The sequence below is a fragment of the Pandoraea terrigena genome (genome assembly GCF_902459705.1).
GTDB lineage: Bacteria > Pseudomonadota > Gammaproteobacteria > Burkholderiales > Burkholderiaceae > Pandoraea > Pandoraea terrigena.
In genome coordinates, this window is the sequence record NZ_CABPRU010000002.1 from 57672 (window position 1) to 115342 (window position 57671).

A 57671-nucleotide genomic window follows, 5' to 3' on the forward strand; every position below is an offset into this window, starting at 1 on the left:
GCACGCAGCGGTATCGTCGGCGGACGCCCGCGCACATACGAGCCGCTGCCCGCACGTGAGTCGATTAGGCCACGTTTGCGCGCCTCGGCATAGCCGCGCGCCAATGTCGTGTAGTTGATGTTGAGCGCGTCTGCGAGATCGCGCAACGCCGGCAGTCGATCACGTGGACGCAGTCGGCCACTCGCCACATCGTCTTCGATCAGTTCCGGAATTGTCTGGTACACCGGCTTGTCACTTTCGGCGAGCCGCTTAAGCCAATGGCCTGTGAGATTCGACATGGCGCGTTCACCTGATTGGCACCGAGGAAAGGAGCGCACGAAACAGCGCCGCGTTACGTCATTCTAGGCAAGAAAAATTCAAAAAATAAAAATTTGATTGGTGATGATCGCATTCAATGATCGCAAATGATGCGCAATTGCACCGATCAGGCATGCACTGCCCCGCAATGGGGCAGGCAAGGCAAGTCGACGCCAATCGAGAAGTGACGGCCGACCGGCGCCCGAAGTCGCTGGGCAGAATTTTTGTGGGGTGATCATTCCCGGCCTTCAGAAATGATCGGCAAATGATTGCATTCAGCGATGGGAATGATGGCATGAGGGTTGCAACAGGTGGCATGTCGGCCGCAGGTCGGCATCACCTCAACCATCATGGAGTCACGCAATGCCTGCCATCACCACGCCCGCTCACAAGACTGGCGACTATCTGGTCGATTACGAAGAGAAGGTATTTGAGGACGTCAAAGCCGAACCGGGCGAGAAGGCGCTCGTCACGTTCCATACGGTCGCATTCGAAGGCTCGATTGGCTTCGTCAATATGCTGCAGGCGACGCGCCTGCAGCGCAAGGGTTTCGAGACTTCGATCCTGCTATACGGTCCGGGCGTAATGCTGGGCGTGCAGCGCGGCTTCCCGACACTCGGCGCCGAAGCATTTCCAGGCCACCTGAACTTCAACAACCAGCTCATGAAGTTCATGAAGGAAGGTGGCAAGGTCTACGCCTGCCGTTTCGCCCTGCAAGCGTTATATGGCCACGGCGAAGCGTCGTTGATCGAAGGCGTTCGTGCGATCAACCCGCTCGACGTGCTCGACCTCAAGCTGCTGCATCGCAAGGTCGATGCGCTGATCATCGACACCTGGACAGTTTGAGTACGGGACGGGTATCGCCATGTCGACCAAACGCATCGTCCGCGCCGCAGCGGTTCAAGTTGCTCCGGACCTGACGTCCGGCGCCGGCACACTGGTCAAGGTTTGCGAAGCCATCGAGTCGGCCGCACGAGATGGGGTGCAACTGATCGTCTTCCCGGAGACATTCCTACCCTATTACCCGTACTTCTCGTTCGTGCTGCCGCCGGTGCAGTCGGGTGCCGAGCATCTGCGGCTGTACGAGCAGGCGGTGGTGGTACCCGGTCCGATCACCGATGCCATTGCGGCGCTGGCACGCCAGCACGGCATGGTTGTGGTCCTCGGTGTCAACGAACGCGACCACGGCAGCCTCTACAACACTCAACTGATCTACGACACCGATGGTCAGCTCAAGATCAAGCGACGCAAACTGACTCCGACGTTCCACGAGCGGATGATCTGGGGCCAGGGCGATGCGGCCGGCCTCAAGGTCGCCGACACCTCGATCGGCCGCATCGGCGCACTCGCCTGCTGGGAGCACTACAACCCGCTTGCGCGCTACGCATTGATGACCCAGCACGAGGAAATTCATTGCAGCCAGTTTCCCGGCTCGCTGGTCGGTCCGATCTTCGCCGACCAGATCGAGGTAACGATTCGTCACCACGCACTCGAATCGGGGTGCTTCGTGATCAACGCGACGGGCTGGCTGACCGATGCTCAGATCGAGTCGATCACGACCGACGCGAAGCTGCAGAAGGCACTGCGCGGCGGCTGCAACACCGCAATCATTTCGCCCGAGGGGCAACACGTCGTGGCGCCGCTGCGCGAAGGCGAAGGGATGGTCGTCGCCGATCTCGACATGGGGCTGATCACCAAGCGCAAACGCATGATGGATTCGGTCGGTCACTACGCGCGGCCCGAGCTGCTGAGTCTCGCCATCAACGAACGCCCAGCGACGCCTGTCTTTTCGCTCGACGACGCACCTATCATCGCTTTCGGGAGTGCCCAAGATGAATACCAACATCAATATGCCGGATTCGCGCCTGCAACTCTTGACTGAGCTGCAATCCAGCGGCCTTCGCCTGGCATCGCGAGCGGTCGGGCTGACCCGCCGCGGCGGTGCAGGCCCTTCCGATCACAAGGCGGTCGTGATCGACGGCGTAACGCTCATGGTGCCGGTGCACACCCATGCCGCATTCGAATCGGATTTTGTGGCGTCCGAACCCGATGCCAATGGCATGAGCGTCCTCAAACGCGGCACCATCCCGATTGCCAGCATCGCATTCCCGAAGACGCCGCGCTTCTACGCGCTGCAGACGCTCGATGGCGTTCCGTACTCGCATATCGCGACGTTGCACGGCACCGACGTACTGGCGACGACGGTGCTGCAAACATGTATCCGTTACGAAAGCCGGAAGAAGGCCTGCAAGTTCTGTGCGATCGGACAGTCGTTGGCGGCGGGCCGCACCATCGAGCGCAAGACGCCCGAGCAGCTCGCCGAAGTCGCCCGCATGGCGGTGCTGCTCGACCGTGTCAAACACATGGTCCTGACCACCGGCACGCCCTCCACTCCCGATCGCGGCGCTTCGATACTGTGCGAAAGCGCCCGGGCCATCAAGCGTGCCGTCGACCTGCCTATCCAGGCACAGTGCGAACCCCCCGACGACGACGCCTGGTTCGAACGCATGCGCGATGCCGGCGTGGACACGCTCGGCATGCATCTGGAACTGCTGGGGGACGCCGAGCGCGCACACATCATGCCGGGCAAGGCGACGGTGCCGATCCGCCGTTATATGACGGCTTTCGAAGCCGCTGTGAAGGTATTCGGACGCGGCCAAGTCAGCACCTACATCTTGGCTGGCTTGGGCGACTCGCCGCAAACCATTCTCGAAATGTCGCGCCGCCTGCTGAGTCTCGGCGTCTATCCGTTCGTTGTCCCGTTCGTACCAATCTCCGGTACGCCGCTCGAGGACTTCCCTGCGCCAACGCCCGAGTTCATGCGCTCGATCCTCGACCCGCTCGGCAAATTGGTGCGCGAGGCCGGCATGCGCGCGACGGATATCAAGGCCGGGTGTGGCAAGTGCGGTGCTTGTTCGTCGCTTTCTTCGTTCGAGAACCTGGACAAGGTGGCAGCATGAATATGGTCCACGATGTTCTCGACGCGACCTCGGCTGACGATATCGTAGTGCGCTGGGCTAGCGAACCGTGGGAGATCGAACAGGCGCACGCCATTCGCCGCGACGTCTTCTGCATAGAGCAAGGTATCTTCGTCGACGACGACCGCGATGCCATCGACGACAACGCCCAGTTGCTCGTTGCCGTGTGCGGTGCGGATAGCGCTACGCCTTACGTGGTCGGCACGGTGCGAATCCACGCGTCTGCCGAGGATACCGGCTGCTGGCATGGCTCGCGTCTGGCCGTGCGCCGCGACTTTCGCCGGCAGGGGCGGATCGGCGCGACACTCATCATGCTCGCCGTCAGCAGCGCGCATGCCCTCGGCTGCCGCACGTTCCTGGCGACGGTTCAGGCGCAAAACGCGCCCCTGTTCCGCCGCTTGCACTGGCGCACGCTGGAGGAGCTCGTCAGCTTCGGGCGGGAACATCACCGGATGCAGGCGGATCTAGCCCGCTATCCGCCGTGCCACACCCCCTTTACCGGCTTCGTGATTCACCAGCGGAGGGCCGCATGACGCTCGCCGAGATCGTTAGCCGCCTGCGTGCGAGCCGCGGCATGGCACACAAAACTGACATCGCCCCGATGCTTGCGATGCTGGGCGAAGCAGAAGGCCACTCCGCCGTCGTCGCCGCAGGAGATGACTGCGCGGCAATTCCCGACGGTGACGGCTACTTGCTGTTCGCCGCCGAAGGCATGGTTCGCGACCTGATCGATGCAATGCCCTGGTTTGCCGGGTACTGCTCGGTCCTGGTCAATGTTAGCGACGTCTGTGCGATGGGCGGACGGCCGACCGCAGTCGTCGACGTCATCTGGAGCAAAGGGGTGGAGCCGGCCCGGGATGTGCTCAAGGGCATGGCCGCCGCCGCCCGGCAGCTCGGCGTCCCCATCGTTGGCGGCCACAGCAATGCGCGCAGTGACCACACGCAGCTCGCCGTTGCGATCGTCGGGCGTGCGACTCGCCTGTTGTCCAGCTTTGCCGCACGTGCCGGCGACCGCTTATTGATGGCGGTCGATCTGCGCGGACGCTTCGTCGAGCCTTACCCCTACTGGAATGCCGCCACCGACGCACCCGCGCAGCGCTTGCGCGGCGATCTGACCTTGCTCGCGGAAATTGCCGAGGCTGGGCTGTGCGATGCGGCCAAGGACATCAGCATGGCCGGCATCGCAGGCACCGCGATGATGCTGGCCGAGTGCTCGCGCGTCGGTCTGGATATCGACCTGTCGCGCCTGCCGAAGCCGCTGGATGTCCCAATCGAACGCTGGCTCGACATATTCCCGAGCTTCGGCTACCTGCTCGCCGTGCGTGAGCCCGATGTGCGCGACGTCATTGCCCGCTTCGAGGCCCGTGAGATCGCTTGCGCCGACATCGGCGCCTTCCGACCGGGGACGAGTGTCGATCTGCAATGGCAAGGAGAGACGGCCACGGTGTGGCGCTTCGATACCCACCCGTTCATCGTACCCACGGACCGCCGAGCCACCCAGCCGTATGCGGTACCAGCCGCCGATTGACCGAATCCCGTCCTTGAGGATACCCCTATGCCCATCACCCATTTCATCGTGAAGTGGCCCGACGACACGGAGATGCGCTGCTACTCGCCGTCGACCGTCGTGCGCGACTTCCTTCGTCCCGGCGAATACGCCATCGACGAGTTCCTCGATACGGCCAATCGCGCACTTGTGGCGGCATCCGACCGCGTTCGGGCTAAGTTCGGCTACGCCTGCTCGTCCGCGATGGACCAGTGGAACGTGATCGAGCGTGCCGCCGAGCCGTACCGATCGATTCCAGCCGCGTGCGTGACAGTGCTCAGCGTCGATTGATGCGGCGTCGCCCCTCATACAAGTATCAGGAGATATCAGCATGACGACTCAACCCTTCAACCCGGATGCCCATTGCAGCGTCGTTATCGTCGGCGGCGGTCAGGCCGGCCTATCGATGAGCTACTACCTCAAAGCGCGCGGGATCGATCACGTGGTGCTCGAAAAGCACACGGTGACGCATACCTGGCGCGAACAGCGCTGGGACGCGTTCTGCCTTGTCACGCCGAACTGGCAATGCGCGCTGCCGGGCTATCCGTACCAGGGAGACGACCCCCACGGGTTCATGAAAAAGGACGAGATCATTGCCTATCTGGACGGCTTCATTCGCCACGTGGATGCACCGGTGCGTGAAGGTGTTGCCGTGTCGCGCATCAGCAAGCGTGCGCAGGGCGGCTACCTCGTGCAGACGTCGGACGGCGCCTTCAATGCGGATCAGGTCGTCGTCGCCTCAGGCGGCTATCACACGCCGATCGTGCCGCGCCTGGCAGAACGCTTGCCGGCGTCGATCGTTCAGGTGCAATCGGCGGACTATCGCAGTGCCTCGGCATTGCCCGCAGGCGCGGTCCTGGTTGTCGGATCCGGTCAATCGGGCGCCCAAATCGCAGAAGACCTGCACCTCGCTGGCCGAACGGTGTATCTCGCCGTAGGCGAAGCCCCGCGTTGTGCCCGCTTTTATCGGGGCCGGGACGTCGTCGACTGGCTGGCCGACATGAAGTACTACGACATGCCTGTGGAAGCGCATCCGCTTCGCGAAGGCGTTCGGGACAATACCAACCACTATGTCACCGGGCGTGATGGCGGCCGCGACATCGATCTGCGCAAGTTCGCGACCGAAGGCATGGAGCTGTATGGTGCATTAACCGACTATGCCGACGGCCACTTGCGCTTTGCGCCCAATCTCGTCGAGTGCCTGAATGACGCGGACGACACCTACAACCGAATCAACGCATCGATCGACAAGTTCATCACGCAACAGGGCATTGAAGCGCCAGTTGGCGGACCGTATCGCCCGGTGTGGCAACCCGCGCGCGAACGCGAATCGCTCGATCTGGCGGCCAGCGGCATCAGCACCATCATCTGGTGCATCGGTTTCCGGCCCGATTTCAGCTGGGTCGACCTGCCCGTTTTCAACGGGCGCGGCTATCCCGGCCACGTGCGTGGCGTGACGCCCGAAGTCGGGCTGTACTTCCTCGGCTTACCGTGGCTGCATACGTGGGGCTCCGGGCGATTCTCCGGCGTGGCGCGCGATGCCGAGCATCTTGCTGGCATCATTGCGGTCAAGGCGCAAGCCGATGCACGCGCAGCCTGAAGAGACGCGTGCGATGCCGAACTCACCCGAAGTCTCTCGGACTCACTACGTGGCGAGCATGCCCGAGCTGGCGTTCACAGGCCTGTCGGAGCAGTGGCTCCTGCGCACCTGCGGGCACCTGCACTGGACCGCGTTGGCCGCCCAGGCGCAGCTCGCGGCTCCGGACTTCTACGATGCTCAGGGAAACAAGTCCTATGCCGCGTTTACGGCCATCAAGGTGCGCGACGCGCGCCTCGACGACATCGTCGAAAATCAGCGCTTCGCCATTGAGGCGAGCGTTCGCCGAGTGCCCGGCGCGCGCCATTTCGGCCAGTATCGGGTATTGACGCCGGAGGCTGTGATTGCGCGCATCGAGATGGTCTCGACGTTCGTGAGACGTGAGCGCCACAGGGACAATCACTCGGTAAGTCGGGCCATGTTCGAAGCCGGCGCACCGCGTCAGATGCCACCGGCCGCCGCTGAATTGGTGGCCCAGGCCAAACGGTTTCGTGCCGACGACTGGACGCGGCACAGCCGTCTGCTGCGCGATGCACATGCGACCGAGCACGTTGTCGATTATCTGCCCTGCCCATCACTCGACTTCAACGGCGCAAGTCTGCTCTACTTCGCCAGCTTCCAATCGATGGTCGAACGCGCGGAATGGCACTGGCGCTCGGCCGCAACCTCCGTGCCACCGGCACTGGTGGAGCGAGAGATGGCGTTCTACGGCAACGCCAACGTGGGCGAACGCCTCAAGCTTCGGTTCGGCGCACGCTACACGGGGCACGACGGCATCTCTCACTGGTGCTCGATCTCGCGGGCGTCGGACAAGGTTCGCATTGCCGACATTGTCACCCACAAGCGGTGGTCACATGAATGACTCGCCAATCGGTGCACCGACTGTGCGTTCAGTGGCACCTAAGCCCTGTTACACGGCTGACGACCTGTGCGGATTGCCCCATCTCGACTCGGCACCGGGCGCATATCCTTACTTGCGCGGGATCCATCGGACGATGTACACGAAGCGACCCTGGACAATTCGTCAATATGCCGGCTATGCCGACGCGACGGCGTCGAATCTCGCATACAAGCGAGCGCTGGCCCAGGGTTGCAAGGGATTGTCAGTGGCATTCGACCTGCCAACGCATCGCGGCTATGACTCTGACCATGCCGACATCTGCGCCGATGTCGGCATGGCCGGGGTCGCCATCGATTCCGTCGATGACATGGCGCGACTGTTCGATGGCATTGCACTGGATCAGGTTTCGGTATCCATGACGATGAGCGGTGCAGTGTTACCCGTCATGGCGGCGTACATTTTGGCGGCAGAGCGCGCGGGCGTCGCGCCGGCGCAGTTGCGAGGCACCATTCAGAACGACATCCTCAAGGAGTTCATGGTGCGAAATACGTACATTTTCGCGCCTGCGCCCTCCATGCGGATCGCCGCCGACGTCATCGACTACGTGGCTACGCATATGCCACATTTCAATGCAATGTCGATATCCGGTTACCACTTGCAGGAAGCCGGCGCCGATGGCGTGCTGGAACTGGCACTGACGCTGGCAAACGCTCGATCTTATGTGCAAATGTTGGTCAAGCGCGGAGCGGACATCAATCGCGTGTGTCGACAACTGAGCTTTTTCTTTGGCGTCGGACGTGACTTCTATACGGAGATCGCCAAACTCCGGGCTGCGCGGGTGCTATGGGCGGAAGTGGCGGAAGGATTCGGTGCAACCGACCCGCGCGCAATGCAGTTGCGCATGCATTGTCAGACGGCTGGCTCGACGCTGACCTCACAACGCCCCCATAACAACATCGTGCGCACGGCGGTTGAAGCCATGGCCGCAGTCTTCGGTGGCACCCAGTCGCTGCACACGAATGGCTGGGACGAAGCGACGTCGCTGCCCGGCGAAGCTGCAAGTACTGTGGCACGCGATACCCAATTGATATTGCAGCATGAGATGGGATTGTGCGAGGTGGTTGATCCTTGGTCGGGCTCGTACATGATGGAGTCGCTGACCGCTCAGACGATTGACGCTGTCAAGGCGCTACTTGGTGAGATTGAAGCCCTTGGCGGAGTCGTATCGGCAATCGAGTCCGGCTGGGTCCACGAGCGGGTACACTGGCGCGCAGCGCAAATCCAGGCACGCACCGACGCGGGCGATGCTGCCGTAATCGGTGTCAATAGTTATCCCGACGAAGCGGCGACCGAAATCGACCGTATGGAGATCGATAATCGACACGTGTGCGCCATGCAGACCCACCGACTTCGCCAGTTGCGGCAGTCACGCGATGCCGAACACGCTCACGATAGGCTCAAAGCGCTATCGGCCATAGCCGCGACGGGGGATGGCAATCTACTGGCCGGTACGATAGAAGCGATGCGTGCGGGGGCAACGCTTGGCGAGTGCACCGCTGCGCTCGAGGCTGTCTGGCCGCGCTGGCAGATGCCGACCAGATTTTCCTGCAAGGTATACGCCAACGAACGAACCGATACAAAAATCTGGGGTGCCACCCGAAAACAGGTGGCGGATCTGGCGGGCACGTTGGGACGTGCACCGCGCATCGCCATCGTCAAGCTTGGCCAGGATGGTCATGATCGTGGTGCGCGTTTGATCGCAGCTGCCTTAAGCGATGCGGGGTTTGACGTGGTGCTGGGTCCATTGTTCACAACCCCAGTACAAATGGCCGAATGGGTGTTTCGGCGAGACGTCGATTTGGTGGGCGTATCGACGCTGGCCGGCGGGCACAAGATGCTGGTGCCAGCACTACTTGTTGAACTGGCGTCCCGAGGGTGCATGGCGCCCGTCGTGCTTGGCGGCATCGTACCGGCACCGCATCATGCATCCCTACATGCCGCCGGCGTGAAAGCGATCTTCGGTCCGGCCACGACAGTGGACGACGTTATACGAAAACTTGTCATGCTGCTACGTACGACAGCCAATGAAGCGAGATTCCCACGCGTGCAGCAGCCCGGAAGTTGACGTCGAACGGGTGAGGCCACCTCTGTAAACCACTCGTCGAAGAGATCGAAAAGCCGGGCATCGCCTGGCTTGCGATCATGCTCCGTCGGATGCGGTCAATCACTGACCCAAACTGTCCGGTTCGGCGCAACGTCCACAAATGATTGAGCGATGGGTCTGGCATCCGTATATGCAGATAGGTCGAACTGCGGGCTGCCCACAGACGAGACAGCCCGAGTATCGAAGTGCCAGCGTTACTGCTTCACCGCATAGACGCGACGCGCAAACTTCGCAATTTCGTAGGCCATAGCGATCGGTTGCTCCGGCGCAAACGCGTGACCGGCATTCGGAACGACCACAACCGTTACCCGATCGCCCAGCATGGACTTGAGCACCATTGAGAAGCGGCGAGGGGCAACGGGATCGCTTTCTCCCTGCAAATCCAGAATCGGCGCACTGCCGGCCGCAAAGTAGTCATCCACCGGCGTCACGTTTCTCGCGTGCGACTCAGCCTCATGGGTTTCGTGATGCCAACCGTCCAGCCAAACAGTCGGGTCGTTCCCTGGCGCAAAAAACGCTTCCTTCAAGTAAATCAGGCGCTGCGCGCGAGACAGCCGAAGGTCACCTGCACCGTCAATCGCCTTGCGCATTTCGGGGCCAATCGGCTTCTCGGTCGAGCCTGGCGGGACCTTGCCGGCAGATGCCGCGACAAGTACGACGCCTCGAACCAAATCGGGGCGGTCCGTCGCCACCTGGCGAGCCGGGAAGTTGCCCCATGCGTGTCCAACGACGACAGCTGGCCCCGCATGTTCGTTCTCGATCACAGCAGCGACGTCGCGCGCGAAGTCGTGCATATTCAGGGCTTCCATCGGACTGCAGTGGCCTAATGCGTCCAGACACTGATTCCCGCGAGAATGCTCACCGAAAGTACCAGACGCCTGCCATCAGACACCGCAGATGACATCATCGGCAATCCCGATGGGTGAGTTCGGCATCGAAACACATGAGCAATGCCTTCACATGCAGTTCGAGCGAACCGGAGCCTACTGGATTTTCTCCTGTACCGCCAGCAACGCATCGACGGTTCCACGCGGATTGCCCGCCATGGCCTCGAAACCTTGCATGGCCAAGTGGGGGCTGCAGCGGCCCTTGCAGCAGCCCCGTCGGCGCTCCCCCATACACACGCGACACCCGCGCGCACACCTGTCCATTAGTTGAACAGGTGTCATGCGCCGCCTCGGCGCAAGTCGCGCCAAATCCCTTGATTATCGAGATTCTTGCGTTTCGAGACGCTGGCATCGAACTTGCTAATCCCTGTGAGCGACGACATGAAAGTCGCTCCGCACCCCCTTCGCGCAGGTCGATTTCAATATCGTTATCACAAGGACTCCTATCGTGGACAAGATCGAACATCTCGAATGTCAGATACAGGAACTTCACGCGACGCTTGCACATCACCCGGTGTTTCACTCCATCGAATCGATGCAGGGCTTGCAGACGTTCATGGAGTGGCACGTCTTCGCCGTCTGGGATTTCATGTCGCTGGTCAAACGCCTGCAGGCGGATCTCACGACGCTCACCCTGCCGTGGATCGCGCCGCGCAACATCCACGCCGCCCGCCTGATCAACGAGATCGTGCTCGGCGAGGAATGCGACGAAACCCCGCAAGGCCCGATGAGCCACTTCGATCTTTACCTCGCCGCCATGCGCGACGTCGGCGCGGACACGCGTCAGATCGAGAATCTCATCGACCTGCTCGTCAAGGGTCACAGCGTGAGTGCCGCGCTCGCCGCCGTCGACGCTCCCGCGCCCGTGCTGCGCTTCGTCAACTCGACGTTCGCGACCTGCTACGAAGGCAAGACGCATCAGGTGCTCGGCAATTTCTTCTACGGCCGTGAGAATGTCATTCCCGATATGTTCCGAACGCTGCTCGACGGCTGGCAGATCGACCCGAAGGGCGTGCCGTTGCTGACCTTCTATCTCGAGCGTCACATCGAAGTCGATTCGGGCGAACACGGTCCGGCGGCGCGCGCCATGATCGTCGAAGCTGCGAACCACGACGAGCGGCTGCTCACCGAGGCGCTGGAAGCCGGCCTGCGCGCCATTGACGAGAGACTGCGCCTGTGGGACGGCCTGCACGCGCATATCGTGGCCTCGCAGAAGGAAGCCGTCGCCGCCTGAGGACCAAGGCAGGCGAACGGAGGCACGACACCCGGGCCGGCGGGGCGGGCGGTGGGACCAGCGTGCCCCGTGGCACGCGCGGCTGCCGAAAAAACGCATCGCGGTTCGCCTCGCCGCCCTCCCGCATCGCCAGGATTGCCCGCCGCCGCCCCAACTTTCGAGACAACGCCATGTCATTGCAGAGTTACGTCAGCCACGCCGACCAGTGGGAACAACGTGCCACGATCCGTTCCCGTCCGCGCCGCATCGTCGAAGACGACGACCTGGGCTATTACCCGGTCGAGCGGCAGCCGCTGTACGCGCATCCCGCCGTGATCGACGCGGGTCGCGACGTTCAGGACTACATCCTGTTGCAGAGCTTCTACAAGTACATCAACGACGTGATCATCTTCGAGACGGAGATCGTCAATCGCACCGCGCTGGCGATCGCCAAATCGCGCTTTCCGTTCGCGTTTCCGTTCGCATGCCGCAGCGACGCCATGTCGGTGGTCATCGACGAGAACTACCACGCCTACGTGGCAATGGACTATCTCGACCAGGTCGAGCGCAGCACCGGCATCGGGCCGATCGAGCAGAATCGCGAGATCGAACTCTCCCGCGCGATTCCGCGCGCCATGGAGTATGTGCCGCCGCAATACGCCGCGGGCATGGAACTGCTCGGCGTGGCGATCTCGGAGAATACGGTGACGGCCGAAGTCGCCGCCTTCTCGCGCGACACGACGCTCAAGCGCTCGGTCAAGGGCGTCATGGCGGATCATCTCGCTGACGAAGGCCGGCACTCGGTGTTCTGGATCAACCTGGTCAAGCTCTACTGGTCCGAGATCGACGAAACGGCGCGTGTGGAACTCGGGCGCGGCCTGCCGTTCTTCCTGCGCGAATACCTCACCAACGAGCTCCAGCTCGAATTCGACCGCCGTCTGATCGGCACGCTGGATTTGACCGCCGCAACGCGCGAACAGATCGCGAACGACATGGTGGGCGCGTATCCGATCACTCATCAGCACCCGATGATCGTCAACATCCGCAAGTTCTTGAAGATGGCGGGGCTGCTCGACCACGAACCCACTCGCGCGGCCATCGCGCAATATCTCTGAGGAACGAGTCATGAGAGCGATTTCCTTCGCCATCGCGGGCAACAGCCGCCTCGGCGCACGCCTGTTCGCCGCGCTCCACGACATGGGGCACGATGTCATCCCGCTGTGCCGTGCAAGCGGCCCGCTCACGGAGATCGCCGCGCAGTTGGGCGTTACCGTTCCCGCGCCGCACGATGCGCCCCCCAGCGTCGAGTGGCGCATCGACTGCGACGGCACCTTACCGGAAATCGATTGCACCGCCGCGCATGTTTTGACCTTCAAAGCCCACGCGCCGGCGCTCCCGCCGGAGAGCGCGTCGCTCTCATGGCAGTGGCAAGGCGGCCGGGGCCCTGTCGATCTCGCCAACGCGACCTGCGAGTTCGGGCAGGCCCTGTGCGGGGCTGATATCGTCGCGCAGATCGATGTCGAAGCCGAAGCCATGCTCGTGGATATCGTCAGTCAGCTCGGACGCGAAGTGCTCACCCCGCAGTCGCTCGCCGCGCGTGATATGACCCGCGTCGATCCGGACGGCGTGGTCCTGGATCTGCATCGCCTCTCCGGCTGGCATGCCAGCAACGAGACGGCGCGGGCGGTCGAGCTGGAACCATCACTGCCCGAAATGATCTCCCGCCGGGCCGTGGTGGCACCTCGCGCCATTGCCCTGCGAGATGCGCAGGGCGACGTCGATTACCGCACCTTCGTGGCGGCATCGATGAAACTCGCTACCCAGCTTTCCGGCCGGCTGCCGCAGACCGCCTCCGACGATCAGGCGCTCCCAGTCATCGCCGTGCGCCTGCCCAAGTCGCGGTGGCTCTACACGGCGATTCTCGGCGTGATTGGCGCGGGCGCGGCCTATGCGCCGCTCGACCCGTCGTTCCCGCCCGAGCGCGTGCGCCAGATAATCGAACAAAGCCGCGCCACCTGCCTGATCACCGACGACGCCTTCGACGCCGGCGTGCTTGACGGGCTGGACATCCAGGTGATCCGGCTGAACGCGCTCGATGCGGCGGACATGGACATCGGCTTGACGGCGTGGCCCGTTCAGCGCTTTCCCGAACGCGCGAGCCGCTGCGCCATCACAATCTTCACCTCGGGCTCCACGGGCGTGCCGAAGGGCGTGATGCTCACGCATCGCAACATCGTGCACTTCTGCCATTGGTATCGCGATTACATCGGCCTCGACGCAAGCTCGCGCGCGCTGCAATTCTGCACCGTGGCGTTCGACGTCTCGCTGCTCGACATTTTCCCGACCTTCCTTGCGGGCGCGATGCTGGTCATTCCGACCGAGGCGCAGCGGCACGCGCTGGACGACCTGAGCGCGCTGATCGACCGGGAAGCCGTGACGCACGCCTTTCTGCCCCCCGCCTTGCTTGGCGTGATGCCCGACGCGGCATGGCCCGCGCTGCGCCACCTCCTCACGGGGGGCGACGTATGCTTCCCCGAGACCATCGCTCGCTGGAGCCGGGGGCGGGCATTCCACAACATCTTCGGCCCGGCGGAATGCACGGTGCTCGTCACCATTGCGCGATTGCAGGCAGGCGACAGCAACCGGCTGATCGGAAAACCCATGGCGAATGTGCGTTGCTACGTACTCACGCCGTCGGGCGACCCCGCGCTGACGGGCGAGCCGGGCGAGTTGTGCGTGGCAGGCGCCGGCGTCGCCGATGGTTATCTGCACCGCCCCGACCTGACGGCGAGCAGCTTCGTGCCGAACCCGTTCGCCGATCCGAACGGCCAGTGGCCGGCGTCGTCCAGCGAGACGCTGTATCGCACAGGCGATATCGTGCAATGGGCAGACGACGGCACACTGCATTTCGTCGGGCGACGCGACGCGCAAGTCAAGATCCGTGGTTTTCGCGTCGAGCTCGGCGAGATCGAATCGGCCGCACTCGCCACCGGCCTGTTCGGGCAGTGCGCGTGCGTGGTTGACGAGCACAAGCGCATTCGCGGCTTCGTCGCCCGGACGCTGACGGCCGGAGCGAGCGCGCAAACGCTGCGCGAGCGTCTCGCGGCACGGCTGCCCGACTACATGGTGCCGTACGAGATCGTCGAGCTCGACGCGCTGCCCGCCACCCACAACGGCAAGATCGACCGCCGGGCACTTGCCGCCATGCCCGCGCGGCAAAACGCGTCCGGCGACGCTGCGAAACCGGAACCCCTCACGCAAACGGAGACGGACCTTCGCGCGCTGTGGGCCCGGCTTCTCGATCTCGAGCCGTTCGAGATCGGACGCGACGATTCGTTCTTCAACCTGGGCGGTCACTCGCTGCTGGTTTCGCGGCTGATGCTGGCGGTCAAGAAGGAGTTCGGCGGCAATGCGCCGCTCGCACGCTTCATGGAACGTCCGACCATCGCCGCATTGGCATCGTTGCTCGCCAACGATGCCGTGAACAAGGGCGAACGGATTCCGCAACGGGTGTTCGACGACATGGTGCTGCCCGACGAGATTCGGCCCGTGGACGGGTTGCGCCCCGCAGCCGATGGCGCGCGCGCCATTCTGCTCACCGGCGCGAACGGCTTTCTCGGCACGTTCATTGCCGCTGAACTGATCGCGCAAACCCAGGCAACGGTGCATTGCATGGTGCGCGCGGCCAGCCAGAAAGAAGGCGAAGCGCGTCTCGCGCAGGCCTTGCAGGCGAACGGCCTCGGTCACCTGGCCGGTCACCCGCGGCTGAAGGTCGTGCTCGGCGATCTGGCCCGCCCCCGCCTCGGACTGTCGCCCGAGACATGGCGTGCTTTCGCGCGCGAGATCGACGCGATCTACCACAATGGCGCACACGTCAATCACGTCTACGACTATCCGTACCTGTACGACGCCAACGTCGGCGCGACGCTGGAATTGCTGCGCCTGGCATGCGAGTTGCGCAACAAGTCCATGCATTTCGTCTCGACGCTGTCGGCCGCGAGCGCCATGGACGCCGCCGGACACGTGCTGGAGCAAGGCCCGGCACGTAACGCCCCCGCCTTCGTGAACAACGGCTACAACGTAACGAAGTGGGTCGCGGAGCATCTGGTGTGGGAAGCCGCCGAGCGGGGTATCGACGCGACCCTCCTGCGCCCCGGCAATATCACCGGCGTGTCACGCACCGGTCTGTGCCAGCCCACGCGCAACCGCATTCTGTTGCTCGTCAAGGGATCGGTGCAACTCGGCGCCGCTCCGGCGGGCGACACCGATTTCGACTTCACCCCCGTCGATTTCCTTGCCCGCGCCATCGTGCGCTGCGCGACCGACCCGCAGCGTGAGCTGCGCGTGTTCCATCTCCAGAACCCGCAGCCGCTGACCTGGGAAGACTACCTCGGCGCGCTCGCTCGTCACGGCTATTCCCTCGCGCTCGAAGCCGCCGAGCAGTGGCGCAATCGTCTGACCTCCATCGACGAGCGCAACGCGTTGTTCGATGTCGTGGCTTTCTATCTCGACGACAGCCAGGAAGACATCGGCGACATGGCGCGCATCGCGCACCAGCGCACGGCGCAAACGCTCGCGCGTCTGGGATTGCCCTATCCGCGCAAGGACACCGCGCTGCTCGGGCAACACTTCGGCTATCTGATCGAGAGCGGATTCCTGCCGCCGCCGGGCGTCGGCGCGTCTCGCCAGACGACACCCGACACGGCATCCGATGCGGCATCCGAAGCGGAGGCAGCGTCCGTCGCCTGATCGGCCGGCGTCGCGCGAAACCCGGGCTTCGGCACACGCTTTCGCGCGACATTTCGGGCACGTTCGTTTTCACGTGCTTTGCACGCGCTTTCACACAATTTTTCGCGCAGTCCCCTGTCTTTTACCGAGGAGTTCATCATGCTGCAAAAAGTCCGCACCGACCTGCAACCCGACACGCTGATCCACAACCTGGACACCACGGTTCACGCCGGGGTCGCCGACCTGAACGCGTCCGCACGCGACGTGTGGAACGTCGTTGGCCGTTTCGACGGGTACAACCGCTTCGTGACCGGCCTGGAATACATCCAGATGACAGGCACCGCGACCGGGCCGCGCTCGCTTCGCCACAAGCACTTCACCGGCGGCGATCTGGTCGTCGAGCAGCTCAATACGCGCGACGACGAGGCGATGACCATGAGCTGGACGCTGATCTACACCACCTTCGACATCGGCAATATGTGGGCGTCGATGGAGGTCGTGCCGCGCGGCGACAAGGCCTGCACGGCGACTTATCGCATCGTGGGTGAGGCGCGCTCGGGCAACCCCAAGGACCAGCCGGCCTTCGATGCCTTCGCTGTCGGCTTCCTGAAGATGGCGATGGACAATCTGCGCAAGATGTTCAACGACTGACCGATGCCGCGACGCGCTGCCTCGCAGATTCACTGAAGCACTGAAGCACCGACGCGTCGGCGCATCGAGCATCCGCGCTCTCCCGCCCGCCGTGCCGCTGACAGGCACGGCAGCACACCTTCGCGGTGTTCGCCGCGAGGGCGCCCTCTTCGCTTTGTCTCGGACCGCACCATGGACAGACATCCCACATCCGCCGGGCGCTGGCAACTCGCGGCGCGCGCGCAACGCATGCAGCCCTCCGCGCTGCGTGAACTGCTGAAGGTCGCCGAGCGGCCGGACATCATTTCATTCGCGGGCGGGCTGCCGTCGCCCTGCGCGCTCCCTGTCGAGCGATTGCAGGCGGCGGTGCAGCGCATACTGCAACGCGACGCTGTCGCCGCGCTGCAGTATGGCCCGTCGGAGGGCTACCTGCCCCTGCGCGAGACGATCGCCGAGCGCCTCTCGAAGCGGGGCGCCGCGGTAAGTCCGTCGCAGGTTCTCGTGACGACGGGTTCGCAACAGGGCCTCGATCTGGTCGCGCGCATCCTCGTCGACCCCGGTTCGTCCGTACTGATCGAAACCCCCACGTACCTGGGCGCCGTTCAGGCGCTTGCGCAATACGAACCCGTCTTCGAGGAAGTTCCCGCCGACGCGGCGGGGCTGTTGCCCGAGCGTCTGACCGAAGCGTCGATGCGCCGCGCTCGCCTGCTCTACACGCAGCCCAACTTCCAGAATCCGACGGGACGCACACTCGCGCCGGAGCGGCGAATCGCGCTGGTTTCCCGGGCGACGCGCCACGGACTGCTGCTCGTCGAGGACGACCCTTACGGCGAGTTGGTCTACAGCGGGGTCACCCCCGCTTCGCTGCTCTCGATGGCGCCCGGGAGCGTGGTGCACCTCGGCTCGTTCTCGAAGGTTGTCGCACCCGGCTTGCGCGTGGGGTACCTCGTCGCCCCGGAAGCGCTCATGGGAAAGCTGTTGCAGGCCAAGCAGGCGAGCGATCTCCATACGACCGGCATCACGCAGCGACTGGTACACGCATTGTTGAACGATGGCGAGTACGACGCGCATCTCGACGCCATTCGGCGGCGTTACCGGGCTCAATGCGCACTCATGCTCAGTTGTCTTGCCGAACACATGCCCGACGGGGTGACGTGGTCCCGTCCCACCGGCGGCATGTTTCTCTGGGTGACGCTGCCGGCCGAGATCGACAGCACCCTGCTGTTCGAAGACGCGCTGGCACGCGGAGTCGCCTTCATTCCGGGCGCGTCGTTCCACGCGGTCGCGCCGAAGGCGAACACCCTGCGCCTGACGTTCACCACGGCGACACCGTCGCAAATCGAATCCGGCATCGCGCGACTGGCGCAGGCCATCAGGGCCCGGCTACGGCCAACGGAACCGCACCGGCCTGTCGCACCGCCGGCACGCGAGCGCATCGACAGGTCGGCCGTGCTTCAGGCGCAAGCCTGAAACGCGGTGCCCGAAGGCTCGAACAGCCCCAGATTCTGCGCCGTCTGCACGAAGCGCGGCACGCAGGGATTACAGCTTGCCGCGCTCCATACCAATGCCACGTCGATGCTCGGCGCATGCAACAGCGGCACGAACTGCACGTTCTCCGCACGCGTACTTCGCATCGAACTGTGCACGAGCGCGACACCCAGACGTTGTCCGACGAGATTCACGATGGTTTGCTGGAAGTTTGTCTCCAATCGCACGCGAGGTGAAAAACCGGCCTGACGACAATGCTCGGTAATGGTGTTGTGAATGAAAGGCGACGCTTCGCGCGGCGAGATGATGAAGGCATCGTCGCGCAGCTCGCCCACCGAGATCGCTGAGCGCGCCGCCAGCCGGTGCCCGACCGGCAGCGCCGCCACCAGCGGTTCGCGGAAGATGGTCTCGGTACAGAGTTCGTCCGAAGCGTCGGACGAATACATGATACCCACGTCGACTTTGCCGCAGCGCAATGCGTCGGCCAGATCGGTGGGAATCGTTTCCTTGAGCCTGACTTCGATGCGTGGAAACGCGGCGGCGAACGCGCGCGTGAGGACCGGCAGCACGCTGCACGCGACAGCGAACATGAAGCCCGCGCAGAGCATGCCGGAATCTCCGACTTCGGCGGCGCGCGCGTGAGAACGCGCCTGGCCGAGCGTGGCGAGGACAGAGCGTGCATCACGGTGAAAACGCTGCCCTGCCGCGGTAAGCGCCACGCTGCGCTGCGTGCGTTGAAACAGTACGACACCCAGCTCGTCTTCGAGCATCGCGATCTGCCGCGACAACGGGGGTTGCGAGATATGCAGAAGGCTCGCCGCACGCCCGAAATGAAGTGTTTCAGCCAGTACTACGAAATAGCGAAGTTGCCTCAGTTCCATGGAGCCCGCTCCTTTGAAGAACATCGGATTCTATTCATAGCAAACCAGTATCAGTCATCGCATCATATGGTATTGGAGACCGCCGACGAATCGAACTATGCTTGCTCTTGCTTTATGGAGCACCCCCCAAAGGCATTCGCAATGATGCGATCCCGCGCCGCCAAACGCAGCGCACGCCAATTCCAATAAAGTCAATGAGAGACGCTATGCACGCCCACGATCCGCTGGACCGTTCAAACGCAAACTTTCAGTCTTCCTCCCAGCCGTCGCTGGACCGGCTCTGCGGCAACGACCCCGCCATGCTCGCCATGCTCGCCCGAGCCCGCCTGCTCATCGATCGCCAGCTTCCCATCCTCATTCTCGGAGAAACCGGTACCGGCAAGGAATATCTCTCTCGCGCACTCCACGACTACAGCGCCCGCCGGCAAGCGTGCATGGTGTCTGTCAATTGCGGCTCCATTCCCGAGAGCCTCATCGAAAGCGAACTGTTCGGCTATCAGCGCGGCGCGTTCTCCGGCGCCCTCAATACCGGCATGAAGGGCAAGGTCGTACAGGCCGACGGCGGCACCCTGTTTCTCGACGAGATCGGCGACATGCCCTTCGCGCAGCAGACCCGACTGCTGCGCGTGCTCTCCGAGCGGGAAGTCACGCCGATCGGCGCCACCGCCCCCGTGCGCGTCGATCTGCAACTCATTTGTGCAACGCATCAGAATCTCGAATCGCGCGTACAGGCCGGCGCCTTTCGAGAGGATCTGTACTACCGGGTCGCCGTGGGCATTGTGCACCTGCCGCCGCTACGTCTGCGCCAGGACCGCGCCTGGCTGCTCGATGCGATGATCGCCACCGAGTCCCGAGGCAACGCCGGCTTCGATTCCCTCGACGATGAGGCCCGCGAGTTGCTGCTGTCCTATGCCTGGCCCGGCAACCTTCGCCAGATGCGCGCCGCCGTCCAGTACGCATGCGCAGTCAAGCTCGGCGACACGATCCGCGTGTCCGATCTGCCCGCGAATCTCGTCCAAAGCGCCATGTCCGGTACCGATTCGCACCGCGCGAACGGCGCGCCCCCGGCACCGCATGTCATGGCGCCGGCGGCCGGTGCCGCCGCCGTCTTCCCGAATGCGCCGGCCGGTCATATCCAGATCACCCCGCTCGCGTCACTGTCGGCCATTGCCAACGGCGAGCGGGAGATCATCATTCGGGTCCTGTCGTCGCGGCGCTGGAACATCTCAGCCGCGTCGCGCGAACTCGGTATCTGCCGCACTTCGCTCTATCGCAAACTGCGCGAGCTGCACATTCCGCATGTGCGCGACATGGGCCGCGATGTGCTGCTCGGCCCGGAGCGTTGATCCGGGCGACGCAGAACACAACCGGCATGATGCAGGCGGCATGTCGCAAGCCGCACGACGCAAACGGCAAAGACTGACGAGCGACGCGTCTCGCCGCCCGTCCTTGTGCGGTAGGCGTTGCTGGTTTATGCCGGATCCGCCAGCAACGCCATCATGGCCGTCTCCTTGTAGCGAGACCCGGTCGTCGCCCCGGCACCGAAGCGCGCGTCGAGCGCCCGTGCGACATCCGCATCAATCCGCAGGCTGGCTGCGGCCAAGTTCTCTTCCAGCCGGCTCACGCGTCGCGTGCCGGGAATCGGCACGATGTCGTCGCCGCGCGAGAGCAGCCAGGCCAGCGCGAGTTGCGCGGGCGTCGCGCCGATCCGGTCCGCCTGACTTGCCAGGGCTTTCGCCAGTTGCATGTTGGCATCGAAGTTCTCGCCCTGCAGTCTCGGGTCCGACGTACGGCGCGAGTCTCCCTGCGGAAAGTCTTCGGCGCGTCGTGCGGTACCCGTGAGAAAGCCGCGCCCGAGCGGAGCGAACGGCACGAGCCCGATACCCAGTTCGCGCAGGCATGGCAGGATCGATGCTTCGATGTCACGATGCCAGAGCGAGTATTCGCTCTGCAACGCACTCACCGGATGCACGGCGTGCGCCCGCCGGATGGTTCGCTCGCCCGCCTCGGAAAGCCCGAAGTAAAGCACCTTGCCTGCCTTGACGAGGTCACCGACCGTCCCCGCGACCTCTTCGATCGGCACGTTCGGATCGACCCGATGCTGATACAGCAAATCAATGTGATCCGTTCCAAGCCGGGCAAGACTGGCATCGACCACCTCACGGATATGTGACGGTCGGCTATCGGCCCCGGTGACCACGCCGTTCTCGAACCGGAATCCGAATTTCGTCGCGATGACAACCTTGTCGCGCCGCCCCTTGAGCACGCGCCCGAGCAGCCGTTCGTTCTCGTATGGCCCGTAGACTTCGGCGGTGTCGAAAAACTGGCATCCGAGCTCCATCGCCCGTTCCATTACACGAACCGATTCCGCTTCATCGGAAGCGCCATAGGCGTAGCTCATGCCCATGCAGCCCAGCCCAATGGCCGGGACCTCCAATCCTTGTTGCCCAAGCCGACGTGTCGACAGCATCGTGGCGCTCCTTTGAGAGGGTTGTGATTCCGGAATCGGTCGAGGCGATACCGGCGTGTGGTTCCTGTCATGCAATTTTCGAACCATTGTCCGCGCTCGCCTCGCGTGCCCCGGCGACCGGACGCGCATCGTCGTACGCGCCGTGGCCGGACCCGCATGACGTCAGGCATTGCGCGCGACGATCCCGCGCGCTGTCGGCACGCGGCGCGCATGCGCGCCGGCACCGGCGTTCGGGTGGAACATCTGTCGAGAGTTGCAACACCTGTCGCAGGCTGCGACAGGTGCTCGCGGCCTCGCGGCGTCGGCGCGAAAGGTCGTGCCCCTCTCACACCCATTGCGCATGAATATGGCATCCAAATTGCTTGGAGTCCGTTATTTCGATTGACATGGACCCGATGCACGCGGTGGAGAATGGCGCCGTGGATGGTGTGGTGGATGGCGCGGTGCACATCGGAATGTCAGGCGGGACAACCAACGGGATCCACGACACACGATGACGAACGACAAGACGGATGCCCCGGCGGGCATGGGGCTTGCGCTGTATGGCGCTTCGCGCGACGTTCTCGCCCGTTTCAAGGGATGGGACGCGCACTTGAGTCCCGACGAGCGCCGTCGCGCCGACGCGTTTTCCCGGTCGTCCGACCGCGAGGACTATGTTGCGGCGCACATTCTTGCGCGTGTCGCGGCGGCGCGCGTCACGTGTGGCACCCACGGCCCCGGGCCGGCAGCCCGCACTTATGTCCTCGTGCAACGCTGCGAGCGATGTGGCGGCGCCCACGGACGTCCTCGCCTGCCGGCCCACCCCGGGTTGCATGTCAGCCTCAGCCGTACCCGCGGCGCGGTCGCGGCCGCGTGTGCCATCGCCCCCGTGGGCATCGACGTCGAGCACTGGGATGAAGCCTGGCTCGCCGACGCCGACCTGCCGGGGGTGAACGAGCGCGAGCGTATCCGGCTCAATGCGTTCGCCGGGGTAGCGTACACCCACCACGCCCCGTCGCCGCGCGCGCTGGCATGGCTGCGCCTGTGGACACGCAAGGAGAGTCTTATCAAAGTCGGCGACGCCACGCTCGATGCGATGACCGCGATCGACCTGTCCGCACTGCCGATGAGCGAGGCCCCGCTGCGCACGTGGCAAAGGCGCGTCGCGCACGGGGGATGGGCCATGACCGACTGGCTCGACGCCGCACTGCGAATCACGGGCACGGTGTCGAGTCTCGGGAATGTCAGCGTCGAGCGAGTCGATGCCTGACGACGAATGTGCGCGGCGGCGCACACGGTCGAACGATCTTGCAGACGGCGTGCATGCATGCCGTCTGCACCCTGTGTAGGCGAAACGCCGTTTTTCCGGCGCTGTCAGGCGGTGATAAGCGCCGGTTGCGCCGCTTGCGCGGGCGCGTTGTCCTCGACCGAACTGAGCATCAGGCGCTCGAACGCGCCCAGCGATGCCTCGGTGCCCTTCTCCACGGCAATCGCGATCTGCTTGAACGGCACGGTCGGCACGTCGCCAGCGGCGAACACACCCGGCTCCGACGTGGCGCTCTTGGCATCGACTTCGATCTCACCATGGCGCGAGAGCGACACCGCGCCCCCGATCCACTCGGTGTTGGGCACCAGACCGATCTGTAGGAACACGCCTTCGAGCGCTATCGTGGCTCGCTCGCCCGTGGGACGGTCGAGGTACACGCGGCCGTCCACCTTCGGACCGCATAGTTCGCTAGGCGACCTGACTCCGGGCGAGTTCCGAATCGCCCACCTTGAAGCCGGAATTTTCTAATTCAAGGTGCTCGGGTATCCGGGGGACGTCGCCGCCGTCATACGAATATCGAGGCACCGGAAATGTGGAGAAGAGCCGGCCGAAAAGGCGGTTCCTACGCTTGATTGGCCTTGGCGCAAAGGTCATTTTTACGTCAATAAAAGACGCGTGACGTTAACTTCTGGCTCCCCTTAAAATAAGTCATCTCGGATTTCCGGTTAACTATCCCTCATGCATCGAATAGGATTCTTCGTTTGCCATGGTCACGACGCGCTTGATCTTGCAGGACCACTTTCGGCTTTTCGTCAGGTAGCGACTGCCGCCGGCCACACACCCTATGAACTTCGCGTTATCTCGCGCGCGGGCGGGCCCGTAACGGGCAACGCAGGTCTCTCCATTGAAACAAAGCCGATCGGGAGACGCGCATTTGATACGGTCATTTTTGTGGGTGGTGATATAGACCCAATGAGCGAGCCGGAGAACATTGCCGCGGCCAGAAAATTGAATTCCAGGGCGTCGCGGGTAGCAAGCGTGTGTACCGGCGCATTTTTGCTTGCGGAAGCTGGCCTTTTGGACGATCTGAAAGCCACAACGCACTGGCGATACTCCGCGCAATTGCAGTCTCGCTTCCCTCGCGTCAGGGTCGAGAGCGATAAGATTTTTATCGCCGACGGCCGCATTTGGACGTCGGCAGGTATCGCGTCCGGAATTGACCTCGCGCTGGCCTTAATCGAAAAAGATATGGGCTCGGAAACCGCACGAACGATCTCCAGGCTGATGGTCGTTCCATACCGCCGACCTGGCGGTCAGTCCCAATTCTCCGCCATGTCGCAGATGGAGCCGGAATCGGATCGTATTCGCATCGCACTGAACTTTGCCAGAGAGCATTTGGCCGAAGCGCTGCCCGTCGAGCGACTCGCGGATGCGGCACGTTTAAGTCCGCGACAATTCGGGCGGGCGTTCCGCCGGGAAACGGGGGAAACGCCTGCTAAGGCGGTCGAGCGTCTGCGCGTTGAAGCTGCGCGACTGCGCTTGCAGGACGGTAGCGAACCGATCGAACAGATTGCTCTGGCGGTGGGATTCACTGATCCGGACCGAATGCGCAGAGCCTTCGTCAAATTGTACGGGCACCCGCCGCAATCGATTCGACGCGAGAACAGACGCCTCGCTAACCGCTGACCGGACTTCTTGGCGCCGCAATCCGCGAGATACGCTACAGCGATGCACCCGAAAGGGTGCTCAGCCTGAAAAACGATGGAGTTATCCCAACGCTACTCAGGGCGCCGATTCATTCCAGATGTCGCGATGCAACTTCCAGGCGCCGCCCTGCTTCAGGAAAATGAGAATCTGCTTACCGCGGTATTTGAGGTTTCCACTTTGGTCATGGATCTCCGCATCCGAAACTTCCGTCACGACCTGATCGTTACCGTAGAACTCGTAATTGCTGAACAACACAGTGTCAGGCGCTGATCCGGCTGACGCCTTGGTGAAATACGCGGTGATCGCGTTCGCACCTCGAATTCTGTCTCCGCCCGGCGGCAGGAGTGCGCCATCTTTCGTATACAACCGGCCCACTGCCTCGTAGTCCCCGCGCGCGTAAGCTTCCGCCCATCGCGCGTTCTCGGCTTTGATCGCCGATTCGATTTTCGATTGGTGGCAACCGGCGGTTGCCGGCGTGGCGAGCGTAGACAGTGAGAGGCAAGCAGCGAGTACGGCCACGCAATAACGAATCTGTCGCATCTTTTGACTTCCGATAATGGATTGAATTGGAGAGCGCTGCACAAACTTCGTCAGCGAAAGTTGCAAAAGACGGGCAATGTCGGTGACAGCTTCTATCGAAACCAGCGAGAGCACGCACTTCCATTGCCCGCAAGTGTTTCATCGAATGCCAGGGATCCGAGCCAGCCCCTTGGATGCACCGGGCAGTTCCTTGTCGACCATCGCGACGACTTCCGGCCTCGCATCGCGGGGATGGCCGGAATGGAACGGCGGCGCGGGATCGTATTCGATCACGAGTTGTGTAAATTCGGCGGCCTGTTGCCCCCGCATCTTCGCCGCAACACGAAGTGCAAAGTCGATGCCTGCCGTCACACCTCCGCCGCTCATGAAGCGACCGTTGTCGTCTTCTACGAAACGATCCGGAACACCGATCGCGCCATATTCGGCAAGCTTGTTGACGAAGGCCCAATGGCAGGCGCTTCGCCTGCCTTTGAGGATACCGGTTGCGGCAAGCACGAGCGATCCGTTGCAAACTGAGGTCACGTGTTTGGCGCCGTCGGAGAGCCGCCGAATCTGCGTCAGATACTCTGGACGCATCGGTGCCGAAAGATTAGACCCGCCGGGCACCAAAATCAGATCAGTTTTCTCGATGTCGGCCAGTCGTTCGGTGTTGCCATAAACCACCCCGAACTCGAGCGTCACGTTGCCGCCCTTAAGGCTCGCATAGCGAACGTTCGTATTCGGCAGACGGTGAAAAATCTCGCTAGGGCCGGCGAAATCGAGAAGCGTTCCCCCGTCATAGTTCACGATCAGAATGTTCAGAGGCTCGTTCGGGGCAAGCTCCCCCTTGCTACCCGTCTGCGCAAAAGCGGGAGTCATGCCGCCGAGCAGGGCACCGCCACTCACCGCGGCGCCGAGCGCGGCGATGCCGCCAAACTTAAGAGCGTCACGACGAGAATGGCCGGATTTGTCAAGTTGCTCACTTGATGCTTTATTTTTGCTTTGGTCTGTCAAGATCATTGCTCCTTACACTTTAGCCCCTGACCAAGCGCACCCGGGTCGGGCCAATTTAAAGAACCACCGCGACGAATTGCCCGGCGGACGGTATCAGGATTGGGATGTGCCGCGAAGACGCGTAGAAGTCGAAATCGGCCACCGAAGACTTAGAGCTGCGAGGCTCCGCCATCGACGACTAGCTCGGCGCCGACGACATAGGAGGATTCGTCGCTGGCAAGATAAAGTGCCGCGTACGCGATGTCATCGGCCTTGCCCATGTGGCCCACGGGAATGCCTTTCGCGAGTTCCACCTTGAGGTTGCGAACATCCTCGTCGGCCATGCCCCACTTGCCAATCAGGGGTGTCTCCATCGCGCCGGGAGCGATCGCGTTAAAGCGGATCTTGCGGTCGAGAAACTCGTAGGACCAGCTACGGGCAAGGGATCGCACTGCGGCCTTTGCCGCCGCGGTCAGCGAAATTCCGTGCTTGCCGGTCTGGTCAACGAAGGACGTATTGAGGATGACCGAGGCACCATCTCGCAACACCGGAAGCACCGCCTGAAGCGTGAGCACAACGCCTTTGACATTGACGTCCATGATCTCGGCATACAGTGCTTCGTCGATGTCGTCGACGGCGGACGGGAACGCCCACCCGGCGTTGGCAAACACGATGTCCAGGCCGCCAAATTTCTCTTTCACCTGAGCGGCAATCGCCCGCATGTCGTTGAGCGAACGGACATCGCCCTTGAGGACGAGCGCGTTCTCGCCGAGCTCAGCCCTCACCCGTTCAAACGCGGTTTCGTCGCGCCCCGTTACCGCCACTTTGGCGCCTTCTGCAATGAAAAGCTTGGCAGTGGCAAGACCGATGCCGCTTGTGCCACCCGTGATCAACGCCGATTTGTTCTTGAGCCTCATTTCTGTGTTCCTTTCTCTGCTTCGTTATCGATCAAGCCAAAGATTCAAGCGCTACTGCGCTTGCCCCAACTTGATTCGCAATCAGATTATGGAATCGATACAGAATGACGCAAAGGACCTATATCCCTTAAAAAACGACACACCAGCCAGATGGTTCTTAGGCAGTGGTCGACGTTTCCAATCTCCCACCGAACTGCTGCACGCTTTCCGCAACGCCGCTGCTGCGTGAACTAGTGATCCGATCCGCCAGCCTTCCGATGCTCGATCCCTAGGGCGAGATGAAATCGCGCCTGGTCACGCAGCTCCTAAACGAAATCGCACTGGCGCCGACCGAAAACCTTCATTTGCCAATGCCGGCCGACGCCCGCTTCCCAAGATCGTCGATACGATCATGGACCACACCGCCGGACGCGAGCCATGATGTTCCTCAAAGCGCCAAGCACTCGCCAGCGCGTTACGTGGCGGAACGACGCGTACGACGCGCTCGCGCCAAATTACTCGCTCCTGCGCCCCAGCAGAACGAAGTAAGCGCACGGCTCAGCCGCAACCCGCTAGAGAGCAGCGAAGAACTTTCCGATCTTGGTCGGAGACAATGTGCGACCACGTGGCTCGAAGGTGGCGATTGCGCTCGTGCGGATTCTAGGTGGCCAACACGTGTTGAATCAGTGCCATATCGGCATCCGATCAGCGGAGCAACCGTTCAAGCGTTCGGAAGTTGATCACCGCTGGTGCCTGACGCTGCGAGGCATTTCGGCCGCGTAGGGAAATTATGGGTTTTGTGGTGTCTCTGCACAAAGACAAACCACGCAACCTGATTGTGCGCAGATGCACAATCAGAGGCGTCGAAGGGTCATTTGAACGGAGCGAGGCTGAGCCTGAGCAATGCTCACTCAGACTCAAGATCTTTGAGTCTTTTGTAGAGGTAAGAGCGAGACATTCCGAGGGCTTCGGCAACGCGCTTTTTATTTCCATTGTGATGTGCAAGCGCCTCGCGGATCAGATCAAGTTCCACCTTCTCCTTGGCCAATCGGATGCCGGTCTTGCTCAACGATACACTCCCAGCAAGACCGGGGAAGACGGAGGACTCAGTGTCGGCCTCAGCCGACGACTGCTCGAAGTTCTCGATGGCCAGGAAATCATCGTCAGAAAAAATGGCGGCACGCTCGATGGCGTGCTGTAACTGCCGGACGTTGCCCGGCCATGAACGTTCCTGAAGATAACGCACCACTTCTGGTCTCAATGACTTCGGGGACATCCGATGGCGAGCAGCAAAATCGTTGAGAAACCGCTCGGCCAGCAGAGGGATGTCGTCGAGTCGCTCCCGCAGTGGTGGCAGCCGCAGCGTCACCGCGCTAATCCGATAGAACAGATCGAGCCGAAATCGACTCTCTTTAATCATCGCGTCGAAATTGCGATTGCTGGCGGAAATCAACCTGAAATCTGAGTGCTTCGGGCGGTCCCCGCCAAGACGCTCGAACGTCCCGTCTTGAAGAACACGCAAGAGTTTGACTTGCATCTCGAGTGGCATATCGCCGATCTCGTCGAGGAACAAGCTGCCGGTATGCGCCAGCTCGAACTTGCCTTTGCGTCCCTTCTTGTCCGCCCCGGTGAATGCGCCGCCCTCGTAACCGAAGAGTTCGCTCTCGACCAGATTGCCCGGCATGGCCGCCGCGTTGACGAGCACGAGTGGCTTATCGCTGCGCCCGCCGAGTAGATGGATGGCATGCGCGACCAACTCCTTGCCCGTGCCACTCTCGCCGACGAGCAGCACCGGCACGTCCAGCGGCGCAACGCGCACGATATCGTCCTTCAGGCGTCGCACCGACTCGCTGTTCCCGACAATCTGCTCGAGCCCATGCGAACGGTTGCGCATGCCGGACAGCTCCCGCTTGTAGAACGCGAGCTCCTGACGCACACGCGCCAGTTCCACGCTCAGCTTCTCGATCGCCTCCGGGCCCTTGAACATCACCTGGCCGATCGCGCCGACACAGTTTCGCGCGCGATCAAAGATCGGCGTGCGCGTAACCACGCGCGTGACACCGTTCATTTCCTGCACCTGGCCGATCTCTCGCTTACCGGACGTCGCCACCTCCGGTAGACGGGTGTTCTCGATGACCTCGGTCACCGAACGTCCCGTTCCCTCGCCGTGACGCAACCCGAAGAAGCGCTCATGAATCGGGCTGATGTAGCGCAGCACGCCTTCTTTGTCGACGACCGTGATCGCCTCATAGGGATTGGTCACGAAGTGGCGCAGGATCTCATCGGAAAAATCGACGCTGGCAATGAACTCGGAGAGCTCGTCGCCGTGTGCACCGACAAAGACGAGGAAGCATCCCCCCTGCGATGTGGTGAACGTCGCCACGATGAGCGGCTGCTCAGCTTCGGCCAACGTGAACAGACGCTTGAGCGGCACGACATGCCGGCGGCGCCACACCGTCGTGATGTTGTCGATCACCGAAGTGTCGCTTCCCAAGCCCGCCGCGAAGCGCACCTGTCCTGCCACGTCGAGCACCAAAACGCCGTTGGCCGGCTGTCCCATATCTCCTCCAACGAGTGGATTTTTGTGTCTTCGAAGTGTAGTTGAAATACACAAAGGGGTATTCAGTGTCCTCAAGAGCGGACACATCTGCAAACGCCGGGCCAACACGCATGCGCATCATTTTCGACCGACGACGTGGCATAACCGGTTTATTCCTGTGACCTTTGGATTGAGTGCAACGCAACATTTTCCATGCTGGCACGGTTGTCGCTTAGGGAAGGGTATACGACCGAGACACCACAATGAATCCACTCGACACACTTCCCCTCGCGACCACGACCACCGGGCTCGGACTGCTCAAGGGCGTCCGGGTGCTAGATCTCACGACTTCCATCGCAGGCCCCTACGGCACGCAGTTGCTCGGCGACCTCGGCGCCGAAGTGACGAAGATCGAGCGGGTCGGCACCGGTGACGACACCCGGGCGTGGGGCCCTCCGTTCCTCGATGGCGAATCGCTCTGGTACCTAAGCATCAACCGCAACAAGGAAAGCCTGACGCTTGACATCAAGCAGCCCGAGGGCCGGGAGATCCTCGACAACCTGCTCGCGTCGACCGATGTGCTCGTCGTAAACACGGTTCAGAGTGTTCAACGCCGACTCGGGCTGGACTTCGTGTCGCTGACGACCCGGTATCCGTCGTTGATCCACGTGGCGCTCACGGGCTTCGGCTCACACGGCCCGCGCGCCAACCTGCCCTGCTATGACCTCATTGCGGAAGGCTATTCGGGCGTGATGGACCTGACGGGCGAAATGGAGTACGGCCCGCAGAAAGTCGGCACGCCAGCAGCCGACCTGCTTGCTGGTCAGGACGTCGCCCTCGCCACCGTCGCCGCGCTGTATGAGAGACAGCGCACTGGGCTCGGCAAAAGCATCGATGTGTCGATGGTCGCGAGCATGGTCCGCTTCATGGCGCCGCGCATCGTCCCCTACCTTGGGTCGGGCGAGCACATCACCCGCTCAGGCGGGCGCGATTCCGTCATTGCGATCTACCAGGTCTTCGAGACCGCCGACGAACCGATCACGCTTGGGCTGGGCAACGACGCCATCTGGCAGCGATTCTGGACGGCCGTCGGCCAGCCGGAATATGGCGCCACCCAAGCGTTCGCCACGAACGCAAGTCGCCGGGCGCAGCGCGCCAGTATCGTGAAGGCGATTCAGGGGCTGCTGGTCACGCGCGAGCGCGAACACTGGTTGACAGTGTTCAACGAACACCGGATTCCGGCGGGTCCGATCTACCGGGTAGATCAGGTCGTGCGGGACCGGCATCTGCTCTCGGAAGGATTGTTCTATTCGGTTGAAGGATCCGCCAGCAAGGTGCCCCAGGTCGGTCTGGGCATTCGCTTCGACGGCAAGAGCGAGGTCCATCGCAGCGCGCCGCCGCTGCTGGGCGCGGACACGGAACGCGTGTTGCGCACACGTCTTGGCCTGTCGGAAGCACGCATCGCTGGCCTCAAGGAACGACAAGTCATTTGAACATCAATAGGGAGACAACGATGAAATTCGAGGAAATCCTGTATCGCGAAGATGGTCCCATCGGCACGATCACGCTCAACCGTCCGCACGACGGCAACATGTTCACCGAGACGATGTGTCACGAGATTCGCGACTGTATCGAGAACATCCGTCGCGAGACGCGCACCCGCGCGATCGTGATCACCGGCGCGGGCGACAAATTCTTCTGCACCGGCGGTCGGAAAGACGGCATGGAAGACTCGCTGCTCTACGCTGGTGTGCTGCCGACTCTGGAGATGTACGAGAGCATTGATCGCCTGCAGAAGCCCGTGATCGCCTCGGTCAACGGCTTTGCCGTGGGCGGTGGGAACGTGCTGCAAGTCGTGTGCGACGTCACCATCGCTAAAGAAAGCGCCATTTTTCGTCAAGTCGGGCCGATGGTCGGTAGCTTCGATGCCGGCTATGGCACGTGGTATCTGGAAGACCTCGTCGGCAAGAAGCGCGCGAAGGACATCTGGTATCGCAACCCGAAGATCAGCGCACGCGAAGCGCTCGAATGGGGCCTGATCAACATGGTCGTGCCCGATAACGAACTGAAGGACGCGACCCGCCAGTACGCGCTCGAGATCGCGCAACGCGGCTCGCTGGCGCTAGCAGCGATCAAGTCGGCATTCAACGCACGTCATGGCGGAGTGAGCGGTCTGTCGCGCATGTCGCACGACATTCTGTTGCGCGGCTATCTCGAGTCGGACGAGCACGCGGAGCTGGCATCGGCGTTCGCCGAACGTCGCGATCCGGATGCCTCCAAGTTCGGTCACTGAACTCGCCCGCTCATCGATATACGGATCGACGTCATGCAAAACATACTGACGCTTCACAATCCCCAGCGGGCACGCGAATACTACCTGGCCGGCGTATGGCAGCAGGAGACGCTGTACTCACTCGCCCGTCGCCATGCGCGCGAGCGGCCCTCGGCCCACGCCCTGCGGGATGCGACCCGACGCCTCACTTGGCGCGAAGTCACCGAGTGGACCGACAGCGTCGCGGAATCGCTGCATCGCGGCGGCCTGCGCCCGGGCGACCGAGTGGGAATCTGGCTGCCCAGCGTCCTCGAAACCGTCATCATTTTCCTTGCGTGCTCGCGCAACGGCTACGTCTGCGCACCGTCGCTGCATCAGAACTACACGGTCGAGGAAATTGCTGTCCTGCTCGAACGTATCCAGTGCAAGGCACTGTTCACGCAACCCGGTTACGGGGCGAACGGGCGAGCGGCGTCCATCTTCGATCGCGCACGATCCATTCCCGGATTGATGATGATCTACGACCGCGAGGCGGCACAGGATAACGTCGACAAACTGGCGTTTCCCGACGCCGCACCGCCGGCGGTACTGCACGCACCGGACCTCGATGCCGACAAGATCGTCTATCTCGCCTTCACTTCCGGCACGACGGGTGCGCCAAAGGGGGTGATGCACAGCGACAACACCCTGCTCGCAAACGGGCGTGCCCTCGCCACCGACTGGGGGCACACTAGCCAGACACGACTACTGACGCTCAGCCCGATGAGCCATCACATTGCGACAGTGGCCATCGAACAGATGCTCGTCACTGGCCTTGAACTGTGCATGAGCGCCCCCTCTGCCGGCGTCTCCGGTCTCGACTGGATCGTGAAGACCGAAGCCGACTATGTGATGGGGGTGCCGACACACGCCATGGACGTCCTCGCGGAGGTCGAACGCCGCGACCTCGATCATCTGGGTGACGTGAAGACCTTCTACATGGCCGGCTCGGCCATTCCGCGCGACGTCGCCCAACGCTTCATGAGCCTTGGCGTGACGCCGCAGAACGTCTACGGCATGACAGAAAACGGCTCGCACAACTATACGCGGCCGAGCGACGGCGCCGACACCATTGTCTCGACGTGCGGACGTCCATGCGAAGGCTATGAAATCAAGCTCTGGAAGCGAGACAACATCGACGACGAAGCCGAACCCGGCGAAATCGGAGAAATCGGCGGACGCGGTGCCGTGCTCATGCTGGGCTACTTCGACAATCAGGGCGCTACTGAGTCGTCGTTCAACCGGCATGGCTGGTTTATGAGCGGCGACCTGGGCATGCTCACCGAAGACGGTTGTCTGCAGATCGTCGGCCGTAAGAAGGACCTGATCATTCGCGGCGGACACAACATCTTCCCCGCAGGCATCGAAGAGCTCGCGATGCGCCACAGCGACGTCGACCGTGCAGCCGCATTTCCGGTGCCCGATGAGCGTCTCGGCGAGAAGGTATGCCTTGCCATTCTGGTTAAGTTCGGCGCGTCGGTCAGTGCCGAATCGATGCTCGATCATCTCGCCGCTTCGGGCCTGTCGAAGTACGACATGCCGGAGTACTTTGCGTCGCTAGACACGTTTCCGCTCACGGCGAGCGGCAAGATTCTCAAGCGCGAGCTCATCGAACTTGTGCGCAACGGCGGTCTCACCCCCGAGGCAGTCCGCTATCGCGCGAAAGCCAATCTAGGAGTCTGAAGTGTCAGTCACGCTCAAGATCATTGACGGCATCGCGCAGGTGGGCTTGAACCGTCCGGAAGCGCTCAATGCGCTGAGCTTTTCCGTACTCGTTGAACTCTCCGCCGCGTTCGACGAAGCGGCGCGCTCCGATGCAAGGGCATTGGTCGTTACGGGAAGCGGCAGCAAGGCATTTTGCGCGGGTGCCGACATCAAGGAGTTGTTGGGCCGCAGCCTCATCGCCCAGCGAGAAGACGCTGCGCTGGGACAGGCCACGTTCGCGAAGCTTGACGCGCTGCCTGTGCCGTCGATCGCCGTCATCAGCGGCTATGCGTTCGGCGGTGGGCTCGAACTGGCTATGGCATGTACGTTCCGAATCGCCACGCCCAGCGCCAAGATGGGCCTGCCGGAGATCAAGTTGGGACTCATTCCCGGCTACGGCGGAACCCAACGGCTGCCGCGGCTGATCGGGCAGGCACGCGCGCTCGAACTGGTTCTCTCGGGGAAAGCAATCGATGCGGCGGAAGCGGAACGCATCGGGCTCGTCAACCGCATTGTCGAAGGCGACGACCCGATGGCGCTCGGCTGCGAATTTGCCAACCAGTTTACGCGTTACAGCAGGTGCGCCTCGCTGTTCGCACGAGAGGCCGTTCTGCGCGCAGCCGAAGTCAGCCTGAGCGACGGCCTGAAGATCGAAGCAGATCTCTCGACGCTCGCCTACCAGACGGCCGATGCGGTCGAAGGGATGACCGCCTTCGTCGAGAAGCGCAAGCCCGCTTTCAAGGATGAATGACATGGACAAAGGCTGCATTCTGGTGACTGGCGCGAGTCGAGGCATCGGCGCGGCGATCGCCGAAGCGCTAGCGCTCGATGGCTTCACCGTGGCGTGTCTGTCGCGTTCCGGCGCGCTGCCGACACGAGAAATTTCAGATCCCGACGTGCGCGCACGCTTCGTGACGACCGAATGCGACGTCACGCGCCATGACTCGGTCAAGCAGGCCATCGAGGACACGATGCGCCGCGTCGGCCTGCCACTCGTGGGTTTGGTCAACAACGCGGGCCTGCATCTGGAAGACGACGCCGCATCCCAGTCGATCGCGGAATTCGAGCAGGTCATGAGTATGAACACGACGTCGGTGTTCATGGCGAGTCAGATCGCCTATCCGTACCTGCGCGACGCCGGCGGCGCAACGATCGTCAACATAGGCTCGTTCTTCGACAAGCTCGGCGTGCGCCGCAACTCGGCGTATTGCGCCTCGAAGGCTGCGGTAGGCGCCATCTCGCGCTGCCTCGCCGTCGAGTGGGCGAGCGATGGCATCCGGGTGCATAACGTGGCGCCTGGCTACATCGCCACCGACTTGAACAAGGCATCGTTATCGAGCGGGTCGCTCAGCCGATTCCTCGCAAAGCGGATCCCGACTGGCGCCCCCGGCGCATCCGAAGACGTGGCGCAACTGGTGCGACTGCTGTTCACCGTTACGACCGGCTTCATGACCGGCGAGACGATCTATCTCGACGGCGGTCAGGGGATGGCGCTCTGAGCGCCAACGAATCGGAACACACGGATTAGGCACTCAACCATGAACGTACTCGAAAAACTGGACGCGAGCCTTCCGCTGTCGGAGGAAGAGCGGATGATTGTCGACAGCGTGAAGTCGCTGGCGCGCGACCGGATTGCACCCCGCGCCGCGGAATACGACCGCACGTCGGCGTTTCCGTGGGACAACGTCAAGGCCATCAACGAACTCGGTCTGAACGCAATCTTCATCCCGGAAGAATGCGGCGGTGCGCGACTCTCCTTCACCTGCTATGCCGCGTGCGTGCGCGAGATCTCCGCCGCATGTGCCTCGACGGGCATCATCTGGGCGACAAACTTCCACGCCATCAAGCCGGTCGTGGAATTCGGCAGCGAGGAGCAGAAGGCACGGGTCCTGCCGCGCATTGCAGAAGGCGGCCTCGCGTCACTCGCCATCACCGAAAGCGGTGCCGGTTCTGACGCCACGGGCATGCGCACGACCTTCACACCCAATGGCGATGATATCGTCATCAACGGCAGCAAGGTCTTCATCACCAACGGCGACGTCGCCGATCTGTATCTGCTGTTCGGCAAATGGTCTGAAATCGACAACGCCAGGGACGCCATTTCGGTACTCGTTCTCGAAAAGGGCACCGAGGGCCTGTCCGTTAATGGCCTCGAACACAAGATGGGCACCCGCGCATCGAGCACGGCGTCCCTGTCGTTCGACAACTGTCGCGTGCCGCGTGCCAATCTCATCGGTCAGCCGGGCGACGGGCTTCGCATTCTGTTTGAATCGCTGAACCGATCGCGCCCTAGCGTCGCGGCCCATGCACTGGGTATTGCGCGGGCGGCCTTCGAAGACGCCACCGCGTACATCAACGAACGCAAGCAGTCCGGGCGCAGGATCATCGACTTCCAGGGCATTCAATTCATGCTGGCCGACATGGCCTCTGAGCTCGTCCTTTGCGAATCGCTGCTGTGGCAGGTCGCGAGCCGGGTGGACAGCGGTGCATCGGGCTTCGGCATCGAGGCTTCGATCCTCAAAATGCGCGCGACGGACGCAGCGATGCGCATCTCGACCGACGCGGTGCAGTTGCTCGGCGGCTACGGATACTGCTCGGACTACCGGGTCGAGCGACTCATGCGCGACGCCAAGATCACGCAGATCTGGGAAGGGACGAATCAGATCCATCGCCAGCTCATCGGCCGCAGCTTCATCGAAAAATAGGAGACGAACATGACATCGATAAGAACCGTCGGTATCGCAGGCGCCGGCACGATGGGCGCGGGCATTGCCATCGTCGCCGCACGCGCCGGCTTCGTGACGCGGGTCTATGACACGCGGAACGAAGGACTAGCCGTGGCTCGCACCCAAACCGCTGCATTTCTCGAGAAATCCGCGCAGCGCGGCAAGATTCCCGAAGGCGCAGTGCCGGAAATCCTGTCGCGCTGGCACGGCACGACCCGACTCGAAGACCTCGCGGACTGCGACATCGTCATCGAAGCGGTATTCGAGGATCTTGGCGTCAAGCACGACCTCTTCTCGCGCCTCGACAAGGTGTGTGCGCCGCACACGATGTTTGCATCCAACACGTCGACCCTCTCGATCACCGAGATTGCAGGCGGCTCAGGCAGGCCCGATCGATTCGTCGGCATGCACTTCTGCCTTCCCGCTCAGTTGATGAAACTCATTGAAATGTCTTCTGGCCTCAACACCAGCGACGAAACGTTCGAGCAGGCATGGCAGTTTGCGCTGGCGCTCGGCCAGACGCCCGTGCGCACGCAGGACACGCCTGGGTTCATCCTCAATTACTTTCTCGTCCCGTTCAATAACGATGCGATACGACTGGTCGAAGAGGGTGTCGCTGAACCGGCGGACATCGATCTCGCGATCAAGACGGCGCTGGGCTACCCGATGGGACCGCTGGAACTGCTCGACCTCGTCGGCATGGATACCCAGAAGCTGCTTTGCGCGGCGCTATACGCGGTGACCAATGAACCGCGCGCCGCCTGTCCGCCGCTGGTGCGCCGCATGATCGCCGCAGGCTGGCTCGGCAAGAAAGCGGGCCGCGGCTTCCACGTCTACGGCGACACCAAGATGTTCGGAGCTTGACCATGAGCTACAGAGTGATTCAGTCGGGCGAGAGCCGCTCGTTCCCGTCTGCCCACGCGTTCGTCGAGACGGCAGGTATCGGAACGTCGGTCGTATTTATAGGCGCCCACGCGGGCAAAGCGTTTGCCGAGTCGCAGGCTAGTTTGGCCGATGCGCCGTTCGTCGCCATCGAACTGGGTACGGAGTGCCTCGGCGAGCATACTGGCGAGGATGCCGGCAAGGAGGGATCGAATGTCGTCGGATTTGCACGGTTCCGGCTGGGCGACGCAGAGCCTAGCGACCTCATTGAGCTGGTGCGTCAGCCCGCCACCCAGCCGCGCACACTCGCGTTGGCCAAGGCAGCCTTCGAAGGCGCGGGATTGCGCGTGGCTGTGTGCGGCGACTTCCCGGGGCGCATCGTCGACCGGCTGATCCGACCGTACTACAACGCGGCGCTGCGTCGTCTTGACGACAAGCTCGCCACTGCTGAGGACATGGACAAGACGCTACGCCTCGGTCTCGGCTATCCGGAAGGCCCGATCGCCCTACTCCACCGCACAGGTCTGCGTCATCACTACGAAGTCACCAGGCAGCTCAGTGAAGCGCTCGGCGACGCGGCCTACGCGCCGGCTCGGCGCGCACAGGTGGCATACCGGCGCGCCATGGACGGCACCGGCGCTGCTGATTCCGGAGCCGAACAATGACACGTCAGCCGCTCGCCGATGTGAAGGTGCTGGATTTCAGCACGCTGCTGCCAGGTCCGCTTTGTACACTTCTGCTCGCCCAGTCGGGCGCTGCGGTCGTCAAGGTCGAGAAGCCGGGCGTCGGCGACGACATGCGCACATATCACCCCAGGTCTGGCGACGACAGCGTCAACTTCGGCATGCTCAATCGCGGAAAGCGATCGATCGTGGTCGACCTGAAGTCCGAGGAAGGCCGTCGGTCGATCCTGCCGCTGATCGCCGAGGCCGACGTGCTGGTCGAGCAGTTCCGCCCTGGCGTGATGCAGCGCCTGGGACTCGGCTATGAGGCGCTGGCGCAGCTCAACCCCACGCTCATCTACTGCTCGATCACCGGCTATGGACAGACCGGGCCCAAAGCCCATCAGGCCGCACACGATCTGAACTATATGGCGCAGAGCGGATTGCTCGGGCTGTCGCGAGGAAGCGATGGGGCGCCCGTGCTCCCGCCCGCGTTGCTCGCCGACATCGCAGGCGGAGCGTATCCGGCGATGATGAATATCCTGTTGGCGTTGCGTCAGCGCGATGCCGATGGGCAGGGGCGCTATCTCGACGTGTCGATGTCAGACAACCTGCTCACGTTCGCGTACTGGGGGCTGGGCCAGGGCCTCACAGGTCATGGCTGGCCCCGCCCGGGCGGTGAACTCGTGACAGGCGGCACGGCGCGATACCAGATCTATGGCACCAGCGACGGTCAATATCTTGCTGCGGCGCCGCTGGAAGACAAGTTCTGGCACAACTTCGTCAGCGCCCTGGGATTGACCGAGTTGGCCGGCGCCGACGGCACCGAGACAGGGATTCGGGACAGGATCGCCTCAACCCTCCGAAAACACCCGGCCGCTTACTGGCTCGAGAAATTTGCCGGTATCGACACATGCGTCGCCCTTGTGGTCGACCTGAGCGAAGCGGCCTCCGATCCGCACTTCCATGAGCGCGGTGTCTTCGCACAACGTGTGCGACTCTCAGGTGGCGCCACGATATCCGCGCTGCCGCTTCCCGTGGACCGGCAGTTCGGGGCCGACGACGCGGTACTTGACGCACCCAGGCTCGGCGCGGACGTCGCGTCGTTCAACCCTGTCACGCAGCGCGGAGGCAACGCATGAAAGCCGCCATCGTTCGCAACTTCGGCGAGCCCGGCGACGTCGTCATCGGTCAACTGCCGGATCCGACGGTGCGGGATCACGACGTTCTGATCGAGATACGTGCCGCGGCCATCAATTACCCCGACCTGCTGGTGATCCGCGGGCGCTATCAGAACCTGCCCCGGCCGCCTTTCGTGCCGGGGAAAGACGCGGCCGGGGTGGTCCTCGACGTGGGTACGTCGGTTCGCCGGTTCAAGCCGGGAGATCGGGTCGTCGCGCATATGGAATACGGTGCCTATGCGTCACGTGTGGCCCTTCCCGAGCGCTATTGCGAAGCGCTGCCGGACGCGATGTCGTTCGACGACGCTGTCGCGATGGGATTGCCCTTCCAGACGGCCTACTTCGCGCTGTGCGAACGCGCACGCTTCACACAGGGCGAAACAGTACTGGTGACCGGCGCTAGCGGCGGCGTGGGCGCCGCGGCCCTGCAACTCGTGCGCGCGCTGGGCGGGTCGGCAATCGCCGCCATCAACCGTCCGGTGCAGGCGTCGCAAGCGCTGGCCGATGGCGCGTCGCACGTCGTCGATCTGTCCTTGCCCCACGTACTCGAAAGCCTTCGACAGCAGGTGTTCGACGTGACACGTGGGCGCGGTGTCGACATCGTGCTCGACGCGCTCGGTGGCGAAGTGTTCAACGCCGCGCTTCGTACATTGGCCTGGTGCGGGCGGGCGGTCGTGATCGGCTTTGCCGCGGGCGGCATTCCGCACATCAAGGCCAACTACCTACTGCTGAAGAACATCGAAGTCTCCGGCCTGCAGTGGAGCGACTACCGCGAACGCGACTCGCGGCGTGTCAACGACGTCCAACGCAAACTGCTTGAGCTTTACGTGAGCGGCCAGATCCACCCGCGCATCGCGCTCAAGTTGCCGTTGGATAAAGTCGGCGAGGTACTCGACGCGATAGATCGTCGCGCCGTCATTGGCAGAGCCGTTCTCGGCTTCGATTGATACTAGGTTTCATCGAGTTAGCACGGATACTAAAATTCATATGATTAGGTATACGAATCAAATATATACGTTTCGCTGCCAGCTCATCGAATACCCATCCCAGGCAATGGACGAATCGATCCGCTGGGAACACTCATGAGAAAACATCAAGGAGACACGGTATGAAATCTCAACGTATTTACGCAGCGCGCAGAGGCGCGCGCTGTGCGCTCGTGTGCGCGCTGGCGTCGATGATGCACGTGAGCCACGCGGCCGACGTCCAGGCTGGAGGGCCGGTTCGCATCGGGGTCATCGTGGACATGAGCGGCGTCTACTCGGGGATCGGAGGCCCGGCAGGCGTGACGGCGGTCAAGCTGGCCGTACAGGATTTCGGCGGCAAGGTACTTGGCCGCCCTATCGAAGTGCTGTCGGCGGACTATCAGAACAAGGTTGACGTTACCGCAACGAAGGTTCGTACGTGGTACGACAACGATAACGTCCAGGCCGTCATCGAGTCCACCGACTCTGCTTCTGCGCTGGCCTTGCAGAGACTCGGTGCCGAACGAAAAAAAATCACGATCTTCGCGGGCTCGGCCACCACGGATCTGACGGACAAGCAATGCTCGCCGTACGGCGTCCACTACGTCTACGACACCTATTCACTTGCGAACGGCACCGCTCGCGCCCTGGCAAAAGCCGGCTACAAGCGCTGGTTCTTCATCACTGCGGACTACGCGTTCGGCAGCTCCCTCCAAGCGCAGGCGACCCGGGTCGTCAAGGAAATGGGGGGCGAGGTGGTAGGCGTCGTGAAGCATCCGCTGTCGGCCTCGGATTTCGCTTCGTATCTGTTGCAAGCGCAGTCGGCCAAGCCCCAGGTCGTCGCGCTGGCCAACGCCGGGCGCGATACGCAAAGCGCCGTCAAGCAGGCGGCCGAGTTCGGCCTGTCGCGCAACAACGTAGTCGTTGCGCCGCTGCTGATTTTCGACAGCGATCTCAAGGGCATGGGCTTGAATGCGGCGCAAGGACTGCGTTTCACGACGGCATTCTACTGGGACCAGAACGACCAGACGCGCGCGTTCTCGAAGAAATTCTTCGCGGCGACGAACAAGATGCCGACCATGGTTCAGGCGGGGATGTACTCGGCAACGACCCATTATCTGAACGCGATAAAGGCTGCAGGCACGCTCGATAGCGACAAGGTGATGGAGAAGATGCGCGCCATGCCGATCAATGACTTCTTCGCCAAGGACGGTCGCATCGAAGCGAACGGTCTGATGTTGCACGACATGTATCTGGCAGAGGCGAAGAAGCCGTCGGAATCGAAAGGGGAGTGGGATCTGCTGAAGATCGTCTCCGTCATTCCGAAATCGGAGGCTTTCGAGCCGCTGGCCGACAGCGACTGCCCGCTTGTCAAAAAGTAAGACGCCATGAGGTACCTCGGCGCGACGACGTCGTCGCGCCCCGGGGACATGTGTCGGATAACTCGGGAAACTGGAGACGGTTATGGAAGCAGTAAGCGTTGACGACGTCAGCGAAGCGGCACGGAAAGGAAGCCTGGAGACGCGCCGTAAGAGCGCGATCAAGGGCGCGGTCTTTTCGGAGTTCGTCGACATGTTCGACATCTACTTGCCGGTGATCATTCTGGCCCCCATACAGACGTACTTCCTTCCGAGAAGTGTGTCGGGTGGATATCAGGTGATCCTGGAATCGCTCGTGTTCATCACAACGCTCCTCGGCCGCCCCTTGGGTGCACTCGTGTTCGGACGAATTGCCGACCGTGTCGGACGGCGCGCCGCCTCGATCGCGTCGGTGAGCGGGTTTGCGGTTGCAACCTTTCTGATCGCCCTGATCCCAGGGTATGAAACGATCGGCATCGCGTCGTATTGGATTCTGGTGCTGCTGAGATTCATCGACGGCGTATTCCTGGGTGGCGGCTACACCGGGGCATTGCCGCTTGCCATCGAATACTCCCGGAAAGACCAGCGCGGTCTGGTCGGGGGCTTGATTCTGGCGGGCTTCCCCGCCGCCTACGTGGCGATCAACTTGCTCGCCATGATCATGTTCGCGGTCTTCCCGATGAACGGCCCCGACTCCCCATATGCGCAGTGGGGATGGCGCATCCCGTTCCTTCTCGGGTCGGTCATGGCGACATTGTTGGCCGTCTACTACGTCCGCAACGTATCCGAGTCGCAAGTGTGGCAAGGCAAGACGTCCGGTAAGCCGCAGAATACGTCGGAGGATCGACTCGTCACGGGTCAGGCGCGTCGCAATCTCCTGCAAGTGCTGCTGATGATGACCGGATTCTGGCTCACGCAAAACATCGTCGGTCTGTTCCTCCCGACGGGAGTTCTGCTAAAGCGGCTGCACCTCACGCCGCTCCAGATGACCGCGACGCTGATGATGGCCTACTCGGTGCTCTGCTTCGGATATGTGGGCGCTGGCATACTAGGGCAGCGGTTTGGCCGCCGCAAGATGTTGTCGATCATCGGTGCATTGACGTCGACAGCGGGTGCCGGTCTGCTCTATTTCCTCATCGGCGCCGCCGACGTTGCTCAATCGAGCATCGTGCTAGTGGTTTGCGCGTTGGCTCTTGTCGTCAGTTCCGCATGGGCTGTAATCGTCACATACATCAACGAGCGATTTTCCACGGGTATCCGAGCAACCGGCTTTGGCATCGGATACAGCCTCTCGGTCATCATTCCCTCGTTCTACGCGTTCTACATGAACTGGCTGGGTACATTCATGCCGTCACAGTACACACCGGTTGCATTGCTCTGCATTGGCGGCGTGATTGCCTGCATCGGCGCACTTCTGGGGCCTGAGACGAAAGACGTCGATCTCTAGGCGCCAAATTTTCGGGTACCTGCAGTATGGCGCGTTTGTTTAGCAGATGCGGCGGGCACCCCGACGTCGCCTGGCAGGGCTAGACATAAAGGCGTGAGGGCTCAGAACTATGTTGAGCCGCTCAAGCGGCGCGCTCAGGGACTAGCCCATGGTTACCGACGAAACTTTTCCGGCAATCGTTCGACATTTGCACGGATGAAATTCCACACGACGCGAATGCGCCGAATAGAGAACAAGTCCTCCGGCGCGGCGAGCAATGCGAAATCTCGCCGCGAGCGATTCCCAGCGCTGTGAAACGCAGTTCGGGCGCTTACAACCGCCCCACTGAAGTTGAACTTGGCTCGGCGACAACTAGGAACGGATGTCGCCCCTGTGAGATTTAGACTTTCCACTCCATGGGGCGCGACAAGTATCTCCCCCCCATCCCGCGCACGATCGGCGTGCGCAAGGGCTTCGTTAATGTTCTCGATCGGATACACGCGTTCAATATCAACTCGTAGACCGTGCGAGTTTCGACGCGCACACCTTAACGCCGGAAATCTCCGCCCCAAGGTGCTCGGTTAATCGGGGGGACGTCAATTAACCCCCGGACTCTAAAGCTCTGTGATACTGAAGACGGGGGGACATCGCAGATAGGAGAATTTGATGCGTATCTAGATTGATCAATAGAATCCGGAAATGCCTACACGGCGCCTACACAAGAAAATGATCGATCAAAATCCGCGAGAGCCGGCTCCATAAATCATGGATTTGGCTGGCCTGCCCAGAGGGATTCGAACCCCCGACCGTCGGCTTAGAAGGCCGATGCTCTATCCAACTGAGCTATGGGCAGTGCGTGATGGCGGCGACAAGACGTCGCTGCCGGCGGGTCTCGGTGTGAAGAGATAACGTATCACGTCCGAGCAATCGACGATTATAACGCACGCGCGTGCCAATTTCATCGGCACCGCTTCAGGAAATGTCCCCCTTTGCGCGGCACCTCGTTCGCCTTTAGACTGGCGACGTGGAGGAGCGCGAGCATGAACGAAATCGAACGCGAACAACGCTTTGGCGCCCACAACTATGCGCCGCTGCCCGTCGTGCTCTCGCACGCCAAGGGCGTCTGGGTCTGGGATGTCGAGGGCAATCGCTATCTCGACATGATGAGCGCCTACTCCGCCGTGAGCCACGGCCATGCGCATCCCCGCCTGGTCGCCGCGCTCACCGCTCAGGCACAACGCCTCGCCGTCGTCTCTCGCGCCTTCTACACCGACCGGCTCGGCGCCTTCCTCGAACGGCTGTGCGACCTCACCACGCTGGGCGGCGCCCTGCCGATGAACACCGGCGCAGAAGCCGTCGAAACGGCCATCAAGGCCGCTCGCCGCTGGGGCTACAGCGTCAAACGCATCCCCGCCGACAAAGCGGAAATCATCGTCGCCGACGGCAATTTCCATGGGCGCACCACCACCATCGTGGGCTTCTCTTCCGAGCCCGCCTATCGCGCCGACTTCGGTCCGTTCGCGCCAGGATTCGTCCGCGTGCCGTTCGGTGATATCGACGCCGTGCGCGCCGCCATCACCCCCAACACCTGCGCTGTCCTGTTCGAAACCATCCAGGGCGAAGGCGGCATCGTGATCCCGCCCGACGGCTTCCTGCGCGCGTTGCGCCAGCTCTGCACAGAACACAATGTGCTCATGCTGCTCGACGAAATCCAGTCAGGCCTCGGACGCACCGGCCGCTGGTTCGCCTATCAGCACGAGAACGTCGTGCCCGACGGGGTCATGCTCGGGAAAGCGCTCGGCGGCGGCCTGCTGCCCGTGTCCGCCTTCGTGGCACGGCGCGACATCATCGACCTGTTCGAACCTGGCAGTCACGGCTCGACCTTCGGCGGCAACGCGCTCGCCGCGACCGTCGCGCTCGAAGCGCTCGATGTCATGGCCGACGAAGACCTGCCAGGACACAGTGCCGAGATGGGGGAATACCTGCTCTCGCGATTGCGCGCGATCCACTCGCCGCTCATTCGTGAAGTCCGAGGCCGTGGCCTCTGGGCCGGCATCGAAATCGACCCGGCACGCGCCGACGCCCACGACCTGTCCATGCGGATGCTGCGCCGTCGCGTGCTCGCCAAGGAAACACGGGCGACCGTGCTGCGACTCGCACCGCCCCTCGTCATCGAGCGGGCAGAGATCGACACGTGCATCTCCGCCCTCAAGGCCGTGCTCGCCGAAGCCGAAAACGAGACCCAACACCAAGCCTGACATGAGGCCTGCGTCAGCGCCTGAGCACAGCCGCCGTCAATGCGCCGACGACTTCGACCAGAGATTCATCACCAGGACGCCCGCGACGATGAGCCCCATGCCGATCAGCGCGGGGGCGTCGAGCTTTTGACCGAACAGGATGCGTGCGGCGATCGAGATGAGCACGATGCCGAGTCCCGACCACATCGCATAAGCCACGCCCACGGGAATCGTGCGCAGCGTGAGCGACAGCATGTAGAACGCCACACCGTAGCCCACGACGACCAGCGCGACCGGCCCGACACGCGTGAATCCCTCCGAGGCCTTCAGCGCCGACGTGGCAATCACCTCCGCCACGATCGCCACCAACAGGTATAGATATGCCATCGAAACTCCTTTTCCTCGAACTCGCGGCCGCCCATCATAACCGACGCGTTCTCTTCCCCGCCCCGCAAAATTCGCTTGCCTAAGCGCCCCGCACCGCGCTACAGTCGCCGTCACGGTGTGGCCAGCACACCGGCGTCGCTCGGACGGTTCCGGGCGCTTACGTTCCAGGGTCATCATGTCCAGCTCTCAGGGCTCGCGCAGCTTTGCGCGCATCAATCGTCTTCCCCCTTACGTCTTCAATATCACCGCCGAGCTGAAGATGGCCGCGCGCCGCCGTGGCGAGGACATCATCGACCTCTCGATGGGCAATCCCGACGGGGCCACCCCGCCGCACATCGTCAGCAAGCTCGTCGAAGTCGCGCAACGCCCCGACACGCACGGTTATTCGACGTCGCGCGGCATTCCGCGTCTGCGCCGCGCGATCACGCGCTGGTACAAGGATCGTTACGACGTCGATCTCGATCCCGAGCGCGAAGCCATCGTCACCATCGGCTCGAAGGAAGGCCTCGCCCACCTGATGCTCGCCACGCTGGATCAAGGCGACACGGTGCTCGTGCCGAATCCGTCGTATCCGATTCACATCTACGGCGCCGTCATCGCCGGGGCGAACATTCGCTCCGTGCCGATGACGCCCGGCATCGACTTCTTCACCGAACTCGAGCGCGGCATTCGCGAAAGCCATCCGAAGCCGAAGATGGTGATCCTCGGCTTCCCGTCGAACCCCACGGCCCAGTGCGTCGAACTCGAATTCTTCGAGCGTGTGGTCGATCTCGCGCGCAAGCACGACATTCTCGTGGTGCACGACCTGGCCTACGCCGATATCGTCTATGACGGCTACAAAGCACCCTCGATCATGCAAGTGCCCGGCGCGAAGGACGTGGCGGTCGAATTCTTCACGCTGTCGAAGAGCTACAACATGGCCGGCTGGCGCATCGGCTTCATGGTCGGCAACGCCGATCTCGTCGCCGCACTCGCGCGCATCAAGAGCTATCACGACTACGGCACGTTCACACCGGTGCAGGTCGCGGCCATCGCCGCGCTCGAAGGCGATCAACACTGCGTCGAAGAGATTCGCGCGCAGTATCAGCGTCGCCGCGATGTGCTCTACAAAGGACTGACGGAAGCCGGTTGGGACGTCGACCTGCCACGCGCGTCCATGTATATCTGGGCGCGCATTCCCGAACCGTATCGCGCGCTCGGCTCGCTCGAATTCGCGAAGAAGCTGCTCGCGCAGGCCAAGGTCTCGGTCTCGCCAGGTATTGGTTTCGGCGATTACGGCGACGACTATGTGCGCTTCGCCCTGATCGAGAACGAATCGCGCATTCGCCAGGCAGTGCGCGGCATCAAGCACATGTTCCGTGAAGACGGACTGGTGCACCCGGCGACGCCCTGAGCGGTTGCGGCACACGTCTCAAGGCCAGCGAGGCGTCGGAAGACGCCCCGCTGGCCTTGCCCGCAACGACGCCGACGACACCTATGCGGGCAACCACTCCTGCAGCGTCACTTCAATGGTGATGAACGAGAGGTTGCCGCCGCGCACGAAGCGCCCGGCGAACATGCGCCCGTCGGTATCGGCGACCATCCCGTGCAGCGTGGGAAGCTCGCTCACGGCTTCGGGCCGTACGTCGACCTCACCGAACACATTGAGGATTTCCACCCCGGGGCCGCTCACCCGCTGTTCGCGCCAGCCGTCGCCCGCGCGAAACGCCAGCCGCGCGTCGATCAGGCTTCCCACGGCACCGCGCACGATGGCGCGCGAGATGGCATGCTCCACACACAGCGCTTCGATGCTTTCCGTCAAGTCCTGATTGGGTTTGAGACGCGCCACGACCAACCTGCCCAGCGTGCCGTTCTCGATGTCGACCGGGATATCCAGTTCGGCGCTCATGAGAGATCTCCCGCGATGGGATGCAGCAGACGGAAACGCGTCTCCTCGTCATCCGCGCTCACGTAGCCGCCGCGCTCGAACAAACACAGGCGAATCACGACCGGCTCGTCGCCGGCCCACGTGTGATCGAGAATCAGATGGCCGCCATGCAACTCGCCGCTCGGGTCGGAAAATCCCGCATGGCAATGCAGCAGCGTGGCGCCGTCGGCCGTGCGGCCCACAGTGATCGCGCCACCGATCAGATCCACCTCCCGGATTTCGTCGACCGGCGCCCCATAGCCAAAGGGACGCTCCGCGTCTGCGGTGTTCTCGATCATGTGATACCGCAGACCTCGCGCGGTGCCCGCGCAGAAACGGCCGACGCCGCCGCCGTACGCATAGCGGGATAACGCTTCGCGTAAGGACTCGCCGAGATTCGCACCCGACCGGATCGTTACGCGCAGTTCGTGCTGCCCGCTCAACACGCAGTCTTCCACACGGGGTAACGTGGGGGCGCCTGCATGCCGATAGATCCGTGAAAGCGCAGGTTTCATAGTCGATAGTCTCCTTGCTCTTCGAGCATCGTCTTGATTTGCTTCTTCACGATCTTGCCGTAGCCCGACTTGGGCATGGCATTCCAGAATATGAAGCGGCGCGGCCACTTGTAGCGGGCGATACGCGCTTCGAGATGTCCGAGCAGTTCATCGGCCTGTGCGGCCATGCCTTCCCGGGCGACCACCACGGCAAGCCCGCTCTCGCCCCACTTGGGGTCGGGCACGCCGAGCACCGCGCACTCCGACACGGCCGGGTGCGTGAGCAACGCTTCCTCGATCTCGCGCGGGTAGACGTTCGAGCCACCCGAGATGTACATGTCCGACGCGCGGCCCGTGATGTACAGGAATCCCTGCGCGTCGACGTGTCCGAGATCACCGGTGTGGAACCAGTCGTCCTTGAACGCCTTGGCGTTCGCCTCCGGATTGTTGTGATATCCCATGAAGACGGCCGGGCCGCGCACGCAGATCTCGCCCGACGCGAACGGCGGCTGACGCTCGCCACGCTCATCGAGAATGGCCACCTCCATGCCAGTACGGGGCAAGCCGCACGTGCCGACGCGCGCGTCGGGCGCGTCGTCGTCGTCGGTGTGCAGCCACGGCGGCAACACGGTGATGTTGCCCGTCACCTCGCCCAGCCCGTAGTACTGCACCAGCACCGGGCCCAACTTCCGCAGCGCGTATTTCTGATCGGCGCGATACATCGGTGCCCCGGCGTAAATCACGAACCGCAGCGAGCGATGGTCGTAACGATCCACGGCTGGATCCTCAACGAGCATCTTGACGATGGTCGGCACCGTGAACATGTTGTCGACGCCATGCCGCTCAATGGCCTGCCAGACCTGTTCGGCGTCCAGCTTCTCGCCCGGCAGCAGCACACTGGCCGCCCCGCGCGCCGTATTGACGATGGCGTGTATGCCCGCGCCGTGCGAGAGCGGTGCCACCACCATCGAGCGGCTGCGATACGTGATGCCGGGCATCAGGTCGGCCAGATGATTCGTCACGACGAAAGCCATCTGCCCGTGCGAGAGCACCCCCGCCTTCGGATACCCGGTCGTGCCCGACGTGTAGAAGAACCACAGCGGATCCTCATACTCGACTTCCGCCTCATAGGCGGGCGCGCCACGATGCTCGGCGATCAACGTCTCGTAATGCAATTCTCCCGCGCGCGGCTCACCCAGCGCGATCACATGGCGCAATGCCGACGACGCAGCGCGCACGGCGTCGACATGCCCCTCGAAACCGGCGTCATAGATCATCACGCACGCGCCGCTCGATTGGCCCAGATACGCCGCCTCCGAGGCGGTAATACGGAAGTTCGTCGGCACCCAGATCGCGCCCAGCCGGAACGCGATCCATGCACTCTCGAAAATGGGCAGGTTGTTGCGCGAGTGCACCAGTAGCTTGTCGCCCTTGCCCACGCCCAGCTTGCGCAGCGCATCGACGGCGGCGTTTACGCGCGCATCGATCTCACCCCACGTGCTGGCCTTGTCGCCGACGATCAGACCGGGCTCGTCCGGATGACGCCGCGCAACGTCGGCCAGCAGGCGGCCGAGATTCATGACCTTCTTGAGCATGTCGCTCGTCTCCTCATTCCTTTTGCTCAGTCCCGCCCGGCGAATACCGGGCGGCCTGCCTGACAGCTTTCAAGCGACCGATCAACGCGCTTCGAGAATGCTCACGTAATTGGCGACCGCCGCGCCGCCCATGTTGAACACACCCGCGAGCCGCGCATTGGGAATTTGCATCTCGCCCGCCGTCCCCGTCAGTTGCATCGCGGCCATCACGTGCATGGACACGCCCGTGGCGCCGACCGGATGGCCCTTCGCCTTCAGGCCGCCCGACGGATTGACCGGCAGCATCCCATGCTTCTCGGTCAGGCCCTCGGCGACCACGCTCGCGCCCTGCCCCGGTTTGGCCAGCCCCATCGCCTCGTACTCGATCAGCTCGGCGATCGTGAAGCAGTCATGCGTCTCGACCAGCGACAGGTCCTTCAACGAGACACCGGCCACCCCCAGCGCCTGACGCCACGCATGCTGGCCGCCTTCGAACGCCAGTGGATCGCGGCGCGAGAGCGGCAGGTAGTCGTTGACCTGTACCGCCGCGCGAAAGCCGACCGCCTTGGGCATCGTGTGCGCCACGTCGGCCTTCGAGATCACGAGCGCGGCGGCGCCATCCGAGACCATGGAGCAATCGGTGCGCTTGAGCGGCCCGGCCACAAACGGATTCTTCTCGGAGACGTTGCGGCAGAAGTCGTAGCCAAAGTCGCGACGCATATGCGCGTAAGGATTCACCGAACCATTGCGATGGTTCTTCGCCGCAATGCGCGCGAGCGCATCGGACTGATCGCCATAGCGGTCGAAATAAGCCTGTGCGATGGTGCCGAACACGCCCGCGAAGCCCCCCGGAATATCGGCCTCCTCACGCGCATACGAACACTTGAGCAGGACGTCGCCCACCTGCGGCGTGGCCAACTCGGTCATCTTCTCGAAGCCGATCACAAGCACATGGGTGGCCTTGCCCGCCTCGATGGACTGTAAGCCGCCATGCACGGCGGCCGAGCCCGTTGCGCAGGCATTCTCGTAGCGCGTGGCCGGCTTGAAGCGCAGCCCCGGAATGCGATTGAAGACGAGCGACGACGGAAAGTCCTGATACAGGAAACCGCCATTGAAGGTGCCGACGTGAATGGAATCGATCTGCTCGGGCGCGAGGCCCGCGTCGTCCAGCGCGGCTTGGGCGACATCGGCCAGCAAAACTTCGGCATCGACGTTATCGAGTTTTCCGAACTGGGAGTGGGCCCAGCCGGTAAGGCATGCAGCAACCATGAAGTGTCTCCGGAAAAATGAGGTCATCCAGACTCCGGTGAGCAATTTCGATGCCAGACCCACGCGTCGCGGTCTCGCATTGCCCGCCAAGCGCGTCGACGGCGCATGGTCCCCGCGTTGCATCCCCGTCGTGCGGTTCGCGCGCTCCCAATTGACGTAAGCGTAAAGCCACCGTCATCAGCCCATCAAGCGATTTCGTCCGCACGCCAGTTCCCCCCATTTACTGCATCGCAGCACGACATCTCACGCCCGGAAGCCCTCGACACCTGTCGCATCGTGGTCACCTGTTGAATGCGACAGGTGTCGCAAGACGGCTCGCCGATGCGACAGGTGTCGCACGACATGGTGCCCGACAAAGCGAGGCCCATGGCGCGAGAGGTCAAGAATGCTTAATAACGTAAGGGTTTTCCCGTTCGGACTGCGATCTGGCACCCGATTTGCGTAAGATAGCCAAGCCACTTGCGAGCCGCTTCACGCTCGCCCTACGAGATGGCCGAGGCGTTGCAGGGCAACACGTCCACCCACCTCGCGCTTCAGACGCAGTCACCAAACCGATAAACAGGAGACATGCAGTATGAGCAACATGGATCGCCGCCACTTCATCAAAGTCGTGGCAGCCACGTCGGCCGCCGCTGCCACGGGCTTGTATCAGACGCAAGCACGCGCTGCCGAATTCACGCTGAAGTTCGCCAACAACCTGCCTATCAGCCACCCGATGAATATTCGCGCCAAGGAGATGGCGCAAAAGATCGCGGAGCAGTCGAAAGGTCGTGTCGACTTCCAGGTCTTCCCGAACAACCAGTTGGGCAGCGACAGCGACATGCTGAGCCAGGTTCGCTCGGGTGCCATCGACTACTTCACGCTATCCCCGCTGATTCTTGGCACGCTCGTGCCCTCGGCGCAGATCTCCGGCGTGGGCTTCGCATTCAAGGACTACGGTCAGGTATGGGCCGCGATGGACGGCGACCTGGGCGCGCACGTGCGCGGCCAGATCGCGAAGACCTCGGTGTTCGCCTTCGACAAGATCTGGGAAAACGGGTATCGCCAGATCACCACGAGCAACCACCCGATCAATTCGCCGGCCGATCTCAAGGGCCTGAAGATTCGCGTGCCGACGAGTCCGCTGTGGACGTCGATGTTCCGCGCCTTCGAGTCGGCGCCTACGTCGATCAACTTCTCCGAAGTGTATTCGGCCCTGCAGACCCACATTGTCGAAGCGCAGGAGAATCCGCTGGCCATTTTGGCCACGGCCAAGCTGTACGAAGTGCAGAAGTACGTGTCGATGACGAACCACATGTGGGACGGCTTCTGGTTCCTCGCCAACAAACAGAAGTGGGACAAGCTGCCGAAGGACCTTCAGGCGATCGTCACCGCGAACGTGAACGCCGCCGCCCTGGCGCAACGCGACGATGTGCGCAAGCTCAACGACAGTGTGACGACCGAACTCAAGCAGAAGGGTCTCGTGTTCAATGCACCGAACAACGAGCAGTTCCGCGACAAGCTTCGCGCTGCGGGCTTCTACGCCGAGTGGCACAAGAAGTTCGGTGACGAAGCGTGGTCGATGCTGGAAAAGTACACCGGGAAGCTTGCGTAAATGGAAACGTTGACGATGACGGCCGAGCCGACGCACGCGCTTGCCCGCCTCTTCTGCCACGTCAACCGTGCGGTGATGAAAGTCACCGAAGCGGTTGCCGTGCTGCTGGTGGTGGCGGAGACTTTGATCCTGCTCGCGGGGGTAATCTCGCGTTATGGGTTCGACAATCCGCTCACATGGTCGGACGAACTGGCACAGATCCTCTTCATCTGGTTATCGATGCTCGGCGCCGTGCTCGCGCTCGACCGGGGAGAGCACATGCGGCTCTCCGCCATCGTCAACAAACTCCCGGCGGCATGGCGTGACTGGTTCCAGACCATGGCCGCGCTCACCGTCTGCGTATTCGTTGCGCTCATTATCGTGCCCGCGTATTCGCATGCCATCGAGCAGATGGACATCACTACGCCCGCGCTCGAAATTCCCGACGGGTTGCGCGCCGCGGCCCTGCCGGTGGGCGCCGCACTGATGCTCATCGCCGCCATCTCGCGACTGGCGCGCTGCTCAAGCCTTCGTCAGCTCGGTCTCGGCGTGCTGGTCGTGGCCGCGCTGGGCGCCGCGCTGTGGCTCGGGCGCCCCGCGCTCATCGCGATGGGCAACTACAATCTGCTGGTGTTCTTCGTGCTGATCGTCGGCGCCTGCGTGGCCGGCGGCATTCCGATCGCCTTCGCCTTCGGTACGGCCACGCTGGCGTATCTGGCGCTTGTCACCGACGCCCCGCTGCAGATCGTCGTCAGCCGCATGGACGAGGGAATGTCGGGCCTCATCCTGCTGTCGGTGCCGCTGTTCGTGCTGCTCGGCGCGCTCATCGAAATGAGCGGGCTGGCACGCAGCCTGATCGAATTCATGGCCGCGCTGCTCGGTCATGTGCGCGGTGGCCTGCAGTACGTGCTGCTCGGCGCCATGTTCCTGGTCTCTGGCATTTCCGGATCGAAGGCGGCCGACATGGCGGCCGTTGCCCCCGCGCTCTTCCCCGAGATGCAGCGACGCGGCTCGAAGCCGGAGGATCTCGTGGCATTGCTCTCGTCGACCGGCGCCATGACAGAGACGATCCCGCCGAGCCTCGTGCTCATCACGATCGGTGCCGTGTGCGGCGTTTCGATCACATCGCTCTTCATCGGCGGCCTGCTGCCGGCGGTCATCGCCACGCTCGCCATCGTCGCGGTGTGTTTCGCCCGTTCGCGCAAGGAAGCGCCGAGTGCGGCGCGCCGCGCGCCGTGGCGCGTGATCGGCAAAACGTTCATCGTGGCCTTGCCGGCGCTCGCCCTGCCGATTCTCATCCGCACGGCCGTGATCGAAGGGGCCGCGACCGCCACCGAAGTCTCGACCGTCGGCATTGCCTACACCGTCGTGATCGGCTTGCTCGTACATGCGTTCAAGAAGCACCTGAACTTCAAGCGCCTGTATCCGCTGCTGACGGAAACGGCCGCGCTCTCGGGGGCCATCCTGCTGATTATCGGCATGGCCACGGCCATGGCCTGGGCGCTCACGCAGTCCGGGTTCTCCGCCGCGCTGGTCAGCCTGATGCATGGCATGCCCGGCGGACAGGTGGGTTTCCTGCTCATCTCGATGGTCGTCTTCATCGTCCTGGGCAGTGTGCTCGAAGGCATTCCGGCCATCGTGCTGTTCGGGCCGCTGCTGTTCCCGGTGGCGCGCTCCCTGGGCATTCACGACGTGCATTACGCGATGGTCGTGATCCTGTCGATGGGCATGGGACTGTTCGCACCGCCGCTGGGCGTCGGCTTCTACGCCGCGTGCGCCATCGGCAAGACATCGCCCGACAAAGTGTTCAACCGGATGTGGACCTACATGGGTGCGCTGTTCATCGCGCTGCTTCTCGTGGTTCTCGTCCCCTGGATCTCGATCGGCTTCCTGAAGTAAGGCAAATCCGCTAGCGATCTCGCAATCTCACCGACGGGCGCCGCCGCACTGCTGGCGGCGGCGCCCGATCTGTAAAAATCATTAAATTTAGGATTCCATATCATGACGGAGAAAGTGGCGGTAGTGACGGGCGGCGGCATGGGCATAGGCGCGGCCATCTGCGAACGCTTGATGAGTGACGGCATGACCGTGGTGGTCGCCGACCTGAACGAAGCCGCGGCCGCGGAAACGGCGGCGACGCTGAGCGCCGCGGGCGGCAACGCGTGGGCGCTGGGCATGAATGTGGGCGACGCCGCATCGATTGCCGACGGCTTCGCACAGATAACGCAGCGTTATGGCCGCTGCGACGTGCTTGTGAACAACGCGGGTATCGCCAAGACGTTCCCGTTTCTCGACTATCCCCTTGATCACTGGCATCAGGTCATGGCCGTGAACCTCACGGGCACGCTGCTGTGCGGGCAGCACGCCGCGCGACTCATGCGCGAGCAGCGCTGGGGGCGTATCGTCAATCTCGCGTCCGTGGCGGGCATTCTGGCCAGTGCCGGACGCACGGCCTACGGCACCTCGAAAGCCGCCGTCATCGGACTCACGCGCCAGATGGCCATCGAACTCGCACCGTTCGGCATTACCGCCAACGGCGTCGCCCCCGGCCCCGTCGATACACCGCTCACGCAGGTGCTGCATTCCGACATTTCTCGCCGTCACTACACGGAAACGACACCGCTCGGCCGCTATGGGCAGCCGCGCGAGATCGCCGGGGCCGTGAGCTTTCTTGCGTCGGACGACGCCTCGTATGTAACCGGCCATATCCTGCCGGTCGACGGTGGCTTCGTGGCCGCGGGTATTCTGGAGATCTGACGCCGCTCTTGCGTCTCGCGCCGCCTTCAGCGCATGCGGGTGTCCGGAGGATCGGGCACCAGTCGCGCGCCCGGCGCGCGCTGCATGTCGCGCCACACCGTCCGCGCATTCTCGACAAACGTTTCGACACACGGATTGTGATTGTCGCGGCTCCACAGGAGCACCACTTCCGCCACTGGCGCGTTGCGCAACGGCTTGAAAACCGCATTGCCCGACGCGCTCGTGCTGCTCATCGACATCGGCACCATCGCCACACCGAGCCCTTCCCCCACCAGGTTGATAATCGTCTGCTGCAGGTTGGTTTCGAGCCGGATGTGCGGCGAAAATCCCGCGCGACGGCAATGATCGACGACCAGATCGTAGACCAGCGGCGCGATCTCGCGCGGAATGCTTACGAACGATTCCTCGGCCAGTTGTGCGGCGTCGAGCACGCGCGCCTTCCCCAAGGGGTGTGTGCGCGGCAGCACGGCCACCATTTCCTCGCGAAATACGGTCGCCGTATTGAGCCCGGTCAGGTCTTCCGGGCGATACATGATGCCGACGTCGGTCCGCCCGGCCCGCACGGCTTCGGCAAGCAGATTCGGTAACGTCTCCGCCAGTTTCATGTCGACGCGCGAATACGCGGCGGCATAGGTGCGCGTGAGCGCGGGCAGGATGTTGTACGCCGAGGACATCATGAAGCCGACCGCGATCGCACCGTCCTCGCCCCGGCTCGCCGCCACGACATTGCGGCGTGCCCGGTCCACCGAGTTGAGGATTTCCACCGCATCCTGATAGAAACGCGCGCCGGCCCGCGTGAGCCGCACGCTGCGTCGCGTGCGCTCGAAAAGCTGCACGCCAAGCTCGGCCTCCATCAACGCAATCTGGCGCGACAGCGGCGGCTGGGAGATATGCAATTGCTGGGCGGCCCGACCGAAGTGAAGGGTCTCCGCGAGCATCACAAAGTACTGGAAATGACGCAGCTCGATCATCTGATACCCCAGAGGTATTAATGGCGCATCTATATTGTATTGGATGTTATGACTGTGCGGTCGTATCCTGCATTAGCGGTTGGCTACCCGAGCCGGCTGCCACATAAAGAGACGTCAGGAATCGCCAGGCCACAAGCCACCCACGGCGCCCTTTCGTACCCATACGAGAAGGAGACAAGTCATGCCCGCTCACCTTGCTGTAGCGCCTGCCCCCGCTCGACCTGTCGGCTACGCCAGCCCCCTCGGCGCCGCCACCGCCAATACCGCCAATACCGCCTTCAGCCATGTTGCCGCACTTGCCGAGCGCATCGTCCGCGTGCCGGCCCTCCCCGCCGTCACACGTCAGATGCGTCCCGACTATCTCGCCATTGACGACCTGTGCGGCACCGACGCGCGCATGCGCGACTTGCTCTCGCGCGGCAAGCGCTTCGTCGATCGCGGACTGCCGGTGTTGATCCTCGGTGAGACGGGAACGGGCAAGGAGTTTCTGGCCCGGGCGCTGCACGAATACAGCGAGCGGCGCGCACAAGCCTTTGTCGCGATCAACACGGCATCGCTACCGGAGCATCTTGTCGAGAGCGAACTGTTCGGCTACCAGCGCGGCGCATTCTCGGGTGCGTTACCCGGTGGCATGAAAGGAAAGTTGCAACAGGCCGATGGCGGCACGCTGTTCCTCGACGAGATCGGCGACATGCCCTACGCCCTGCAAACGCGGCTGTTGCGTGTGCTCTCGGAGCGCGAAGTCACGCCACTGGGGGCGAGTCGCCCGGTCCCCGTCAACGTGCAGCTCATCTGCGCCACGCATCAGGATCTGGCCAGCGCCGTGGCAGAGGGCACCTTCCGCGAAGATCTTTACTACCGCATTGCCGTGGGCGTACTCACGCTACCGACGCTGCGCGAGCGCGATGACAAGCGCGAATTGATCGCCCGCATGCTGTGCGACGAGTGGCCCGGACTGCGCGCCGATCAGGCACTGGCCCGCTTGTCGCCGGACGCCGTGGCGTGCCTGCTCGCCCACGCGTGGCCGGGCAATCTGCGCCAGATGCGCGCAGCATTGCGTTATGCGTGCGCGGTGATGAGCGGCCATATGCTCGCGATGGACGACCTGCCCCCGGAACTCGTCATGCCGACGCCGGTGCGCCGATCGGACCGCAACGTTGCGATGCACGAACGGGATGTGCGAGATGCCGTTGCCTCGCTCCCAGTCGCGCCACCCATTGACACCGGTGCGCAAACGTCTCCGAACGACGGGGAGCGTGACCGCATTCTGCAGGCGCTCGCGCAACATCGCTGGAATATTTCCGCGGCGGCACGCACCCTCGGCTTCTGCCGGGCGTCGCTGTATCGCAAGCTCAAGCAGTTGCGCATTCCGCACGTGCGCGATTGCGGCGATGTGCTCAGCGCAGGCCATTTCGCGTAACGGGAAATGTGGCGAACCCAGCAAGCAAAAAAAGCGCGGCCAATAAGGCCGCGCCAAGGTTTGGAGACTTTTCACTCAACGCAAAAGTCTACTTCTCGCGGAACGTAGTATAGAGTCGGGCTCCCCGAATCATTCTCATCATTCGACGCAATGCATTATTCGGCGACTCGCAATAGTCCCTAAAACACTATAAATAAAGGACTTTTCGGTGCGTGCTAATTGACGCGGTCGCGAGAGTCGCAGACTTT

The 57671-nt window shown here is 62.8% G+C and carries 49 protein-coding genes, 1 tRNA gene and 1 pseudogene (1 of these 51 only partly in view); 35 read left to right on the top strand and 16 right to left on the bottom strand.

Annotated elements, in window-relative coordinates; genetic code table 11:
• Positions 1-278: the 5' portion of an aminotransferase-like domain-containing protein gene (locus tag PTE31013_RS04560; RefSeq protein WP_150611663.1), read on the bottom strand. It extends 1114 nt beyond the left edge of the window; 278 of the gene's 1392 nt are visible here — the first part of the coding sequence; its start codon is at positions 276-278; its stop codon lies off the left edge, out of view.
• Between the two features lie 382 nt (positions 279-660).
• On the opposite strand from PTE31013_RS04560, the gene PTE31013_RS04565 reads away from it, so the two are divergent.
• From PTE31013_RS04565 to scpA, 9 genes are read left to right on the top strand one after another with little or no spacing between them, the layout of a single operon-like run.
• Entirely contained in the window at positions 661-1143 is a 483-nt protein-coding gene (locus PTE31013_RS04565; protein ID WP_150611664.1) for an MSMEG_0572/Sll0783 family nitrogen starvation response protein, read from the top strand.
• A 19-nt stretch (positions 1144-1162) separates the two neighbouring features.
• Complete coding sequence (locus tag PTE31013_RS04570; protein WP_150611665.1) at positions 1163-2179, top strand: Nit6803 family nitrilase; 1017 nt, start codon at positions 1163-1165, stop codon at positions 2177-2179.
• Positions 2130-3257: an MSMEG_0568 family radical SAM protein gene (locus PTE31013_RS04575; protein ID WP_174978432.1), complete on the top strand. Its 1128-nt coding sequence runs from the start codon at positions 2130-2132 to the stop codon at positions 3255-3257. The genes PTE31013_RS04570 and PTE31013_RS04575 overlap by 50 nt, the downstream gene beginning before the upstream one ends.
• On the top strand, positions 3254-3808 hold the full coding sequence (locus PTE31013_RS04580) for an MSMEG_0567/Sll0786 family nitrogen starvation N-acetyltransferase (protein ID WP_425495536.1): 555 nt from the start codon (positions 3254-3256) through the stop codon (positions 3806-3808). The genes PTE31013_RS04575 and PTE31013_RS04580 overlap by 4 nt, the downstream gene beginning before the upstream one ends.
• Positions 3805-4803: a sll0787 family AIR synthase-like protein gene (locus tag PTE31013_RS04585; RefSeq protein WP_150611666.1), complete on the top strand. Its 999-nt coding sequence runs from the start codon at positions 3805-3807 to the stop codon at positions 4801-4803. Before PTE31013_RS04580 ends, PTE31013_RS04585 begins: the two co-directional genes overlap by 4 nt.
• A 27-nt stretch (positions 4804-4830) precedes the next feature.
• Entirely contained in the window at positions 4831-5112 is a 282-nt protein-coding gene (locus PTE31013_RS04590; RefSeq protein WP_150611667.1) for an MSMEG_0570 family nitrogen starvation response protein, read from the top strand.
• A 40-nt stretch (positions 5113-5152) separates the two neighbouring features.
• Positions 5153-6421 (top strand): MSMEG_0569 family flavin-dependent oxidoreductase, encoded by a 1269-nt coding sequence (locus tag PTE31013_RS04595; protein ID WP_150611668.1) that lies wholly within the window; start codon positions 5153-5155, stop codon positions 6419-6421.
• A gap of 13 nt (positions 6422-6434) precedes the next feature.
• A complete protein-coding gene (locus PTE31013_RS04600; RefSeq protein ID WP_246173894.1) occupies positions 6435-7280 on the top strand; it encodes a Pnap_2097 family protein in 846 nt (281 codons plus the stop codon).
• Complete coding sequence (scpA, locus tag PTE31013_RS04605; RefSeq protein ID WP_150611669.1) at positions 7273-9384, top strand: methylmalonyl-CoA mutase; 2112 nt, start codon at positions 7273-7275, stop codon at positions 9382-9384. Before PTE31013_RS04600 ends, scpA begins: the two co-directional genes overlap by 8 nt.
• Before the next feature lie 233 nt (positions 9385-9617).
• On the opposite strand, the gene PTE31013_RS04610 is transcribed toward scpA, so the two are convergent.
• Positions 9618-10259 (bottom strand): alpha/beta fold hydrolase, encoded by a 642-nt coding sequence (locus PTE31013_RS04610; RefSeq protein ID WP_281351796.1) that lies wholly within the window; start codon positions 10257-10259, stop codon positions 9618-9620.
• 499 nt (positions 10260-10758) lie between these two features.
• Between PTE31013_RS04610 and PTE31013_RS04615 the strand changes: the two genes are divergently transcribed.
• The 5 genes from PTE31013_RS04615 (at position 10759) to PTE31013_RS04635 (ending at position 18351) form a co-directional block, all read left to right on the top strand.
• The gene (locus PTE31013_RS04615; protein WP_150611670.1) at positions 10759-11544 is read left to right on the top strand and encodes a DUF3050 domain-containing protein; all 786 of its coding nucleotides are present in this window, start codon (positions 10759-10761) and stop codon (positions 11542-11544) included.
• A gap of 170 nt (positions 11545-11714) precedes the next feature.
• The gene (locus tag PTE31013_RS04620) at positions 11715-12638 is read left to right on the top strand and encodes a diiron oxygenase (protein WP_150611671.1); all 924 of its coding nucleotides are present in this window, start codon (positions 11715-11717) and stop codon (positions 12636-12638) included.
• 10 nt (positions 12639-12648) lie between these two features.
• Complete coding sequence (locus PTE31013_RS04625; protein WP_150611672.1) at positions 12649-16272, top strand: amino acid adenylation domain-containing protein; 3624 nt, start codon at positions 12649-12651, stop codon at positions 16270-16272.
• Between the two features lie 138 nt (positions 16273-16410).
• On the top strand, positions 16411-16902 hold the full coding sequence (locus PTE31013_RS04630; RefSeq protein WP_150611673.1) for an SRPBCC family protein: 492 nt from the start codon (positions 16411-16413) through the stop codon (positions 16900-16902).
• Positions 16903-17073: 171 nt separating this feature from the next.
• Positions 17074-18351 (top strand): aminotransferase-like domain-containing protein, encoded by a 1278-nt coding sequence (locus PTE31013_RS04635; protein ID WP_150611674.1) that lies wholly within the window; start codon positions 17074-17076, stop codon positions 18349-18351.
• Here PTE31013_RS04635 and PTE31013_RS04640 read toward each other — a convergent pair.
• Positions 18336-19250, bottom strand: coding sequence for a LysR substrate-binding domain-containing protein (locus PTE31013_RS04640; protein ID WP_150611675.1), 915 nt, complete (start codon positions 19248-19250; stop codon positions 18336-18338). The genes PTE31013_RS04635 and PTE31013_RS04640 overlap by 16 nt on opposite strands.
• Before the next feature lie 206 nt (positions 19251-19456).
• On the opposite strand from PTE31013_RS04640, the gene PTE31013_RS04645 reads away from it, so the two are divergent.
• The gene (locus tag PTE31013_RS04645; protein ID WP_150611676.1) at positions 19457-20596 is read left to right on the top strand and encodes a sigma-54-dependent Fis family transcriptional regulator; all 1140 of its coding nucleotides are present in this window, start codon (positions 19457-19459) and stop codon (positions 20594-20596) included.
• Between the two features lie 125 nt (positions 20597-20721).
• On the opposite strand, the gene PTE31013_RS04650 is transcribed toward PTE31013_RS04645, so the two are convergent.
• Positions 20722-21720, bottom strand: coding sequence for an aldo/keto reductase (locus tag PTE31013_RS04650; RefSeq protein WP_150611677.1), 999 nt, complete (start codon positions 21718-21720; stop codon positions 20722-20724).
• 493 nt (positions 21721-22213) lie between these two features.
• Here PTE31013_RS04650 and PTE31013_RS04655 point away from each other — a divergent pair, with 493 nt between their 5' ends.
• The gene (locus tag PTE31013_RS04655; RefSeq protein ID WP_150611678.1) at positions 22214-22969 is read left to right on the top strand and encodes a 4'-phosphopantetheinyl transferase family protein; all 756 of its coding nucleotides are present in this window, start codon (positions 22214-22216) and stop codon (positions 22967-22969) included.
• 104 nt (positions 22970-23073) lie between these two features.
• On the opposite strand, the pseudogene PTE31013_RS04660 reads toward PTE31013_RS04655, so the two are convergent.
• A pseudogene (locus PTE31013_RS04660) lies at positions 23074-23424 on the bottom strand (FAD-dependent oxidoreductase); the annotation flags it as partial.
• 280 nt (positions 23425-23704) lie between these two features.
• Here PTE31013_RS04660 and PTE31013_RS04665 point away from each other — a divergent pair.
• Positions 23705-24652 (top strand): GlxA family transcriptional regulator, encoded by a 948-nt coding sequence (locus tag PTE31013_RS04665; protein ID WP_150611680.1) that lies wholly within the window; start codon positions 23705-23707, stop codon positions 24650-24652.
• A 96-nt stretch (positions 24653-24748) separates the two neighbouring features.
• On the opposite strand, the gene PTE31013_RS04670 is transcribed toward PTE31013_RS04665, so the two are convergent.
• The 4 genes from PTE31013_RS04670 to PTE31013_RS04685 all read right to left on the bottom strand — a co-directional run bounded on the left by PTE31013_RS04670 (position 24749) and on the right by PTE31013_RS04685 (position 29641).
• Positions 24749-25213 carry a YybH family protein gene (locus PTE31013_RS04670; RefSeq protein ID WP_150612175.1) on the bottom strand — a complete coding sequence of 155 codons (465 nt, stop codon included), beginning with the start codon at positions 25211-25213 and terminating at the stop codon, positions 24749-24751.
• Positions 25214-25351: 138 nt separating this feature from the next.
• Positions 25352-26206: a DJ-1/PfpI family protein gene (locus tag PTE31013_RS04675; RefSeq protein WP_150611681.1), complete on the bottom strand. Its 855-nt coding sequence runs from the start codon at positions 26204-26206 to the stop codon at positions 25352-25354.
• Positions 26207-26355: 149 nt separating this feature from the next.
• Entirely contained in the window at positions 26356-27102 is a 747-nt protein-coding gene (locus PTE31013_RS04680; RefSeq protein WP_150611682.1) for an SDR family oxidoreductase, read from the bottom strand.
• Positions 27103-27988: 886 nt separating this feature from the next.
• Positions 27989-29641, bottom strand: coding sequence for a sigma-54 interaction domain-containing protein (locus tag PTE31013_RS04685; protein WP_150611683.1), 1653 nt, complete (start codon positions 29639-29641; stop codon positions 27989-27991).
• A 242-nt stretch (positions 29642-29883) separates the two neighbouring features.
• On the opposite strand from PTE31013_RS04685, the gene PTE31013_RS04690 reads away from it, so the two are divergent.
• From PTE31013_RS04690 to PTE31013_RS04745, 12 genes are all read left to right on the top strand, one after another.
• A complete protein-coding gene (locus PTE31013_RS04690) occupies positions 29884-31113 on the top strand; it encodes a CaiB/BaiF CoA transferase family protein (protein ID WP_150611684.1) in 1230 nt (409 codons plus the stop codon).
• Between the two features lie 20 nt (positions 31114-31133).
• Complete coding sequence (locus PTE31013_RS04695) at positions 31134-31913, top strand: enoyl-CoA hydratase-related protein (protein WP_150611685.1); 780 nt, start codon at positions 31134-31136, stop codon at positions 31911-31913.
• Between the two features lie 33 nt (positions 31914-31946).
• A complete protein-coding gene (locus PTE31013_RS04700) occupies positions 31947-33614 on the top strand; it encodes a class I adenylate-forming enzyme family protein (RefSeq protein WP_150611686.1) in 1668 nt (555 codons plus the stop codon).
• A gap of 1 nt (position 33615) precedes the next feature.
• Positions 33616-34386, top strand: a complete 771-nt coding sequence (locus PTE31013_RS04705; RefSeq protein ID WP_150611687.1) for an enoyl-CoA hydratase/isomerase family protein — start codon at positions 33616-33618, stop codon at positions 34384-34386.
• Position 34387: 1 nt separating this feature from the next.
• Positions 34388-35134 (top strand): SDR family NAD(P)-dependent oxidoreductase, encoded by a 747-nt coding sequence (locus PTE31013_RS04710; protein ID WP_150611688.1) that lies wholly within the window; start codon positions 34388-34390, stop codon positions 35132-35134.
• 39 nt (positions 35135-35173) lie between these two features.
• Complete coding sequence (locus tag PTE31013_RS04715; protein ID WP_150611689.1) at positions 35174-36340, top strand: acyl-CoA dehydrogenase family protein; 1167 nt, start codon at positions 35174-35176, stop codon at positions 36338-36340.
• Positions 36341-36349: 9 nt separating this feature from the next.
• The gene (locus PTE31013_RS04720) at positions 36350-37225 is read left to right on the top strand and encodes a 3-hydroxyacyl-CoA dehydrogenase family protein (protein WP_150611690.1); all 876 of its coding nucleotides are present in this window, start codon (positions 36350-36352) and stop codon (positions 37223-37225) included.
• A gap of 2 nt (positions 37226-37227) precedes the next feature.
• Positions 37228-37908 carry a 3-hydroxyacyl-CoA dehydrogenase family protein gene (locus tag PTE31013_RS04725; RefSeq protein WP_150611691.1) on the top strand — a complete coding sequence of 227 codons (681 nt, stop codon included), beginning with the start codon at positions 37228-37230 and terminating at the stop codon, positions 37906-37908.
• On the top strand, positions 37905-39047 hold the full coding sequence (locus PTE31013_RS04730) for a CaiB/BaiF CoA transferase family protein (protein WP_150611692.1): 1143 nt from the start codon (positions 37905-37907) through the stop codon (positions 39045-39047). The genes PTE31013_RS04725 and PTE31013_RS04730 overlap by 4 nt, the downstream gene beginning before the upstream one ends.
• The gene (locus PTE31013_RS04735; RefSeq protein WP_150611693.1) at positions 39044-40033 is read left to right on the top strand and encodes an NADPH:quinone oxidoreductase family protein; all 990 of its coding nucleotides are present in this window, start codon (positions 39044-39046) and stop codon (positions 40031-40033) included. The genes PTE31013_RS04730 and PTE31013_RS04735 overlap by 4 nt, the downstream gene beginning before the upstream one ends.
• Positions 40034-40194: 161 nt before the next feature.
• Positions 40195-41433 (top strand): ABC transporter substrate-binding protein, encoded by a 1239-nt coding sequence (locus PTE31013_RS04740; protein ID WP_246173895.1) that lies wholly within the window; start codon positions 40195-40197, stop codon positions 41431-41433.
• Positions 41434-41515: 82 nt separating this feature from the next.
• Positions 41516-42856, top strand: coding sequence for an MFS transporter (locus PTE31013_RS04745; protein WP_150611694.1), 1341 nt, complete (start codon positions 41516-41518; stop codon positions 42854-42856).
• A gap of 755 nt (positions 42857-43611) precedes the next feature.
• Here the strand turns inward: PTE31013_RS04745 and PTE31013_RS04750 are convergent.
• Positions 43612-43688 (bottom strand) — tRNA-Arg (locus tag PTE31013_RS04750).
• A gap of 187 nt (positions 43689-43875) precedes the next feature.
• Here PTE31013_RS04750 and rocD point away from each other — a divergent pair.
• A complete protein-coding gene (gene rocD / locus PTE31013_RS04755; protein WP_150611695.1) occupies positions 43876-45093 on the top strand; it encodes an ornithine--oxo-acid transaminase in 1218 nt (405 codons plus the stop codon).
• Between the two features lie 36 nt (positions 45094-45129).
• Here rocD and PTE31013_RS04760 read toward each other — a convergent pair whose 3' ends face one another.
• Positions 45130-45459, bottom strand: coding sequence for a DMT family transporter (locus tag PTE31013_RS04760; protein ID WP_150611696.1), 330 nt, complete (start codon positions 45457-45459; stop codon positions 45130-45132).
• A 175-nt stretch (positions 45460-45634) separates the two neighbouring features.
• On the opposite strand from PTE31013_RS04760, the gene alaC reads away from it, so the two are divergent.
• Entirely contained in the window at positions 45635-46852 is a 1218-nt protein-coding gene (gene alaC / locus PTE31013_RS04765; RefSeq protein WP_150611697.1) for an alanine transaminase, read from the top strand.
• Positions 46853-46933: 81 nt separating this feature from the next.
• Here the strand turns inward: alaC and PTE31013_RS04770 are convergent, their stop codons facing one another.
• Genes PTE31013_RS04770 through PTE31013_RS04785 form a run of 4 tightly spaced genes read right to left on the bottom strand, consistent with a single transcriptional unit; the run spans position 46934 to position 50702 of the window.
• Positions 46934-47347 (bottom strand): PPC domain-containing DNA-binding protein, encoded by a 414-nt coding sequence (locus tag PTE31013_RS04770; protein WP_017233942.1) that lies wholly within the window; start codon positions 47345-47347, stop codon positions 46934-46936.
• A complete protein-coding gene (locus PTE31013_RS04775; protein ID WP_246173896.1) occupies positions 47344-47880 on the bottom strand; it encodes a PPC domain-containing DNA-binding protein in 537 nt (178 codons plus the stop codon). Before PTE31013_RS04775 ends, PTE31013_RS04770 begins: the two co-directional genes overlap by 4 nt.
• Positions 47877-49484 (bottom strand): acyl-CoA synthetase, encoded by a 1608-nt coding sequence (locus tag PTE31013_RS04780; RefSeq protein WP_281351797.1) that lies wholly within the window; start codon positions 49482-49484, stop codon positions 47877-47879. Before PTE31013_RS04780 ends, PTE31013_RS04775 begins: the two co-directional genes overlap by 4 nt.
• A 51-nt stretch (positions 49485-49535) precedes the next feature.
• Positions 49536-50702: an acetyl-CoA acetyltransferase gene (locus PTE31013_RS04785; RefSeq protein WP_150611699.1), complete on the bottom strand. Its 1167-nt coding sequence runs from the start codon at positions 50700-50702 to the stop codon at positions 49536-49538.
• Positions 50703-51276: 574 nt separating this feature from the next.
• Here PTE31013_RS04785 and PTE31013_RS04790 point away from each other — a divergent pair.
• From PTE31013_RS04790 to PTE31013_RS04800, 3 genes are all read left to right on the top strand, one after another.
• Positions 51277-52296: a TRAP transporter substrate-binding protein gene (locus PTE31013_RS04790; protein WP_150611700.1), complete on the top strand. Its 1020-nt coding sequence runs from the start codon at positions 51277-51279 to the stop codon at positions 52294-52296.
• A 15-nt stretch (positions 52297-52311) separates the two neighbouring features.
• On the top strand, positions 52312-54174 hold the full coding sequence (locus PTE31013_RS04795) for a TRAP transporter large permease (protein WP_246173935.1): 1863 nt from the start codon (positions 52312-52314) through the stop codon (positions 54172-54174).
• Positions 54175-54276: 102 nt separating this feature from the next.
• On the top strand, positions 54277-55032 hold the full coding sequence (locus PTE31013_RS04800; RefSeq protein WP_150611702.1) for an SDR family NAD(P)-dependent oxidoreductase: 756 nt from the start codon (positions 54277-54279) through the stop codon (positions 55030-55032).
• 26 nt (positions 55033-55058) lie between these two features.
• Here the strand turns inward: PTE31013_RS04800 and PTE31013_RS04805 are convergent, their stop codons facing one another.
• Entirely contained in the window at positions 55059-56003 is a 945-nt protein-coding gene (locus PTE31013_RS04805) for a LysR family transcriptional regulator (protein WP_150611703.1), read from the bottom strand.
• Between the two features lie 346 nt (positions 56004-56349).
• Here PTE31013_RS04805 and PTE31013_RS04810 point away from each other — a divergent pair, with 346 nt between their 5' ends.
• Positions 56350-57423, top strand: coding sequence for a sigma-54-dependent Fis family transcriptional regulator (locus tag PTE31013_RS04810; RefSeq protein WP_150612178.1), 1074 nt, complete (start codon positions 56350-56352; stop codon positions 57421-57423).
• Positions 57424-57671: the final 248 nt, after the last annotated feature.

Coding starts and splice junctions, on each gene's coding strand:
- PTE31013_RS04725 (WP_150611691.1), top strand. CDS start 37,228: ATGAGCTACAGAGTGATTCAGTCGGGCGAGAGCCGCTCGTTCCCGTCT.
- PTE31013_RS04760 (WP_150611696.1), bottom strand. CDS start 45,459: ATGGCATATCTATACCTGTTGGTGGCGATCGTGGCGGAGGTGATTGCC.
- PTE31013_RS04625 (WP_150611672.1), top strand. CDS start 12,649: ATGAGAGCGATTTCCTTCGCCATCGCGGGCAACAGCCGCCTCGGCGCA.
- PTE31013_RS04805 (WP_150611703.1), bottom strand. CDS start 56,003: ATGATCGAGCTGCGTCATTTCCAGTACTTTGTGATGCTCGCGGAGACC.
- PTE31013_RS04665 (WP_150611680.1), top strand. CDS start 23,705: ATGCATCGAATAGGATTCTTCGTTTGCCATGGTCACGACGCGCTTGAT.
- PTE31013_RS04645 (WP_150611676.1), top strand. CDS start 19,457: ATGCACGCCCACGATCCGCTGGACCGTTCAAACGCAAACTTTCAGTCT.
- PTE31013_RS04715 (WP_150611689.1), top strand. CDS start 35,174: ATGAACGTACTCGAAAAACTGGACGCGAGCCTTCCGCTGTCGGAGGAA.
- PTE31013_RS04710 (WP_150611688.1), top strand. CDS start 34,388: ATGGACAAAGGCTGCATTCTGGTGACTGGCGCGAGTCGAGGCATCGGC.
- PTE31013_RS04575 (WP_174978432.1), top strand. CDS start 2,130: ATGAATACCAACATCAATATGCCGGATTCGCGCCTGCAACTCTTGACT.
- PTE31013_RS04730 (WP_150611692.1), top strand. CDS start 37,905: ATGACACGTCAGCCGCTCGCCGATGTGAAGGTGCTGGATTTCAGCACG.
- PTE31013_RS04795 (WP_246173935.1), top strand. CDS start 52,312: ATGACGGCCGAGCCGACGCACGCGCTTGCCCGCCTCTTCTGCCACGTC.
- PTE31013_RS04775 (WP_246173896.1), bottom strand. CDS start 47,880: ATGAAACCTGCGCTTTCACGGATCTATCGGCATGCAGGCGCCCCCACG.
- PTE31013_RS04655 (WP_150611678.1), top strand. CDS start 22,214: ATGACGAACGACAAGACGGATGCCCCGGCGGGCATGGGGCTTGCGCTG.
- PTE31013_RS04635 (WP_150611674.1), top strand. CDS start 17,074: ATGGACAGACATCCCACATCCGCCGGGCGCTGGCAACTCGCGGCGCGC.
- PTE31013_RS04570 (WP_150611665.1), top strand. CDS start 1,163: ATGTCGACCAAACGCATCGTCCGCGCCGCAGCGGTTCAAGTTGCTCCG.
- PTE31013_RS04700 (WP_150611686.1), top strand. CDS start 31,947: ATGCAAAACATACTGACGCTTCACAATCCCCAGCGGGCACGCGAATAC.
- PTE31013_RS04670 (WP_150612175.1), bottom strand. CDS start 25,213: ATGCGACAGATTCGTTATTGCGTGGCCGTACTCGCTGCTTGCCTCTCA.
- PTE31013_RS04790 (WP_150611700.1), top strand. CDS start 51,277: ATGAGCAACATGGATCGCCGCCACTTCATCAAAGTCGTGGCAGCCACG.
- PTE31013_RS04640 (WP_150611675.1), bottom strand. CDS start 19,250: ATGGAACTGAGGCAACTTCGCTATTTCGTAGTACTGGCTGAAACACTT.
- PTE31013_RS04740 (WP_246173895.1), top strand. CDS start 40,195: ATGAAATCTCAACGTATTTACGCAGCGCGCAGAGGCGCGCGCTGTGCG.
- PTE31013_RS04600 (WP_246173894.1), top strand. CDS start 6,435: ATGCCGAACTCACCCGAAGTCTCTCGGACTCACTACGTGGCGAGCATG.
- PTE31013_RS04580 (WP_425495536.1), top strand. CDS start 3,254: ATGAATATGGTCCACGATGTTCTCGACGCGACCTCGGCTGACGATATC.
- PTE31013_RS04585 (WP_150611666.1), top strand. CDS start 3,805: ATGACGCTCGCCGAGATCGTTAGCCGCCTGCGTGCGAGCCGCGGCATG.
- PTE31013_RS04770 (WP_017233942.1), bottom strand. CDS start 47,347: ATGAGCGCCGAACTGGATATCCCGGTCGACATCGAGAACGGCACGCTG.
- PTE31013_RS04690 (WP_150611684.1), top strand. CDS start 29,884: ATGAATCCACTCGACACACTTCCCCTCGCGACCACGACCACCGGGCTC.
- PTE31013_RS04685 (WP_150611683.1), bottom strand. CDS start 29,641: ATGGGACAGCCGGCCAACGGCGTTTTGGTGCTCGACGTGGCAGGACAG.
- PTE31013_RS04680 (WP_150611682.1), bottom strand. CDS start 27,102: ATGAGGCTCAAGAACAAATCGGCGTTGATCACGGGTGGCACAAGCGGC.
- PTE31013_RS04695 (WP_150611685.1), top strand. CDS start 31,134: ATGAAATTCGAGGAAATCCTGTATCGCGAAGATGGTCCCATCGGCACG.
- PTE31013_RS04620 (WP_150611671.1), top strand. CDS start 11,715: ATGTCATTGCAGAGTTACGTCAGCCACGCCGACCAGTGGGAACAACGT.
- PTE31013_RS04735 (WP_150611693.1), top strand. CDS start 39,044: ATGAAAGCCGCCATCGTTCGCAACTTCGGCGAGCCCGGCGACGTCGTC.
- scpA (WP_150611669.1), top strand. CDS start 7,273: ATGAATGACTCGCCAATCGGTGCACCGACTGTGCGTTCAGTGGCACCT.
- alaC (WP_150611697.1), top strand. CDS start 45,635: ATGTCCAGCTCTCAGGGCTCGCGCAGCTTTGCGCGCATCAATCGTCTT.
- PTE31013_RS04650 (WP_150611677.1), bottom strand. CDS start 21,720: ATGCTGTCGACACGTCGGCTTGGGCAACAAGGATTGGAGGTCCCGGCC.
- PTE31013_RS04720 (WP_150611690.1), top strand. CDS start 36,350: ATGACATCGATAAGAACCGTCGGTATCGCAGGCGCCGGCACGATGGGC.
- PTE31013_RS04810 (WP_150612178.1), top strand. CDS start 56,350: ATGCGTCCCGACTATCTCGCCATTGACGACCTGTGCGGCACCGACGCG.
- PTE31013_RS04565 (WP_150611664.1), top strand. CDS start 661: ATGCCTGCCATCACCACGCCCGCTCACAAGACTGGCGACTATCTGGTC.
- PTE31013_RS04800 (WP_150611702.1), top strand. CDS start 54,277: ATGACGGAGAAAGTGGCGGTAGTGACGGGCGGCGGCATGGGCATAGGC.
- PTE31013_RS04590 (WP_150611667.1), top strand. CDS start 4,831: ATGCCCATCACCCATTTCATCGTGAAGTGGCCCGACGACACGGAGATG.
- PTE31013_RS04745 (WP_150611694.1), top strand. CDS start 41,516: ATGGAAGCAGTAAGCGTTGACGACGTCAGCGAAGCGGCACGGAAAGGA.
- rocD (WP_150611695.1), top strand. CDS start 43,876: ATGAACGAAATCGAACGCGAACAACGCTTTGGCGCCCACAACTATGCG.
- PTE31013_RS04630 (WP_150611673.1), top strand. CDS start 16,411: ATGCTGCAAAAAGTCCGCACCGACCTGCAACCCGACACGCTGATCCAC.
- PTE31013_RS04595 (WP_150611668.1), top strand. CDS start 5,153: ATGACGACTCAACCCTTCAACCCGGATGCCCATTGCAGCGTCGTTATC.
- PTE31013_RS04785 (WP_150611699.1), bottom strand. CDS start 50,702: ATGGTTGCTGCATGCCTTACCGGCTGGGCCCACTCCCAGTTCGGAAAA.